This window comes from Thalassospira sp. MIT1004 (genome assembly GCF_001858545.1).
In the GTDB taxonomy this organism is placed as follows: Bacteria; Pseudomonadota; Alphaproteobacteria; order Rhodospirillales; family Thalassospiraceae; genus Thalassospira; species Thalassospira xiamenensis.
This window is the reverse complement of the sequence record NZ_MCAO01000005.1, coordinates 1-57,671: the sequence shown is the minus strand read 5'-3', so window position 1 is coordinate 57,671 and position 57,671 is coordinate 1. Positions and strand designations below refer to the sequence as shown.

The window sequence follows — 57,671 nt, the reverse complement described above, 5'->3', positions numbered from 1 at the left end:
TCGCACGGTTCGGGCAGCCTTTTTTCTTGCAGGAATAACGATCCGCCCAAGCCGCTGTGATTGTGGTGTCATGTTCGGCACATCTGAGACGCCCGGCAAAAACCGCAACAACCTTTCCTGTCGACTTGATCTGTCTTTGTCGCCAGTGCCTGATCCGTGTTTTTGATATCTGGTCTGTTTCTTCAGGTGATCGCATGCTGGCGGTTTTTCGATATTCCGCCACCTTGGATGACCTTTCATCCAGTTGCGCCTGAATCGCATCAAATTCCTGTTCTTCGATGATTTTCAGCTCGGGGACGGGGACTTGTATCCATTCGCTTTCCGGACGGAGAACCGCGAGCTTCTTGCCCGTCTCGGGGTGCTTGCGATATTGCATCCTGTTAAACGTCACCACGCCCTTGTAAAGCGTGTTGCGGAGCAGGCCGGTTTTGCGAATGCGCGATCCTACCAATGTCGTTGGTGCCCACTTGCCACCAGAAGGTGCCGCGATCCCTTTCCGGTCGAGAATAGTGCAGATATGCTGAAGCTTGCTGCCGGTTGAATACAGTCTGAAAATTTCCCGGATAACTTCGGCTTCTTCCTCGACAATGCGACGCTTACCTCGGATCAGTTCTCCGTTGCTGTCGAGTGCTCGAACAATTTCATATCCAAAGGTTCGTCCACCGGGAACACCACCTCTTAATACTGAAGCAATCATGCCTCGATGCGTCTTGTCTGAGAGATCCTTCAGGTAAAGAGCATTCATCGTGCTTTTCAGGCCGATATGCAGCTCGCCAATGACACCTTCAGAAATCGTTTCGACATCAATGCCAAGGAAGACCATCTTTTTAAAGAAGTTCGCTGTATCGGCCTGATCGCGGCTAATGCGTGACAGATCTTCTGTAACCACTCTGTCGAAACGACCGTCAAAGGCTCCCATGAGAAGGTTGTTTATACCTGAACGATTTTCCATATGGGCACCCGAGAACGCTTCATCATAATACACGTCTTCGATCGTATATTGTTTGGCTTCACAATAGCCCTCACACCTCAGTATCTGGTCTTGGCTGCTGGTGGTCTGGCGGTCTGTCGAATGGCGTGCGTAAATCGCAACTCTCACGTGAGGTCCCCTGCGTTTCTCTTTTTTGATTACACGGCGCAGAAACAGGTGTGCAAGCGATATGTAAGCGCAGGGTTTTCGCCCAAAATCTCGCGGACTGCAACAGTTTGGAGGGTTTCGGCCACATTGCAGGAGTTTGCAAGAGATTGCAGATGTTTGCAGAACTTCGCACAACTTTACCCTGTCGTTTCTTAGGCAGGATAGGTTCAGTACCGGTACTGAACGAGCATTTCATACTCATCCTGCCTTATTCGCACGACAAGTCGTGCTCAACGGGTAAAAAGGAAACTGACACAAGATGTTACTGTCGATAACATCAGCCGTTGGTGCATTTTGATAAAGAAGGTGGCTGGTATGGACGTTTGGTATCACGGCAGCATCTATAAGTTCGATACGTTTCCAATCTTTACACATTTCGGTACGGAGAAGGCAGGGATGGACGCGATTGGTAAACAATTGCGACGTCATCCACGAGATCGGAATGGTGGGTTTCGCCATTCCAACCTAACCGTTACTGCACCTAGGCTGCATGCTGTTGAATTTACTGAAAAAAAATGGCCGAAAGCCTCAAAGGATTTCGGCAGTACGACGAAATTGGCTCTTGCCAAAGCGCTTGACGATATTTGCGGATACTCGCGCAACAATGGTTACTTCATTCAGTTTTATGAACACCATCATCAAATTATGAAGGGCAAGGAAAAAAATGAGATCGATCACGAACTCCACTTCAATCTGGATGGCGTTAGGGATGCCTTTTTGGCTAAAGGCATTAAAGCCTTCCTATATCCGAACAATGTTGAAGACCGAGGTTCTATATCGCTTTGCGTGGTGTCGCCGAACTTAGCTGGACTAACTCGACTAAGTTACACAGAATTATCACGTGAAGACCTAGAAAGCAGTCTTGCTGGAACTTTTTTTGATCCACAACAACACATCGACAACATGTCTTTCAATAAGTGTTGGGAGATCGCTTATCCTGAGCCGGATGTTACAGAGTAGGTTTTGAAGGCATTTAGACTCTGGGGTTAAATAGACAAATGGCCGAACGTTCACCATGGGGCAATTTCCCAGCTGTTATCCGAAATGGCGATCTGGGAGAGCTGCAACAGCAGCCGGAATATACACTCGCCAAAGCTGGTGATACGGATGCTGCCCATGACTTGGCGGAACGTCTCCTGCGCAACGGAACGATTGATCAGATCCGAAACATAATAGGAAACGATCAGCCGCGAATAGTACCTGTGCTTGCTGAGGAGGCTTCCGGACATAATAAAATACCGTTGGCAATGGCGTTTGAAGTCGGCAAGAGGTTGGGGCTGGACGTTGATGTTTCTATATTCCAAACGGAGCGTGTCGCCAGAACCGGCGAAGGTGCCGATTACCGCCTTGCATTCAATCCGTCATTCGATGGTCCCGTTAAGAAGGGAGGCAAATATCTGGTTTTCGACGATACGCTGACAATGGGCGGTACTATTGCATCATTACGTGGCTTTCTGGAGAACAGGGGCGGCAATGTGATTGCTGCGGCTGTAATGACGGCGCATCTAGGTGCATTGAACATCGCCGTGAAACCAAGTATGTTAGAGGCTATTGATCAGAAACATGGCTCTGCCATGAATGATTTTTGGAAGGAGACATTTGGATATGGCATCGACCAGCTCACTCAAGGCGAAGCCGGCCACCTCCGAAAATCCCCTTCGGTTGACGCCATCCGAACTCGAATCATTGAAGCAAGATATGCAGTCTTCTCTCAAGCGCATGCAAGAAAGAGCAGTGCAGAAAGAAGCCAGCTCGACCCCGAGCAGACAGAGCGCGTAACACCCGAAATTCCCCGACCATTGGCCTCCTATCATCAGGCATTAAAAAAGCTTGAGATTATTTCTGCGCCTAGGCATGAAGTGCTTGTTGCTCAGTGCAAGCTCGCTATAGCCGAAGAGTTTTATAATAGTGGAAGGCTTGATGTACCAGGGGCGCACTCTGCTGAAATCAGAGAACAGGCTCACGAAGAGGCGCTATTACTCATGGCGCAATCTGGTCACGAAAGCGCTGTCTCGCCGTTGAGTAAGCCAAAACAAAGAATAGATAATGTAATCAAAAAGCAAACCGGACCAAAGCTCGACATGTAATGGTGCTCGCGATCGCTACTCAATAAACCCCCACCTAAACCAGCTGGACGGAGCATAAGGCCCATCATCAGAAAGATGGTCACATAGTTTGCTCATCATGACAGAAAAGTCACATCAGGGCAGCTTTTTTTCCGAGCGCTAATCAGCCGCAACGACCTCACGACGGAAGTTTTTCTCCTGTTCTCCTGAAAAAGTTGCGATGACCCTTGCTGCTAAGTTTAACGGACCCACTGTTGCCTCAAGTTGAGTCCTTCCGGCAGACGACAGAATTAGTAGCTGTCCCGTGCCATATCTCTCTGCGTCATATAGAGTTTTAAGCTTGGTACCTTCCACCCATCGGATGGTTCTAGCAGCAAGGTTTCCCAAAGAGTCATGCAACTCAAGCGGATTGGTATCACTTCGTTGCCAACCGAGTTTTTGCGCAACAAAGGGGCAAACCGTGATGGTGTCGTTGCCGAAGTCTTCAAAGAGATTTCCAGGAAGGCGGCAAACGAGGGGACTTTCCTCTCGCTTGTACATTGGCCGAAGGTAGTCGTATGAGAAAAGCCGTGGTAATCCTATGATACCTTCTGTCACATTAACATTGCTAGGCAAGATCGTTCGATGAATGTCGGCTGATGCACGAGCGGCATATACCTCGAAATAGGAATCTTCAGCCAGAATAAATTCATCCGACAATAACGTTGACTGAAGCATATAATCGCACAGCTCGAGCCATTGATTGTCGTCGATTCCGCCATACTTCTGCGTGGGTACAGTTGGCCATTCCAGCCAGTCTGGCCTAGGAGTATTCTCAGGAGGGAAGCTAAAAAGAGACGGTCCACCAATTTCATCCCAAAGAGCTCGAAAAACTCTCTGATCTACGGCATCGGCACGTTCCAGTTCTCGTACAACTTTTCCAAATGCGCGGAGACATGACGATGCCATCGGTCTCCGATAAGCAAATTGCAGATTCAATCTGCGGAGTTGTTCTAAAATCTTGTCCTCAATTTCTGGCCCGAAGGCGGCTTTCCCGCCTTCTTTGCTCATAAAGCTTGCGCATCGCCTGCGCAGCATCTCTAAAGGTACATCACTAGCATTCGTAAGGAGACGAAGTGGACCTCTTAGCATCGATGTCCAAGTCCACGGGTCATCTGACCAAATAGGTCGGTTTCCAGAGAGTAGTCCAGGGGGGGGATCGAAATTGTCTGCCTGGTCGGAGTTAGACGGAAAAAGGGTATAGAAGGCAGGTAATTCAGTTGCCGGGAGTTCTTCTATTTCCTCCTCTAAATCATTCAGCACCTTTCTCCCTATTGTCGAGACGATAAAGTCGTCATCCCCAGTGAGCATTTGTGCCTCTTTGACGACGAATGAACGCAAAGATGGCGTCGCTCGCAGACTGTCCAGTATGGCCGCATACTCGCGCAATCCATCAGGGCAGTCTCTCAAATAAAGTGCCAGCTTAGAAACGAAGTCTTCGCCTGAACTTCTATCTGAAATCAGGCGTGCAGCTCGTCGCGCATGAATGGTGACTTCTGGACAGCACAGCTTGAAAGCATAGGCAACTATGAAGGCGAGGACGTCGGAGTATGTATGAACGCTTTCGATTATCTCGACCGGTCTGGCGAACCGAAACTCGCGATATGCCTTTAGGTGCTCTTCCGTCTCATTCCATAGCTCCCGATAAGGAATGGGATCTGCAATCAGTTCAAGTACTTCATTGAGATTTAAGAAAAGCGAACTGCCGTATGTCTGGCCTGCAGAGAGCTCATTGACTAAGGAATCAAAGCCTTTGTCTATCGCGGCTTTTCCTTCTAGTTCCAGCCGAAGCTGCTGCACCGCAAGTTTCTGACCGCCCATGAATGATGACCAGTACCCGGACAAAGCAGCATTTTCGGCAATCTCAAAGTATTTCTCTGCCTGCTTACGGAGACCGAACTGTAGGTATCGGCGTGAAATTGCACAAGCGGTTTTGGCGTCTGCAATGATGTGGGGGCGCTTGGAGAGGAAATCCTCAATTTCTTTCTTGTTTGAACTCTGGATGAGAGCTTCAGCAGCGCGGGCATATGAATAATCAATCTTATCACCGTAGGTTGATTCTCCGTCGCCGACCGCAAGAAGTGCTTCTAAGGAATCCGCCTTTATCTCACCATAGACGCTGCTTTCAGAGCTATGGCTTCTCGGTTCGCCGTGTGTAACTGTGCGAAGCGTTTCTGCGACTTCAGCAGCACACTCTATCATCGGTTCGATCAAGGGTTTGGCTTCTGGAGCGAACTCCAGAATCATTTTAAGAATGCTCTCGCGTTGTGAGGGAGGACACCAGCGCTGGATCGAGGATAGAAGAATTGAGATTGGCCCCGCCCTTTCATCAGGTGTCAGCGCAGGAAGAGCTATCTTCAGGCATCGCTCAATCCCACCTGCTGCGAACGGCACGATCAGGTAAGCACACGCGATTATGGTTAAACCGGACAGAGTTCGGTCATGCTTAGCGATCGAGGCAAGCGCAGCTTCCACAATGCGCTCCCAAGAGGCCAGATCACTCTGGAGTAACCTATTAGTGACACCTGCAAGAACGCAAGGACTCACCCCTGCACCTTCCAAGACATCAGGAACCAACCGGGCTGCCGTATCAGCCCCCGCAGTTTCGTCCATACCAAGAATTAACTGCGCGAAGGCAAGGGAAGAGCCTTCCATATTGCCTGGAGAACTCGCACAGGCTTTCAGGAACGACCAAGCCCAAAAAACGTACTGTGGCTCCTTCTTAGCCCGTAACCAATAGCCGAACGTATCTTCGTGCATAACATCAAGTGTGGCACGGGCTTCGTCAATGAGGCCAATGTGACAGTATGCGTTAGTGAGTGATACATGGGTATCTACTGCCTCATGGGGAGTGCGGTCGACCCGTACCTTAGCCCGTGCACGATCAATACGCGTTTTCGCCGCATCAGCATCTCCATTGACGTCGAAAACAGCTTTTGCAAACTCGACCTGAAAACCCTCTGAGTTCGCAAGGTTATTGTTGCCGAGCATGAGCTTTTCATCGACTTTCGCAATAAATTCATTGAACGCTGTTTGCTCGCAAGTTTCGGCTATGTCCACCAGATGCTGAGCAATGCCTTTAAGAGAGCCATAAAACTGATAGGCGGTGTAATCGTGGATATCTGGCTGGGCTTGAGCAAAAAAGATGACAATGGAATTCAGCGCTCGTTTCGTCAGGCTGGTTTCTTGCTGGGAGGCAAGTGCCTTCAGAGTTCCTATCTCACATAATTTTGTGTGGGCGTTTGCCAGAAGCGTACTGTCTTCTGAGTCACGTGTTCTAGACTCTTCCGGAAGTGCAACGTCAAGAATTTTACTAAGGAAGGCAGTCTCAATTATCGCTTGTGAGAAGTCTCCTAAGTTATTTTGTATTGCGTTATGACGAGTGAGCCGGGGAACCGTTAGCGCAGAGGCCAGTTTTACTGCGAGGGTTAGATCGCCGAGTTTCCAAGCAATCAAGGCTGCAGCGCGTCTCCAAAATTGGTGGGTAGTGCCAAGCTTACTGGAGGCGAGTACGAGGCATTCACGGGCGTCCTCTTGTCTCTTTTCTTGAAATGCGAATTCTGCCGCTTGTACAGCCAAGCAGGCTATTTCGTGATCAGTTAGCTTCAGAAGTGTCTTGATTTCTGAAAAGTCGGTAATGCGTTGATCGCACACAGTTCCTAAGGCTAAGCTGAACTTGAGTTCGCGGCGCGTCTGAGAGCCTTTGTCGTCGTCTATGCTATGAGTTTGAATGACAAGGGAGTCTATCAATTCACCGAGCTTGGCAAGTGGGCGGAACCGCTGCGCTCTCTCGATCCATCCGCGCGCAAGGTTCATTGCGCTATGTGGATCGAAACCTTCTCCAGAGAAAAGAACTTCAAGGGGCTCATTTGCGAGAAACACTTGCCGAGCGCGCTCAATGTCTCCCATTAACCAGAAGTGGTCGACGAGTTTGAGCCATCCTTCGCCATTTTCTCTGTCTTCAAGAGCGTGACGGGTCGCAAGTTCAACATCGCCAAGTTTCAAAAGAAGCTCAATAAAATCTAGGCTGCTGACTGCATCAAGCCGATAATCAATTTCTTTCTCAAGTAGCAGTCGATTTAAAAGAAGGACAGGGTCACGCGTAGGATTCACCGCAGCATAGGTAAGTCGTAAATCTGTGTAGACTTCGCCGGAAGGCCGGAATGATCGAAGTGATCTTCGGAAGTAGTCAGCTGTTCCAAGCGCGAGGACTCCATCTAAATTTCCAGCGCGTGAAAGATATCGAAGCTGATACCAATATTGTGGGTCGCTGGGCTGCGCTTTGCCGGCTATCAATGCAAGCTTTGAGTGAATATCTTTCTCTGTGTTAATACTGGGCTTGCCAAACTTCCGTCCGGTTTCCTGTACTATAAATAGCCGGAAGCTGTTGTGAAAAATGGAAAGACGATCTTGCTGATCCGTCAAAAGCAAAAAACCAGCGGTCGTAATGACGTCATCGACCACCTCTTCGCTACATACATCAGCAAGTTGTTCGCATGAGAGCGTTCCTTCCGCACGCGCGAGAAGAGCTAGAGCGGAGCGAGATGATGGTGCTGTGTCGAGTTTTTGCCAAACACGCTCATATATTTGTTGTAGAGACCGTCCCAAACCATCGATATCGGACAGAATCTTCAGTGCAACTTCCGCTTCAGTGACTGAACGAAGTGCTTCAATGAAATAGCGTGCAGTCAAAGGATGACCACTAGTAATTTCAAAGAGAACCTCCCTGTCAACGAAAGAAGGAAGGTTGGCGGCATCTGCTAATGCAAATATAGATGCTTTGCTCAGTGGCTCAATCGCGACACTTCTGCCAGCCTCTTTGGTTTGTTGAATAATCGTTGTTTGTAACCCCGGGAGTTCGATACGCTGAGTGCCGAGGATAAAAATGACGCCTTCAGGAACAGCAGCAGCAGCCGGCAACTCAGCTAGAAAACTTGCTACTGGGTTTTCCTCACGAGGTACATGGTCGAGCCCGTCGATTACAATGAGTGTTTTTCTACCTGAGGTGCTATACCTGGAACCTGCCGCTTCGAGCTGTCCTACGAATTCGTTCCTCAACCCGGATAGGTTGTCGTTGGTAAACTTTGAGGCGTAGAACCCCTGGCTACGAAGCTCGGCAATTATATCGTTTAAGAATTCGCTTGCTTCTGCTCGGCCAAGGCCTTGCCGCTGGCCGGGAAGAAAAGCTAAATACCTCGATATACTGTAGCTCTGGTTAGAAAATAAACCACGTTGCAAAAGTGTGGACTTGCCGGTTCCCGGAGGCCCAATAAGCGCGATATACCCCTGCGTCGTCCGCTCAATGAGATCAATGAGTTTTCTCTCTGTAGCTTCATTTTCTTGGTAGTCCGGTGGAACTGGAAAGACGTGAAGGTTATGCTGGCTGAGCCTCGAGCGCCACCCCAACTTGTTTATCAGATCTTGCTCAGTATATCTTTGACCTGGGGTTGAGGCTCGAACAAGTCTCGGAATCAGGCTTAATACCTCTGCAGCTTTGGAACGGTCTATAGGACCAAAATTGGATAGGGCATTTGCCTGTAGTTCTCTTTCATCCTTCAGATCAAGATGGTTCAAAAACTCTAAAAAATCCAACTGATCTAGGCCAGATCTAATTCGGAGATCCGTGAGCGTGTCGCTCCAGACTGAACTCGCGATAACATCGTCGCAAAGTTCTGTACGGGAGATGAAATCTGCAAACGCTGCACTGTGACGAGCTCCCTGAGCGTTGGAGTTCGCAAGAGCAGTGTCAGAAGTACTAAAGAGACCAGCAAATATGTAGCGTAAGTTTACTTCCCCTGTTTCAACACGCTCCTTGAGGCTCAGCCAAGAAGTGGCCATTTCTGCAATGAGTGAGTCTTTTAGCTCTGTGCGGAGGGAAACATATGTCGCGCTCTTTTCACTCTTAACCTGAGTGGCAAGGATGCCCCCATTGGTGTGGAGCACCAAATCGTCGAAAATACAGGCAGCTGGTTCTGCGATCGATATGGCATTGAGCAAACCGTCCTGCATAAGTTTGTAGAGGACGCATGCAGAATATTCGTACTGTTTCCAATACCCGGTAATAGCTGTAGTTTCGCCGGTCGACTGCGCTCTATTTTTCTTTGTTACCATTACTTAATTGCTTACCATCTATCCCAGACAAACAGAAGCATACAACGTCTTCTGTCCCTAGGGTATAACTGAAGTGCGGTCTGGGGCCACACCCTAGCGATATGCAATCGGCGGATGGGGAGCAGGAATTGAAACCTATTGGAGTTGGTCCGGTGCTTAGAATGAGGAAACTGTCCTGAGTGCAATTGACTGAAAGATTTCCAATTAAGAAATACTGGATTAAGCCGAAAAATGGATCCAATTAAACACATGTTAGCTAAACCCGTTCCCTATGCTTTGGGAATTTGGGGGGGCTTATGGCTTCCAGATATAGATTTGTTGTTACTGCCAATTCTGCATCATCGATCAATTATCACCCATTCAGTTCTCATCCCGTGGCTGCTTTTTTTATTTTTTAAGAACCGAGTACCTCTTTATGGCATTGCTGGATTGTATGTAGGTATTTCTATTCACTTGGCGGCGGATTGTTTGTCCGCGACTGTTGGATTCGGGATGATCTGGACACCGTGGCCATTTAAGATGTCACTGGGGCCAGCTTCACCGGTTTGGATCTTAGTCAATGCAGCACTGGGGATTTGGCTAACATTGCAACTGGCACCAGAGAGAAAGCTCTGGACTGTTGCAGGGATGTGTTTAGCCGCATCGGGATATTCTCTACTAAACGAAATGGCAATGTTACCGTTCGTGGCTTTTAGCCTGATCTTTTCAGCCGTACTCTTCATCCGCTATAAAATGGAGAGAAAACAGGGTATCGATAAAACGGCGGCGAGTTTAACCACCGAAAGGATCAATTCCAGATAAGAGAGTTTATAATAAATATGGCTAGATGCACCGAAATACATGAAACGTAGGCTCGGAAGATGTGACAGTCTGAATGTCATATTTTGCTGTATATGACATACCTACCGATTAAATATTGTATGAGTAATATGTTGATCTGGAGCGATCTGGGATCGTCGAGGAAATCATTCGGAGCAAATGTGGCCGTTTGTTTTGTTGCCAGCGGTATCTTGCCATCTTGAGCGAGGGTTCTGAACCGCTTTCCGCTGTGATCTGTAGGCAACTGAGATATTTCGAAGAGGTAGATGTGGCAGAAAAACTTGAAGTCTTTCAAGACATGGCCATTCACGGGCCAATAGACAAACGGCCCGAACTACGCGAAGGGTTGATAGCAGCGGCAGTCGGTTCTTGGCGAGTGGATTTGAAACGGACGGAAGAGGTGGCGCACAACACCGTCCCTCTCGAGGATGTAGTCCTTTTTCAACGAGATGCCGACAACGACCATCCCGCTGTCGGATTGACTCTATGGGGAACCGAAGACGGCTATTATGTGCCTAACATCGTTCCCTTGGAGAAGGGCAGCCTCAGCTTCGCCCAATACAACGCTTTGCTTAAGGATTTTATCGCACAAATTGCTGAGCCAGTTGCTACCCAATTCGGCTTCACTATCTCGACAACCCAAGACCAGCAAACGCTTGAAGATTGGTTGTCTCTGGAAGCGGCTATAAAGTTGAAACATTTTTCGGGTGCAGCCAACAAGTCGACAAGAGCAAGTCACCCATCAGATCAACGTCGCTGGTTCGACTTTCTTGTCGCCGTTCATCGTGCTGATGACAAACCTGATGCAGATAAACTGGCTCGTTGGCTCCATGAGGTGGATGGTTGGGATCAGGATTCCGCGCATACTCTAGCGGCCGACTTCGAGACCGCTGTCGCTCTTCTTGCATATTACGAAGAGCATTGAAAGGTGATGGACGCGCATGCGATTGCATCTAAGGATGTACCAGTGTTGTGCATCGACACATGCTCTATTCTAGATATCATGCGTGACCCAACGCGTGAAACAGTTAAGCCCCATGATCGGCAAGCCGCCATAGACCTTGTGGTTGCGGCGGAAGCTGGAAATCTCATATGCCTTATGGCAGAACAGGTTGCGATCGAGTTCGCCGTTCACGATCAACCCGTCCAAGAGGAGGCGGAACGTAACCTAAAAAAACTGCAGGAACAGATAGATCGTATCAACAAGCTCTCCACCGTCTTTGGTGCTCCGGGGACCATTGATCTTGCCCATCTCGACGGTCATGTTGGGCGCACGCGTGGTGTTGTAGAAAGATGGCTCACCGAGCTCCAAAAGATAACGCCTGGAAACGGAATCCCGACCAAAGCATTCGCACGGATGAATGCGTGTATCGCTCCAGCAAGGCGCGGTAAAGATTCCTCAAAAGATTGTTTAGTCTACGAGACTTACCTTGAAGCCGTAACATCTCTGCGAAACGCTGGAGTGGTTAAGCCAATAGTGTTCCTATCTTCGAACACCAAAGAGTATCTGACAGAAAATAATATTTTAAGGACTGGGATCGCAGCGGAGTTTAGCAATATCAACCTTAAATATGTGCCAAATATGAGTGCAGCAAAATTCACTCTCGGTTTGTAACCTCCATATCAATGAAACCATGAAACGAAGGCTTGGAAGGTTTGACGGCCCGCACGTAATCGATGTCCATGTTGCAGAACGCATCAAGATGCTGCGCAAGATTTTGGGTGTCAAACAGCAACAATTGGCGGGCCTGTTTGGAATTTCTCCCCAGCAAATCCAGAAATTTGAAGCTGGGCGGGACCGTTACAAAGCCGGACATCTTCAGATGTTGTCGCAAATGTTTGGTGTTGAAATTGACTTCTTTTTTGAAGGCATTCCCGAAGACATAGAAAAAATGTCGCGTTCGGAACGTGACAAACTCAATTCAACCGCGGTCCAAAAATCAGAAATAAAAAATACAGAAGTAATTGAATCAGCCTTCATTGAAGACATTGCTCGATTATCTGAGCAGCAGCTTTTGATGGTGAGTGAAAGATTGTCCAGTTTGAAGGATGTATAGGCGAACATGCGGTTTCATTAGATCCCTCTCGTATGATCTTTTTGCCGCTTCCGAGTTGTGTCATCACCATCAACTCCAGCAGTCTTAAGAGCGTTTTTAACTGCGTCTATCTTTCCGGTTTTCAATATATCCCCGAAGGACATCTTATTGCGTTTTTTGTCCTGATCAGACAGAGGAGGGGAGAGCAAATCGGCGTCGATGGCGATTGCTGCTTTCTTCGCATGTACCATTGGCTTGTTTTCGACGGCCATGTGCGCATCCATAGCGGCAATGACAATCTTCCGATCGGGATTAAATCTGCGTAGAGTTTTTCCGACGGCTGCAAGATTTTCCGATTTCACTGACCAGACAACTGGCTTGTTCGTCAGACGGTTTAGCTCAATGGCGCTGATCAGGTCATCTGCTATCAGAATGGGGTCGTCAGGATCTTTTGATATCCGTTCCCCGATAACATGATGCAGACCTTTATCGCTACCCGTGCCGACCAAAGTTTCAACGGATCCGCTTTCATTGACGCGATAAACGGCTGCAAGGCGGTTTCCGCCGTCTCTGAGAGGGATAAGGACATTTCCTGCATCATCCACTCGAAAACCAGCCCACGCCTTCTCTGTGCCCATATCGCTCCGGGCAGAAACAACCCTCTTGTCTGGGCGGGACGCTTGCTGCCATGCAAGCCACCCATCATCGCCAACCAGGACGGCCATTTCATTACGCAAAGCGGTCATTGATGGCACTGTTTCAGGATCTGGTCGAACTTCCGCTTTCCAGATATTCCGGTGAGTTGTAACCGTGCGGCTCTGAAGGTTGCCCTGATCATCGCGATATTTTTCAACGACCTCGACTTTCTTCTTTTCGGCGATATCAAGCGTGATCCAGTCGCCCGTTCTTGCACCGGAGCTATTGACAGCAACGGCAATATCAACGCCCCAAACGTAACGTTCAGTTCCGTCCTGATCCTGCAGCTTTACAAATTCGGATTCCGATTTGTCAGGGTCAAAGTTGAAATGTGCACGACCCGTATCCATCAGACGGGCAGCAGATCGGGACGGTTCATGCAACGCATATTCCTTGAACGTTTCCGCACGTGCCGGCCGAACGATCTGAGCGGTAAATTTGTCGGCCGCTACCATCTCCCCGGGCAATTCCTCTTTACCCAGGGCAAGAACGATATTTGCTTCACTGTACCGTATGCGGACCTGTTCAAGGGCAGCATGCCAGTCGTCAGGTGTTTCAGGCACGACAACAGGGCAACGTGTTGCTCGATGGATGGCCGCTGCATCGGCATAGTCCCGTGGAATGATGACGGTATCCTTTTCATCTCGCCATGCAGGATCGATCACATGAGAGAGCGCAATATTGTCAACCGGATCAATGAGGGTTCTTTGCTTTCCTTTTTGATCGATCAGAATGACGTTTTCCAAACGGCCGGAACGGTCTTTGAGGGGGACGGCGACCTCACCATCAGGCGTAACTTTAACGCCGTAGCCTCGAATGCCGGCAGATTTAAGCCAGGATGAATTGCCGGGGGTCGCCCATTCCGGGCAGGCATCCCAGACGAGAAATGCCTCGTCCCCTGTGGCACGGGAAAAGGCACGGCGAATTTCCGTTTGATCGTCCTGGCTCGGCATCTGCACATAACCGGTACCAGGTAACTTTGCTTCGGACTTTCCTGCGACAACCGGTTTGATCAATGGACTGGATTTGCGATAGCGTTTTATCACCGACTGCAGCTCGCGAGGATCTGCGACAATCACGACGGGGCGTCGGGTTGCATCATGAATCTTTACCGCATCGGCATAATCGGCCGTGAAGATCACCGGCCCGGAATTGATCTGTTTTCTGGTGTCGATGATGTGTGTCAGCCCGCGTGCCTTGATATTGCCGATCGACATCCTTTTCTGGCCCGGGGCATATATGCGGACAGCCAGCATAAAACCGTTCTCGTCCTTGAAGGGTACAAGAAGGTTGCCGGCATCATCCAGTCGGCATCCCCGACCAGTTGAGCGAGTATCTGCCAGCCAGTTTAAGGATTTTGCATCGGCCCACTTTCCAGCTTCACGCCACGCGGCAAGGGCAGGGGCTGCGAGTTTGGAAACCGGTATCGGTCGATCATCGCCAAATACCAAATGTATGAATTCCTGTTGGGCGATGAGGAACACCATCGCGAGCGGATCGCGATAGGCTTCACTGAGCAGAAACAGCTTCCAGTTTGAAATCGTGCGAGACAGAAGCGTACTGCGACGATGAAGAGGTTGCTGAATATTCAGATATCGCCGCCAAAGAGGCGACATGCGCGGATGCCGCATTGTCGGCCGACGCTTGTAGCGTCGTTTTGGGTGCGTAGGGAGGGCGGGTTTATTATCTGTTTCTTTGACCGGGGGAACAAAATCGCCGAGCTTCTTTTCCAAGGCGGATTTGCTCATGTCACGATCGAGCGCCGAGGCCTTCATGCCCTGACCATCTGGACCGACCAGAACGAAACCGTTACCGCGCTTTTTTAGCTCGATGTCGTGTTCGGCAAGAATTCTGTGCAGATCCTGCCAGGCTTCAGCGCCGTTGATTTTTTCAAGCAGATCCTCGCGATGTTGAAGAACATGGTTCTGGAAGCTTTCCTGCCATGTTTGCGCCTCGTAATCGCGAGCTGAAGGCGACAGTTTTGGACCCTGTTTTTCTCTCTGGGCCATGCCCCGGTCGATAAAGAGGCCATATTGCTTTTCCAGTTTTCGGGAGACCCGATCAAGGATTTTGAAATCCCGAAACGGATTGATGACCTGAAGCGTGCGGGGATGGATCTTGTTAAAGGCAATATGCATGTGGAAATTGTCGGTATTGATATGCGTACCGGCCACATATTGATGTTCAGCAAAGCCGAGGCCATCGGCATAAGCAGAAGCAATATCCTTCAGATACTGTTCGGAAAGCCGATCTTTCTCGCCCGGCCGGAAAGAAACCATCATGTGATACGATTTGTCCGTGACTTCGGGTTTCATCAAGCGGACGGCATAGACTTCGCGCAAGGCCAGTTCAAGATCGTCCAGCGTCTCGCCGGCGCCACAGTTCTCAATCCAGAACTTGTCCAGTTTTTCCCCGGGTTCCTTGGCTGCCGCGATGTATTCGGCCAGTTCTTTGTAGTTATCGGGAATATCGGGTCTTTTAGGGATTTTCTTGGCGATCATTTCGCACCGCGTGCGATCGTGCGATCGATCTTGCGCACCACATCCTTCAACTCGTCCTGGGTGGATTTGATGGTGGCGGCCAAGTCATCGTATTTGCGCAAGAGATCGGCGCTTAACGGTTCATCAAGTGCCAGCTTCAGAAGGTTCCCGAGACGGGCGAGGTCAGCATTGATCTGAAGCATATCAAGGATCGCTTGGGCGGCTTCAAAATCCCGGGCATTGGGGAGAGGTGAATTCATAAGAAGCCGTCGAAACAGTTCCGATCGGCTCAATTTAAGTTGTGCCGAGAGTTCCTTCAAACGGGAGAATTCCGTTTCGTTTAAATAGGTTTCCACCTTGATCCGGTCGGTAGCCAAAATCCAGTATCCGCAAACATGAATGACAGAAGAATACTGTCGGCGACCGGAAGGCCGCCGACACAAGGATTATCAAACAGACATCTGGTTTGACTGGTTCTTTTGCTTTTTTGGCGAGATCTGCATTGATCGACTACGACTGGTTGAAATACCCAGATCGGAAAGCTGTTGCCGGATCTCGCGACGGAACAAATCGAAGCCGCGGGCAACATGCACATCGTTATGGTCGGTTAATCCCTGCAGTTGTTCATCTGCAGTAAGGGAAGGTTTGAGGATCTGCGCGTTTGATCGCTCGGCAGCCCGTTTGGCCGCTTCCAGTCCCGGATTGTGGCCGACTTTCTCAACTTTCAGGGGGTCGTCATCGGCTGCAATAACGATTGACCGGTCAGGATTTTGATTGCGCATGGTTTCGGCGATGACCGGAAGATTGCCGCCATCAAAGGCGACAACAGTGGTAAACCCGGTTGCTGTATGCAGGCTTTTTGCCGTCGCATAGCCTTCTGCGATAATCAGCGGAGTGTCTTTTTTGCCCGGAATGATATGCATCAGGCCAGATTTACGGCCATCCTTCAGGTAACGTTTTGTTCCGTCCGGAGCAATGGTCTGAATGTTCTCGATGAAACCCTTCTCGTTGGTCATAGGCACGATCAGATTGCCAGATCGGTCAACACGAAGAGTTTCCCCGGATACCTGTTTTTTCCTGAGATAAGGATGATCGCTGGTCGCCTCGATGGCGTTCATGAAGGTTCCGTAGGCACGTTTGGCAACCTGCTGATACTGGAACTTCAGTTCCTGGGCCTGTTCGGCTTTTCTTGCCGCCGATTGGGCTTTGATGCGTTCCAGTTCTTCCGGATCGATCCTGGTGCCCGTCGCCACCCACTTAACCGGCTCGGATGCTTTTTTGAAATTCATGATCTGGCCGGCCGGAATACCCTCAATAAAGCCGCGATAACTGCCGCTGGTTTGACCCTTCGCATCGCCAGCAACGGCAACGCGGTGCCATTTTCCGTCCATGCTTGGCAGGCCTTCGATCATCAGCCCCTCTTTGCGGCAGGCATCGGCAAATTCCTGCTGCGGATCAATCTTGGTCTGGTTCTCTGCAACCTTCTGCTGCCATTTGGCAAACGGCTTCATGTCGGTGCCTTCGCTGACGTACCATGATTTTTCCCGACGGTCCCATTTGGCACCAAGGCTTTTCGCCTCATTTTTTTCCCTGAATGGGACACTCAGATACGTTTTCTTTTGCAGCTCAGTATTTAGGGTCTGTTCAATGGGGGTATTCGCCATAAGACGAGCCTCCTCTTTCTTTCGCTGCCAGCGACCCAATACAGCCTTTATGGATTCTTCCGCTTCAACTTTTGGAATGATTAGGGGTTCAACATCAGATTGTCTCTTTTGAGCCATCATGGAGTTGTGTAACTTCTCCAATTCTGGAGTTATGTAAGTATGACGGTGGTTGGAGCCATCATTGTACCAGTCGTTTCCTATAAGCGTATGTTCTGTGCCGTTTAGGACAGCGTTCAGAGAGTCCGCCCCCCTACCGTGCCGAGCCACAAACTCATTCAACGCAGCATCAAAACTCTTGTAGTTTTTGGGTTCCTTCCTCCATTCTTCAATCTGGTATACTAGACCTTCTTTGAGTTGACGATTTTCGATATCGAGCGGCCTCGCTAGACGTTTCAGGAACTCGTCATTGCGCTGATCCGCAGAGACATACCAGTCTGGTACCGGAACAGAGGACTTGGCCCCGGGGCCGTCCAAATCCCACAGGGCGGATACCAACTCGCGATGAAGTGGGGATGCTGAAGCTTCCGATTGCATCTGTTCCAGCACTTTTTCCCGGTGAGATGAACCATTTAACCGGCGCTCGGATGATGCGGCATAGTGGGCTACCCAATCGATTTTGCCGAATTGTTCAGCCAGGTGGGCAAATTCGGCAAATTCTTCAGCGTAACCTGGTACTGTCTCGGCGACGCTGTGCCAGTTGGCTCGCTCAGAAGATTGTCCGAGGAAACGAATAAGATGATCCGTAGACAGGTCTGTTGCTTTCAGTCGTTCCTTGAGCTGATCCGCACTCAGCAATTCCTTGTCATTTCGTGAGCCAGAGAGCACCAACGCATCTTGCAGCTCCATCGCCCAAAGGGTTGGATGGGCATGAGGATATTTTTCAAACATGCCATCAACGGCCTGCTGTCGTCTCGCAGCTTCCCTTTCACCGTAAGACGCGCCGAGCGACATTGCTTGTTCTTCAGCCATTTCCTGTCGTTGTTCTTTGACTGGGGTAAGGGAGAGGCGCTTTTCTGGCTCCATGATCCATGTGCGAATGTTTTCTGCATCGCGGGCCGCCTGAAACAGGATGTTGCGATCCTCTTTGATCGCGGCCATCCAGCTTTTCACGTAGGGGGCATGGCGTTCCGGGTAATGTCCGAGGCCCAATTCCGTTGTCAGCATGAAACTGGCGATTTCTGCCCGGAGTTCTTCGCGGGCATAGGTTTCAGACCCGAACGGCCCGAACTCCCGGGCCATGCGAGATTGATGGCCCGTCGAATGTCCGCCTTCATGTAACGCTGTGGCGTAATATTCGTACTGCCCCTTGAACCAGCCTTTAGGCGGCATGTGGATTTCATCGCTACCTGGTTGATAAAAGGCGCGATCTCGCTGATCATGGTGGATCGGCACTCCCAACTGAGAAAGTGCCTGTTCGGCCCGTTCCACCGGGTTGAAATCGGGTTCCATGCCGACATAGGGAGCCAAACCATCAATCTGCGTGCCATTGAAAACGACAGCGTGAAAGACCTTCGGTCGATCCAACTTGAATTCGCGATACCGTTGTTTGCCCTCAGGATCGAGAACAGGATTGCCAGCATCATCTTTAATCGGCTGGCGCTCAGACCACTGCCAGTATTCGATCTGAGTACCTTTCTCCCCTTTACGCACCTGATAGCCATTGGCTTGTGCCTGGCGATATGTCACCCAACGCGGATCTGCATAACCACGAGATTCAAGCCAGATCTGATTGATGCCGCGATAGGCTTTGCCGGTGGAGGGATTAAAGGAAGGCTCGCGGACTTTCCCGGGTTCCCATGGCTTTTGCCAGGGGGCTGTACCGCGTTCCATTTGTTCAATAAGGGATTCAACGACCTGATCGCGAAAGTTCGGTTTAGCCATGACCCTTTACCTCCTCGATCGCAGTTGGATCTTCGCCGTCGAAATGGCTGTCGAGGGCATCGTCAAGGGACAGCGCCTGTTCATTGATCGCACCCATCGCTTCGGCGACATCCGGATCGACAGAAACCGGGCCTAGACCGCTTGCGGCCGAAACCGCGAGGGATGCGAGCTTGAGAAATTCGTTGTCGGTCACACGGGCATTTGCGCCCGTATTTTGTTCAGGCTGCTTCATGGGATTTCTCCATCATTGGCGAACTGTTCTGATTGACGGGATGTGGATGCATTTCAGGGGGCGGCATCTGCGAACGCCGGTTCAGCTCTTTATCAAGGAAATAAAGGCTCTGTGTTCCGTGGATTGGCGGCGAGCCGGCCACGAAAATAAGCGCATCACCTGGACGAGGCTTTTTGCCCTCCGTATCGATTACCGGCAGGCGCATGCATTCATCAGGTGTCAGGAGCGGACGGGACGTTTCCTGGATGTTGTCGGAGTTCGACCCGACAAACTGTCCGGACTTTCCGGATTGCGAACGACGTTTCTGAACGATTGTCGCCCGGCCGGTCATTTCCGAGATCAGCTTCGCTGTTTCCAGCTTGTTCGGGGTGAAGGCAATCCGCACCTTGGAGTTTGCCATCAGGGATTCATCCTTGCCGTAGCATTTATGAAGCTGCTCGACATTCTGGAAGATCATGTATGCCCGGATGCCGTAGCCAGCCATGAAGGCCAAGGACTCTTCGAGGATTTCCATCTTTCCCCATGCGGCCAGCTCGTCGAGCATGAGAAGCAATGGATGCTTGAAGCTGGCCGCAAGACTTTCTGTTTGGCGACGCAGGAAGAGGTTCAACATGATCCGGATCAATGGGCGCAAACGGTCTTTGTCGGACGGACTGACAACCAGAAAGAGTGCCATCGGCCGGTCGCCATTCATCAGATCGGAAAGCCGGAAATCGCTTACGGCGGTGTTTCTCGCAACGATCGGATCGGCAAAAACCGTCAACTGCGTTTTAGCGTTGGAATGAACGCCTGAACGTTCTTGCGGAGCCTTGATCGCCATGCTGTTTGCGCCACGACGGACTTCCTTGTTCACGTGCGCGAGGCCGTGGTCGTAATCGGCCATCGCTTCGAGGATCTTCACAAAGTTGTCCTGGGCCGACATCTGATCGTCGGGAGCTTCTTCAGAAGCCCCTTCGCGGGCGGCTTCAATCGCATCGACCGGTGGTTTCACTGTCGAAATACCGGAAAGAAACGTGTTCACATCGTCAAAACAGGCGATGCGTTTTTCTTCCTTTTTGATCTTATAGAGAACATGCAGAAGGACGACCGAGAGCCAGCCAAAGCCCTCTTCGCGCCAGTAGTTACCGGCCATGCCTTTGCCGTCCGGATCAATGATCATCGCTGCGATATTCTGGCAATCCGCAATATCGCGTTCCGTCTCAATGCGGACTTCTGCCAGAGGATTGAATCTTGACGATCCGCTGATTGCGGCCGGTTCGAACTTCTCCACACGGATGCCGAAGAACTTCAGCCATCCGGAGGTTTTCATGAAGTTCTCGCCTTTGATGTCCAGGGTAAGGCTGGAATGCACCCAGGTGAGCAGGGTGGCGATAATCAGCGAGACGCCTTTACCGGTACGGGTCGCTGCCCAAACCAGAACATGTTCGGGGCCCTTATGTCGGAGGACGCGGATCTTGCCGCGCCAGTTGCGAACCGCCCCGACAATGACGGAATCACCGTCTTTGCGAAACAGGCGGGCTTTGCGGATGTCCTTCATGGTCGCCCATCTGGCCGAGCCATGCAGTTCGTTTCCTCTACGCGAGCCGGCAACGGTATCGTTTCTGGCCTTGGACATGAGAACGCCAACTACGATCATCAGCAGCACGCCGCCGACGGCCGTATAAAATGCCGGATAGAGCATTTCTTTAGGCAAACCGGCCGGGTGAATAGCTGCAGCTCCGAGCCATTTCCACCATGCCGGGTTTCTTGGGTCGAAACCGACCTCGAAATGCCAGAGGCCGATAACGCCGGCAATCATGCCAAGAAGGATGACGACAAGGATAAAGTGACCGAGGCGCTGGCTCATGCCGCCCTCCCGTCTTTGAGGATGAAATTGTCGTTTCGCGGCTGCCAGATATCGGTAATGCGCCGGAAGCCGTCCTTATCGCGTTTGATCTGGACAACCAGATCAACCATTTCCGTCAGGAATTCGGGGATACGATCCATCTTCATACCGGCCCAGGCGATGTTCTGATCGAACTTCCGGTGGATCGCGTGTTTGGGATTGGTCGAATGGATCGTGAAGCTGACACCGGTTGCGCCGGCATTGAGTGTTCCGAGAACGGCAAAGGCATTTTTGGTGCTGATTTCCCCGAACGGGACACGATCCGGGGTAATGCGGTTGACGTGATCGAACAGAACACGCCAGTCAACCATGCCACTATTGCTATCGCTTTCACGCGCTGCGAGCAGGCCGTTGCCGTCCCAGAAACGATCGAGGAACAGTTCCATCGTGTCCTCAAGCGCAATAACGCGGACATAATCCTCTACTGACGACAGCAAAAGATTGAGCAGGGTGGTTTTGCCGGTATTGGTGCCTCCAGAAATGGCGATGTTCCATCCCTTAATCATCGCTTCGATCAGCAGATCCTTGATCTCGCTTTCGCACTTGATATTTAAGCGCTCCATGGCGTCATCAAGGAAATCGCGATTTCCTTTCCGGGTTGCCGCGATCAACTGTTCCCATGTCGGTGTGAAGGGGTGTTTACAGCGAATTGCGAGGCTCAGGCCTGATCGGACGGAGGGTCCGACCAGGCATTCAAAGCGATGCCCTTCATCGAGTGCGGTTGAAAGGATCGGGTTGGTATCGGCATTGAAATTAAGTCCGCGCCCATTCGAGAGACTTTTGCACAGCTTCTCGATGGCGGACTGCGTCAGTTCCGGATCATCGATCAGCTGCTTACCTTCACCGCGCCGGTCGACGACAATCTTGCCCGGCCCATTGAGCCGGACTTCGATCGTTCTAGGGTCGTCATAGTATTTCGCGAGCGGTGCGACGATGCGCTTGTAGATCGGATTGATTGGAAAGATGGCGTTCACCGGACCCACCCCCATCCATTTCGGCAGGCCATTTTTAGAGTGTTGTTGTGAGGCGGGTAAGACCAGTTATGGCTGCCAAGGGAGAGGTAGCGCCAATAGCCCCTTTGTCCGGAAGGAGGGCCTGCAATCGCTGCGTAAGAGTTTGGACTTGCTTGACAGGTGGCTGTCGCAGTGTCGCCAATCTGCGTGCCATCTTCACGCACCAGCTTCTTTGTGCCAACAGCACTTGACCAAGTGCAGTGATTCGACGCCGCCTGAGTCCATGGACTATCATCACTTCCCTGAGTGCCGCCTGCAATACTTATCCCGCAGTAGTTTGTGTTCGTGTATACGCCGGGATTTTGCCAGTACCATTGAGTTACATCACTCCAGGTGACCTCAAGATTACACTTGTCTCCAAGATTTAAAGGCGTTGCGTCACCTACAATGACTTTATGGGTTGTATCGTCCGGACGTTTATAGGTCTCGACTTCGTCACGCTCGTCGAAGCGGGTACATTCTTCGTAGAATGTTTCACCATTTACTGCGGGACCTTTGCCTACATAGGAGTAGGGGATCTGGGGATCACCGGGCAAGACCTGCGAGGTCAGCACGTTGTATCGACCAGTCAGGGTCTCTACGCCCTCAATATAAACCGTGACGAGGCGATATGCGAAAAGCTTGTCGTCATGTCGCTGATAGCCCGTGATTTCCTGCTGATGCAAATAGATAACACCGTTATCCTGGCACTCCGTCACCGGTTCCTGTTTGCCATCAAGCAGATAATAGAAACGTTCTTGGCCGATGCTCTGGCTGGCGCTGATATTGTGCGTCCATTTGGACGGATCCTCGCAGCCTGCCGTGGTTGACTGGATATCCTTGGCAGAAGTGTCCGGCGTGCAAGGCGTGCGATACAGTTCGAAGCCGTTGACATTGATCATCACCCGGCTTTGCAGCGTTACCTTACCGGTGTCTCGATTGATGATCGGTTCGCAGACCTGATCGCCATTGGCAGTCTTGTAAATCGTGCTGTGCGGATATTCTTCGTCGTTATCTTGGCAGGAGGTGTCCCAATCCTGACCATCCAGCGTGTAGATATATTTCGAACGGCCATAGGACTTGTTTGCTAAGAAGTCATCGCGAATGTCGCAGCCTTCGGTGGTTTCGACCAACGGCACAGGCTCTACTTCAATTGAAGCTGCACAATCGGCAACCGGAACGACTTTGCCGTTATGGTTGGTGTAAACCAGCTTGCCTTGCGGCACAGCCTGAAGGTTGACGTAATCGAGATAGACATTGCAGGCATTGCGATCTTCAACAATGTCATAGATTTTTTCAGCGTCCGGCTGGCAGTCCCCGATTTCCTTACGATTGCCGCCGCCGTCCGTGTAATAATACATGAACTGCGCGGTCGCTTTCATCGTCTCGGTATTTTCGTCGTAAGGGCAAACGGCGTAAGATTGGTTGATCTTGAACCGCTCTGAACCATCGGCGCACTCACCGTATTCTGGTGTGCCGTCAGTCGTCGTTACGACGCGGGTTTGCTGGATCGCCTGAAGCTGGTCGAGATCTGTGCGGATCTTGCATCCATCCGTCGTGATGTTCGAGCTGATGACGGGTTCCTTGCCGACATCCAACGCGCTAGGAGTGCTGTATCCAGAAGCATCCGGATTGGAACCGGCATTGCTGCCGACACTGCCTGAAGACGCGCCAACACCGGAATCAGCAATCTCTTCCTCTTTTTCCTCCTTTTCTTCCTCTTCCTGCAGGGATGCGAGGCGTTCGAGAGCTGCTTTGAGTTCCGCCTGATTACCCTCAACCGAAATTGGCAAGGAGGGATCAAGCGAGGGCTGTTCAATATCGAACTGCGCAACAAAGTTGTCGGAGTTGAGTGCCTCGACACGACTGTTCTTCTCGACACTCGAAAGCACCAGCTGACCGATCTTCATATCGTCAACTGAAACAAACCGTGCATAGGCGTTCGCAGTTACGCCTTCAGTAAGGTTTTTGGAAACACCTGGAACATCGACAAGCCCGAGATCAAGCGCGACCGGTTCATTTTCCGGAAGTTCCGTGACCTGTTTGGTTCTGGTGATGATTTTCACCTTTTGAACCAGGGCATCCATGTCGCTGCCGGCTTCATTGGTCCCGGGCTGATCGACAGGGGTGGCGACTGCAACTGCAGTTTCCGAATTGTTGTCATCAATCGACTGCGCCACCTGTGCGGATGCCGGCAGAACCAGACATGACGACAACAAAAGCAAAGCTAACAATTTGCTTTTCATGACGTTACTCCACTTCTTGGATGTACCAGTCCGTTGCCGGACGGATTTGAAGGCGTGTGCCTTGGGGAATGGTGATGATCGGTTTGAGATCGAGGCTTTTCTCAAGCATGTCGGCAGTGATCTCACCGAACTTGTTGGAGAGTTCTTCGGATGCTTTTTCGGCGGCCGCGGTCGCGACTTCTCCATCGGCATCTTCTGTTTTTGTGCTTGCGGCGGCATATCGGACAGCCGTGGAAATACCGGTCAAAAGGAAGGCATTTCCGTAACGCTGCCAAAACCTGTTATCGACTTCGCCAGCGACACCAAGCCAGCCCTGCTGGTTTGTCACGTTTGAGCCGATATTGAGGATTTCCGCCCGATGACCTGCCATCAGGATACGTTCGCAGTTAATGCCGATCTGGCTGCTGCCCATATCTTCCGGTGCCATGAAGGTGCAGACCAGCCGTGAGCCTTTGGGAACAAGGTTCATGCGGCCGTGATAGCCGAAGACATCGCGTGTGGTTTGCAGAATGACCGATCCCGGTTCACCGGCACCAACCTGTGTATTGATACCGGTTTCCAACTGAACGGGAATGTATCGATCCTGAGTAATTTTCCGGGTGTTATCCACGGGCAGGGTCGAGGTTTTGCGGGCTCCGCCATAATCTTCAGGGGGCGTATCGAGCTTTTTGAGATCGAGCGGATCAGGCGCAGGAGCGGGTATTTCAGGCATTTTGCCAACGAGCGGACTGCTTGATGATCCTGTATCTGTCCAGGCCGCAAATGTTGGGACATTGCCGGCATAAACTGGCCGTGCCCATGCTGCCTCCAACGCCAGCCGATAGGGATCGGGTGCGGGTGGAGCAGGAGCGGCAACCGGTTCAGGTTCGGGCTCCGGTTCCGGAGCAGGCGGCGGGGCCGGTGGAGCAGGCGGTGCTTCCTGCCGTATGATAACAGGAGGAAAGCGCGGCGCTGCCGGTTCCGGGGCTGGTGGCGGCGGTGCAGGCAATGCCCACGCGCTTTCGTCATCTGGTGGTAATGTTGGTGCCGGCACAGTATCTACCGGTTCGGCACAGGCTCCGCCAAAGGTCAGTCCGACAATGAGGGCGATATCGCAAAAGGCGCTCATGCCTTTATGCCCCCATATATTCAATGCACATGAATTTGAACCCGCTCTTGAGCGTGATCAGTTTCTGTGTGCTTTCAACGATGAAGGTCTGGCCCTGGACACGTGTGTTGACCAGTTCGTCAAATTCATCGACCACCACATAGGCCGTCGGTAGTTCCAGATCCTTCCACTTGTCGCCGAACTTGATGTAAGTGAATTCATCGTCTCTGAAGACCGTAACCGGTTCCAGTTCCTCATCGCCCCAGAGATTGTATTGCCCCCATCCGCGAAGATTGTCTGGATTGAACTTGGCTTCGGCAACAAAGTCGCCTTCAGGCGTTCCCGGGTTGGTGTTGACGAGCCCATCAATGGCATCTTCGACCTGAGACGAAGCGGGCAGATCCATCTTCGGAACTGAAGCAGTATTTTTACCATACTTATTTGGTACTTTTTCGGTATCTGTGTCGTTTCCCATCGGCACTTCGAGCGGTGTGTCGATTTGCACCGATCCGGCGATCCTGACGACAAGATCGGGAATGTTGTGGGAGTTCACGCCTTCGGCACGGAGATAGAACGGATAAACCCGGCCGGATTGTCCATAGACGACAAGCGACGTGTCATATCCATAGCTTGCGGGTCTGACGGCAAGCCTTCTGTCACCCCGGCGCTCGATGGACCAGCTCACTTTATCGCCGATATCGGTGCGGTCGATTTTCTCGCCACGCGGCAATTCAAGGATAGTGACGACATATTCGCGGGTGCGAACCTTATAGGTGCAGTCCTCGCACAGATCCGTCACATAGACGGCATCGCCATCTTCGGCATAATCCCATGCTTCCTGAACTTGCCCTGATGTGCGCGGCCGGATCAAAGGACCGAAATTGCCTTCAGCCTGATCCCGAGCCTGATCCACGATTGATTGCGGGACCGGCATCGCACGCTGGCCTGTTTGAGAAACGTTATTGCTGCCTGCTGTCGTCGTGCCGACGTTACTCTCAGAGAAAGGTGCCTGATTTGGCATTGGCGGCCGACCGGATGGCGTTTGCGCACTGGCCGAATGAATGACAAACAGAACGACATACCCGAGAAAGAGCAGGGTACCGATGACATGAATGGTGATACGGAGGGCTTTCGGGAGCCTCATGGAACATCCCCTTAATGCTTCTGAGTTGCCTGAAAAATCGGGTTTGCGACGGGTGGATACGTTCATCATGAACTCCCCCTGGTTCGCAAAATCATGTCCGTGACAGTGACCCCGAAAGGATTGATGTACTTGTTTTCGAGCGTGACGGTTTTGGGGCTTGTGACCATCGAGAGGTATGCCCGCAAATGAACTGGCTCGCCGATCTGGCGGCCGTCTCGTCGGTCAATGCGCGTGAAGTCGATCGCAAACTTGTAATCGCCTGTCAGGCTTGCGACCTTGTTTGAGCTTTCGATGATGATTTCCCGATCAAGCCCGTCTTTGATGGCATCGGCGATTTTCCCGCTTTTGATCCATTCATCATGGAAATTTTGCCATTCGGAACGCTCTGTCATGCGGGAGATTTCCTGCATGCGCTCTTTCTGTGTAACCGGATCGATCTCAAGGCGGGCTTTGACATACCGCCGTGCCTTGCCTTCCAGCTCCACGTCAAAGGCATTGACGTCTTCGACAACCGGCTTGATCTGGAAGCGAACAACGTCTTCGTTCGCCGGAATGATCCAGAACGGTACCTTTTCCTTAAGAGGGACCATTTCGGCGATAACGCTCACCAGAACGACGATCGATGCCAGCTGCGCGATATTCATGCCGGCCGACATCCGAAGCATCCAGGCAAGCCGCCTGTGCGCTGCCTGAAATGAAAACGGATCGGAAGCGACGGCCATTCCGTGCCGGCCATTGGTGGCAGGAATGATCTGGCCCGCTTTCTTGTCGGCTACCTGGTTGTTTTTCTGTTCGAGATATGCGGCCCTTCTGTCGCGTATATTCTCAAGCAGCTTGCCTAACCAACCCATTCAAAGCCTCCGCTGTTGAAAGGGATCGGTTCGCAAACGCAGGGGCTTTTTTTCATTTCATCGGTGCCGGTGCCCTCTTTGGGCATCTCGACTTCTTTGCCGGTGACAGCACAGCCGGTGAGGAGAACGACAGCGGAAAAAACAATGATCAGACGTTTCATTTGCTTTCTCCTTCGATAGAGGGGAAAGCAGATCGAGCTACAGCTATTTTTTCGGGGTGCTTCGAGGCTTTAGCTGAAAAAGGAAATCTGCCAAAGATGGCGGCAAATGTGCCAGTATACATGACCCATAAACCGGTCAGAATGGGCGCAAACTTGAGAGCTCCACTCTGTAAGGCCTCTGGCGTGGCTGCTGCCAAAATCTCGAAGGCGGAGATAGCTTCATTCGGTGTGAAACAGATCAAAAACAGAAAACCGCCACCGATGAAGAAACAGATAAATACCAGATAGGAGGTACCCATCCTCAAAATAAAACCCAGACAATGCGCGATTTCGGGGAGGATGGAATGACGCACATTTTTGAGCAGAGCTTTCTTATCCAAATTCATCATTTGGCACCTATGTCGTTGGTTTTGTCAGGGGATGAGGCGACGCCGGATTTCCCGGGCAGGATCGCAAGAAGAAATCGAATGCCGGTCCAGATGCAGGCCGCAAAGAACAGGAGAAGAAGCGCCTGCCTCGTGAGTTGCGCCTGATCGCGAATTTCAAGTTTGAAGAAGGCTTTGAAGAAATTCAGTGTCGCTTCCGGCTCCGCCAAGAGGCTCAAAAGCGCCAGATAAATCAGGATCAAGCCCAAACGCTTCAAACTGGAATGAAGGGATTTCGCCAGCTGCGATGCCAAGGCGAAAAGGTCGGTCTTATCCACGGTCTACCCCTCCTCTGCGAAGGGCATCCATGTATTTCCCCATGTCGCCCATCGACGAAACATTGCGCAAATCACCGAAGAAAGATGATTTGGCGTCGCCCATCATGTTCGGATTGTTCCGGCTGGCCTGCATCGCGTCGGACCAGTTGCTTGCGCCACCCTCAAGCTTGTCTGTGAATTTCATTGCGGCCTGAGCTGCAGGCGGCAGAAACGGTTTGACCTTTTTGGCAAGGCCGAATGCAGCGCCCATTGTTCCGCCGACAATCGCGGCGGCTGCAGTGTTGGTGAATTGCGATTGTGCGATTGAGTTGGCGATCGCCGTGGCTTCGGTGACGAAAATGATCCCCATGTATCCGACCAGCACAGCGGTAAAGCCCGCGCTAGTGAAAAAGGTTCCCATTGTGATGCCATCGACTTTGGACATGTCGATCACTGAAACCGAGAACAGGCAAAAACCGATCGCGATCGTAGCGCCATAGAGCACCATGCCGGCCGCCATCAGAGCTTTGAGACTTGCCCAGACCATGCCCCGCGCCCAGCCAAAACCAACGGCAAGCAATAGGAACGGGGACATTCCGGACAAAACCATCACCCGGAAAAGTGTGACCAGAACCTGACTGAGATAGACAAGGATCAGAATGAGCCAGACCAGCATGATCAAGAGCCCCGCGAGCGGTCCTGTCAGATTGCCCAGCGAGAAGGACATATAGATTTCCTTGCCCATATCCATGACAGCAAGGAAACCGTTTTCGGTCGCATACAGGAGGCGAACAATCCCGAGATATTCGTCGCCAACTTCCTTATCGTTTTCAGTTTTATATGTCTGGATAACCTTGCTGGCTGCATTTGGTGAAGTCAGCTTAAAGAGGGAGGTATTGTTACCTTCGCCCTTTAAGGGGATCGAACTATCGCCACCCGTATTCCGAGCTGCATCCATGACCAGAGACGATGCACCACTGATGGTATTGATACCGGTTTTATAAACCTGCGTTACCACTCCAGACTGGCCTGCAAGTAAACCGCCTGCTAGAATCACAAAGAACAACTCATGACCGAAATTGATCAGATCGAGCTTGCCCATGACGATTTTCAGACCGGATATCGAAACCCATAAACCGGTGACAGCCGCAAAGATCACAAGCATTGAGGGGTTCAGTGCTTCGGCCAAGCCGATCACGAACATTTCGGAGTTCTGGGCGAAAGTCAGGGCGATTGTGCAGGTCGGACAACTATCCATTTTGGCCCTCCTGATTTTGGGAGGAGGAGCAGCAAATGCGGGTCCCCTGCCGCTTGACGAGAGATCGAGACCGAATGGTCCTGACCGGTTTTTTGACTATGATCGGGCTGTTGGGTTCTGGACCGAAGTTGAGACTCTGCCTGCCTTGGAAAAGGCTTGGGAACGTTGCGAAAACAATGAAGCTTTCGCGTACTGGAATAATGTCTGGTTGATTGAGCGTGGGAGACACCAGTCCTGGGTGCTGAAAAAGCGTGCCAATGGACAAGAAGCTGTTTGGACGGCTTGGGAGAAGCGCCATGCCAACTTTGTGTATGACTACGTTCTCGAACACTACGATCCAGAAGGTATGGCGCTGGTCAAAGGTGATCTTGAGACCGTAAAATATTGTCACGATCTTCTTCGCACCTATGAAACTTGGCATTACACATACAAAGCAGCAAAGAGAAACCCTGCTCACGGAGCCGGAGTTTATGAATACGAATACAGCAACATTTCCGAACCGTTTAACGATTGGGATCGTCACTGCTTTCACATGAGAGGGCCTAAAGGCATTAACAAAGACGAATGTAACGATCTGCCCGACTGGCGCACACCGGAAGAGGTTGCAAAATATGATGCAGGGTTGGTGAACAACCAGATCGCCAGAGCGAAAACGGCACGGCAAACCGAGGAACAGCGTGCGACAAGCCGCAAAGTGGTCGAGGATTATCTCGCAAGCCACGGTGACAGCCTGTCGGAAGCTGACCGTGACGCACTCAAGGCCGCCATCGAATAAATGCAGTGAACCCGTTTTGATCGGAAGGGGCATCATTCTTCTGACCCTTCCGGTTCGTTGCCTGCTGCATTCTCGCCACCGGACATCGCTTCGTCCCATGTCGCATGCTGTGGCATGAATTTCATCAGCATGGCCGCCTGAATGCGCAGAAGCTGTGCGTTTTGCTGCTGGATGGCGGTCTGCTGGCGACTTTGATGCAGCAAGATCTTGTTCATCGTCGCAATGCGCTCGTTTACGTCTTCTGCAGCTTCGGCCTGAGCTTCCAGTTCGTCGGCGGTTTTCTGGTTATCCTCTACCTGGGCAATGACCTGATCGGATTGAGCCAATCCGGTATTGATGGCTTCAAAGACAACCGCGTTCTGGCGCTGGATAACCTGTTCGCGCGCAGTATCGCGGGCACGGATATAGGCCCTGTTTGCTTCAGGTGAAGCATCGGGATTTTTCCAGTCTGCCGGACCACTGCCGCCCCAACTTCCGCCATCGGGTACAGACCAGTCTTCAGGGCCGTTCCCTTCATCGAAAGTCCAGCTATCCGGGTCGTTGGGATCGAACCAAAGGGCTTCGCGATAAAAGGCACGACGGGCGCAAATGCTCTCCCAATCAAGCTCGTCGAGGCTCAAGCCGGGCATCAGGCCACTCAGATCCGGAAGGAGGCACCTGGCATCTTTGGAAATCTGTTGGGCAAGTCGGGCAAGGTTGACAATCGGCATGGTGACACGCCCCATCTTGCCGATCGCATTTACCTGGTCCTGAGCCGTTCGCGACAGCTTGCCCAGGATCTCCGTTTGCTCCATTAACTGATCAAGCTGCTTCTGCAGGCTGTTGAACTGTTCGGTGAGCTTGGCAAAGGACGTCGCGTCGAAAACCGGATATGTCGCAAGTGCCACGGATGGCACAAATATCAAGGTTACAGCAACGACCAGAGACTGAAGGTGGGAGCGGGTTAAAGGTGGCTTGGCCATGCATCCCCCCATTTCTGTTTGAGAGCCGCAAGCTCGGCATTGGCCTGTGGGCCGCTCTTGTAAAATCGGCGGGACTTGCCGAGTGGCGTCAGATCCACATCTGCGATGACGCTTTCCTCGTATCCCGTGGTCTCGTCGCGTTTGATAATCAGGACACGCCTGTCATTTTTCCTGCGGCTACGTGTGCGACCCTGAACAAAGAGCATTTGCTCGGCGTTCAAGTTGAAGGGACGCAAGCTTTCTTCCGTGACCTTCGAATTCGGGAAGAAGATGAAAACGGCCGTGTTTTCAATAATTGCTTCGTAACCCTCGGACTTTGTGAGGGCTGCCGGGTCCTGGAAGATCATGCCGCAAATACCGCCAAGCTTACGGTATTCACGCCACATCACCTCACTTAGGTTTCTGAAGCCGAGGTTTTGGCGCAGTCTGGCCGCTTCCTCGATGGTCATCACAAACCCGTCATCCCGGCCGGCAACCGACTTTGCAATCGCTTGGGAAATGTGCGCCACAACCGGCCCGCCAAGGGACGGATCGGCCAAAGCCTCGTTCATGTTGAGGCCGACCATGTGGGACTGGTTCAGAACACCACCGAGGCTGTCCCGAGGAGCGTTGAAAATATGACTGCGAAGGCCCTTGTTGCCCTTGTCGTCAACAACCCATTGGGCAAAAGCTTCGCGTAGGGCCGAACGACGGGCGAATGCGTAAGGGTAGATGGCATTGATCGTTCGTTCAGGCGGCTCAAGCTCAAAGGTCAATTCAACGGCATGATCAAGATCTCGGATGTCTTCCTTGTCGAGATCGATACCTGCAATCGACTTGAGAATAAGCCTTATACGTTCCCTGTTTCCGGGGGTGTCTTCGCCGACATCCAGCGGGTTCAGAGCAAGGCCGTCATAGGCCTGATAAAGCCCACCCATTGCCTCAATCATATATCTAGAACCTTCCTGTGAATCGAACAGGTAGGAACGGACATTCGGGAACTTTGCCAGCCCGCCAAGCAGATGCATCATCAGAGTGGATTTGCCACTGCCGGCCGGAGCAAAAACCAGAAAGTTGCCGAGCGTGAGCGGCTTGTTCACGACATGGAACTGGAATGCATAGGTTTGGCCGCTAGGGGTGGCAAACCAGCGAACGGGGGCAGGGCCAAGCGGGCTTTCCAGCATACCGGTTGCGGAATGCGGGAAGGCCCATATCGCTGCAATATTCTGATCGCGAAGATCAAGACTTGCCATCATCCGCCCGCCCGGGGGCAGCAAGCCACCCTTACCCGGTTTGGGCAGGCGGAAGAACCAGCAGGCAGGCGCACCGGCTGTCTGGATGGAATAACCGATACGCTGATCACCGAGAATGACGGCAATTTGTTGGATCAGAAGATCGAGCGCTTCTGCCGTTTCGGCGCGTGCAATAATACAGAATTGCGAGGCAAACAGTCCGACATTGCCCGACGCGAGATACTTGAGAAGGGCGTCTGTTTCCTTCGCTGCCGCCGGGTTACCGAACCACGTGCTTTCTTCAGATTTTTGCCGACGCTTGAAAAACATTGTGGCCTGATCGCGTCCCCAGGGCTCGCAGACCTGACTGATTTCAATGTCACCCTCCAAGGTCAGGATTTCTCCCATGAACCGGGCAGAGATCTGTTCGGGCCAATGGGTGACCGTGATGATCTTCTGGAATTTTTGCTGCGGAACATTCGTCGTTATTGTGCCGCTAATTTTGTCAAACGAGATATCGGAGGCGGGTAAACCTCCCGATATATTGCGGCTGGCAGACGGCAGGTCGTGCCGGTATTCCCCGCAGACCAGACCGTTCAGGAAACCGGTCAGCGGGCAGGCTTCGTCATTAGTTTCGGCTTTGCGCAGAACCGAAGGACGATAGGGGGCGAGCAATGCATCTATCTTTTCTTCGGCTTCACTAAGCGGGCGCATTTCCGAAGCAGAGAGCATCAGGTACCAGTCGATAAAATAACTGGCCTTGAACCGTTCGGCCTCAGCTGTTCCGATCTCGTCTAAAACAGCGTTGGGCCATGTTGCCTGATTGCTAATTTGGCGCTGGCGTTTGACGCCAATGAAGCGGATAGCAACACCGGTTTTGCCGAGCTCCATAATCAGATCAGAACGACCATGCATCATCGTGTTCTGCTCGACATCAATCCGAGCGTCGTAGCTGGTGCCTTCGATGTGCCATACCCGCGAAACGGAACCGTCCTTGTTCCGGATGGTCACATCGTCAATCTGATCGATGCAATCGAGTTCAAGCTCATCCTGTAACCAGTCTTGCTGCAGGTCGCCGAGCATCAGTTTGCGGGCAGCCGGTACGGCAAGACCAGCACCCATCAAAGATATCATTCCGGTGGAGATTACCTCGGGCCAAATCATTCTGACTGACCTCCGGCAGACAGGATAGAGAGTTTCCCTTTGCGTTTGACCCAGTATCGCGGGGCAAGAAGAAGCTGCTTGTCAAAGAATGGATCGTTACGATAACGACGAACGAGAATAAGCCAGCTGCCAACGATCCCGATTGCTCCACATGGGATTGCAAGCACCAGAGATCGGGCGATCAAGGGTATTACAAGTGCTGAAACTCCAAACGTGGCCGAGACGAAGAGCAACCTTAAAGGAAGGCCTGCGATGGTCATTTCGTGCTGAATGTGGGTCTGGACGAGGCTTGCGGCTTTCATTGCTACCTCGCGACTATTCGATGAATGATAGAAGACCGTCGGCCATCAAAGGGCCGGCGACTGCGATAATTCCGCCAATCACGCGGATAAATGCTTGTTTGGGGTCCATTTGACCTGTGAGTGCCCCCCAGCCGCCCCAAAACATTAGGCCCAAGCCGAGCATTACAGCGACAATCGCCCCGACACCTTCTGAAATCAGGTTCAGCCCGTCGACGATCCAGCTGTACCACTTCTTGTCGGAGCCACCTGCGCCACCCTCACCACCAAGATCGACGCCTTGGGCGAGAGCCTGTTCTGCAAGCATGATGGAGAGCAGAACATTGCTGGTGACAGCTCCGATGAATGATTTGATTTTCATTAGATCCTCGTCTGTATTTGAATTCGTCAATTAGCGAGCGGCCGCAAAAAGCAGACCGACGTTGAAAACGACGGCAATCAGGTTCACGGCAGTGATTATCGATAGGTACAGAAGGTTTTTCCTGAACTTGCCCGTAGCGCGATCCGCCTGACGGGCGGCCTCGTTCATGGCTTCAACACGCTCGCGAACGACATCGCCAATTGCCTCATTTTTGAAGGTCTTGATCGAAATATCGACATCGCGCGTGAAGGTGTCGGCAGCGGCTTGTACTGCTTCGGCCAGAGCTCGACGTTCCCGTTCGTTATACCGCTCTTGCTGATCAAGCCCGACACGCAGCATTGTGAAAACCAGCAGGATCGGATCGTCTTCTCCGACCGTGACCCCATGCTGCTTCCACAGAAATGTGCGAAGTTCATCGATTGTCTCGATGCTATTTGGAAGCGGCGGCATATCGTCGAGAGCAGACATCAGAGCATCGCCTCTTCCATGATGTTGAAGAGGGTGCCCCACGTTGTTCTGAGGCGCTGCTTTTGCATGATCTTGAAGTCAGGAGACGCAATAGCTTCCTCGAAAGACAACCGCGCCTGTGTCATCTGTTTGATGTCAAAGCCGTAGGTGGATTGGCGGAGTTCGGGAAGCCGGACTAGACTGTGGTAACGGTCCTTGTTTTTCTTAAAGAGGGCCGTTTGTTCGAAGCCTTCGGGCTCCATACCCGGGCGGTTTCTTTCCACCCGGCCGTAGACGAATTCATTGATCCAGACGACTACGGCAACGTCAGGAAGGTGAACCAGCACCTCCGCCAGTCCCCGTAACGTGTCATCCAGTGCTTGCCCGCCCACCAGCACACAATGCAGCCGGACTTCGTGACCGGCTTCACGCAACATTGAAAGAACCTGTGATTCCAGAAGGTAGGATAGAAGCGGCAGGAATGTGCTGGCACCATTATCGATATTGGCGGCAGCGTTTTCGGGAAGTGCTACGATGTCTTCGATCAAATAATCGAAATAGCGCGGGTTGATTTCGTCGTCCCGATCGCCAAGCTTTACAGCTTTCACCGGAAAGGCTTTATAACCGGCAAGCGTCTGATTGACCGGGTCAGTATCGAAACCCTGAGCCTCAATCTGGCGCTTGGCGTAATACTGCATCAACAGGCTGTTGATGAAGGACTTGCCGACGCCACCCTTGCCCTGAAGAGTGATGTTAATCAACGCCATCAGCGATAACTCCGTCTGAAATGATGATTTTGATACCGAGCGAACTGGCGAGTTTGAAAAGCTTCGCACCTTCAAGTTCCCCGGTACCGTTTTCGAAATTGCGATAGGTTCTTTCAGACACACCAATCAGGCTGGCGGTCTTGATCTGAGACATGCCAAGCGCTTTGCGCTGTTCATGGATACGACGATGGAAAGCGAGATAATCGGCTTGCCAGTTCATTCGACCTCCATCGGCCGAACCGGCTCTACCAGTCTTTCGAACTGATCAATTGGTAACGGGAGATCGGGGAGATCGAACTCTTCAATCTCTCCGTATGCCGGAAACGATATCTGGGGAGGCGTTTCAACAAGCACACTTTCGACCAACCACTGGGCGAGAAGCACACCAATAAAACTTCCAAGAACACAGCCGATAAAACGTGTAAGGAAGGGCGGCCAGCCAGTTTCGCCAGCAGGCAATCTCGGGGCGCTTATTTCTGCACCGGAGTGTTCGGGGTTCTCATGCGGCCAAGGTTGTTCAATCTTGCCTGACGCGAAAGCTGCCAAATGAACATTCGCTTGTGCAAGTTCCTCAAGAAGCTGAAGCAGCAGCCCAAGAGCCCACCCATCACGAATTCGGTCGTCTGCTATCTTCTCCCATTCATCCGGGCAGAATGGGTAATTCAGCGATACATGAAGGTAAGCCAGTGAACGTGCCAGAGCGTCACGCTGTTCTTCATTAAGATCAAGCGTTTCGCCACCGATAACGAATTGCAGACCGATATCTCTTGCGCTCTCGGCAAGGCGGTGAAGCGTTCGTTTGGTGATGTTGAACTGGTGAAATTGAGAAATCGCCGATATCAGGGCAGGATCGACAATGTCGACAGCTATCCGGTGTTCGGCATTCGCACTGCTTTGAGAGGTCATCAATTTGCACCCGCCCCTGACTCTTGGTCATCTTCAAAGGCTGGTGAAGATTGAACTTTCTTTCCCGTCGTTTCCGCATAGTCGCAGACTAGGCTGTCAGTGCGAGGATCCAACGTGAGTTCGTCAGATTGCAGGACAAGCGGCTTCTTTCGCTGAACCGTGATGACGCGGCACGTGATCAGACCGGCAGGCAATTGCGGATTGGGCTCAAACATCAATCCGTTGCGACCAGACGGCCATTTTTCAACATCATATACCAGCCACCCTGCAAACGCAGATGGGCTCCCCAATATGACTGCGAACAATCCTGCTACGACTAGGCGTTTCATTGACTTCCCCTAAATTTCTGTCCTTGACGCCTTAGGCCCGACCCGGTCTTCAAACCGGGTAACGGGCGGAGGCGTTGGGGCGTTTATGGCTCACCAGACCGCACCCGAAGCACGGAGGTGATTGACTTGACGGGAAGGCGGATCGTTGCCGCAGGAGGTAACCATTCTGGTCATTGCTCGGCCTCATTCGGTTGTGGATCGTCGTCCCAAATTTGCATGCGCCCTGTCTCAACCCGGCCTTCAATGGCGGATGTATCGGAGGCCTTGCCCGAGACAGGGGGAGCACTTTGCAAAACAGCCACAGCCGTATGAGCAGGCAATTGCCTGACTGCGTTGCTGGCATTGATGAGGGGAGGTTCGGGAGACGTGCTGGACGAAAGGGTGTCGAACCAGGAATAGAAGGATCGCTGGGACATGGTGATGCGACCTGCTGAACGCAGATCGAGGTAAATCCGGTTTCTGGATTTACCTTTCAGATGCTCATCGAAAATCTCATCGCATAGGGCGATGAACTCGATTTTTGCCTGTCCCCAAGTGGCGACCATCTACTACCCCATCAGGTCATTAACGACTTGACAAGGAAGAGAAAGATATGATCCCAATCTATCACGGGTTAGCGATCTAATCGCTCTATTGAGCTAAAATCTGCAAATCCCGTGGAAGTGAATCGAACATCGGCGATTGTCCCCGCAACCAACATTAAGAAAGCCTGCCCTCGTGGCGGGCTTTTTTAATGTCTGGTAGGTGGGAGCGGTCATTTGCCCCTGAAGGGGATGGCTGCGACCACCGGGAGCCCGCGCGCAGACTGCGGAGGTTCCCCCCCAAAAAAAACTGGTAGAAATCCTCTCCTCATATCTTTTTTCAGAAAGTTCTTGATTTGTTCTTTTATCTATGGCATAAAGGAAAAATCAACGGGAGAAATGCACCCGGACCGAAACCCGCGAGGCCTTGAGCCTTGCGGGTTTTTGCGTTTGGGGCTGGATGAAAGAGGTGATCAGGATGCAGCGGCAAAGAGACGGACAGAGACACGGGCAGGGCGGCGAGGTGACCGGCAGGATATGGGGCGGCGGATGGCGGAGCCGTTACGGCGGGATTCTGCCCAAGGACTAAGGGGACTAATCCGGTCATTTGTCATGACGGGAGAGGTGCGTCTTGTTGGAAAAGGAGCGTTAGATTTGCCGGGAGCGGCAGCAATGGCAGCAATGGCAGCGGTGATCTGTGACCCGTCGATGGTGGACCAGTGAGGGCCGTGCGCCCGAAGTTTGTCCGGACCTCGGCGGTTAGCGGAAAGTGCCGTCGTTGCCGAAAGTGACCGGAGCGGGCGGTGAGCCTGAAGACCGTCCGAGGGTGAGGATAGCAGACGCCCGAAATGCGTCTGGGCACCATCGGTTGCCGGAAGAGTCGTGATGGCCGGAGGTGATCGGAGCGGGTCGTGGGCCGAGGTTGCCTGTTGGCGAGGCTGGCGGAGGCCCGAGGTTTGTCGGGGCTTCATCAATTGCCGGAAATGTCGCTATGGCCGGGAGTGATCGGAGCGAGGGGTGAGCCCGAGGACCGTCCGTCGGTGAGGTTGGGGGAGGCCCGAGGTTTGTTCGGGCTCCATCGGTTGCCGGAAATGTCGCCATGGCTGGCAGTGATCGGAGCGGGGCGTGAGCCCGAGGTGGTCAGTTGGCGAGGGCCCGTCGTTTGTCCGGGGTTCAGTGGTTGCGAGAAGTGTCGCCATGGCTGGAGGTGATCGGAGTGGGTCGTGGGCCGAGATTGCCTGTTGGTGAAGCTGGCGGAGGTCCGAGCTCTGTCTGGGTCTCAGTGGTTGCCGGAAGTGCCACCATGGTCGGGAAGTGACCGGAGTGGGCCGTGAGCCCGATGGTTGCCTGCTGGTGAAGCTGGTGGAGGCCTGCGGTTTGTGTCCGGCGTCTGTGGTTGCCGGAGGAAGTTCGGTTTTACGATGCCTTTGCCGTCAAACGGGATCGGGCCACGGATAGCGCCTTTCGCGAGAAACGGATCGAATGTATCAACGGGGCTGATCTGGCATCCTTTGGCTGTACCCCCAAGATACAGCCAAAGTGATCCCTCTTCGCGGTCGGGAATAAGAAACCAGCCGGCGTTAGCCGGTGTTATGCGTGATCCGGGGCGGATGCATCAGACCTTTATGCGAAACAGTTTTTCCGCATTCCGGAACGCAATTTTTTCCTTGGCTTCACGAGGCAGATCGACGGCGCGAAACCAGTCGGTGCCCTGCTTCATGTCGGCAAACGGATAATCGGTTCCAAACATCACGCGGTCCACACTGATGTATTTCAGCAAAAGATGAAGCAGTTCATCCTGGAAAAATGCGCTGGTCGTGTACCAGAAATTGTCATTGAAATACTGGCCGATAGGCCTGTTGAGCGAGCCTTCGGTCACATCGCCCAAATCTCCGACGATACGCTCGTAATAGAATGGAAGGCCCTCTCCCATGTGGCCGATGATCATCTGCAGTTTGGGGAATCTGTCGAACGTTCCGGTCATGATCAGTCGAAGACATTGCGTAAGCACCTCCTGATGCCAGCCATATCCTGAACCACTGAGAATGTAGTCCTGATATGCGTCATTATATCCGGGCCGCGCAATGCGGTAGTAAATGTCGAAGACTTCCTTGGGCGGGAAACCCGGATGCAGGTATATCGGCACGCCCAGTGCCTCGGCACGGGCCAGAAGGGGCTCGAAATCGGGATGGTCGAGAAACTTTTTGCCAATGAAGCCATTGGTCATGGCCCCGACAAAGCCATCCCTGCTAACGGCGCGTTCCAGTTCGTCTGCTGATGCCGCCGGGTCCTGCAGCGGCAGGGTTGCATAGGCCCGGAACCGCCCCGGATAGGTGACCATCGGGCCCGTCGCAATCATCCTGTTGAGGCGATAGGCAAAATCGATGCCTTCCTGACCCGCGAGATCCTGCACGCCCGGCGTATGTGCGGACAGGATCTGAACATTGATCCCCGCCTGATCCATGGCACCGATGCGGCCAGGGCCAAGTTCGGCAAGACCGGTTTCCCTGAGGTATTCCACGTGATCATCGTTAATCGCGTTCTGCGCGATCAGCTCGTCGGTGGTATAGGTTTCTTCGGTGGCGATAAAGGGCAGGTCGTGGTCTCGCAACGCGATGATCGAAGACGTCTCTGTCGCAGCCGTGCGGGAGATAATGGCGGGGGCTGCCAATCCGGCACCAGCACCAAGTGCCGCCGCGCCACCCAGAAAACTGCGGCGTCCGATTGTGAGGCTATGTTGGGGTTTTTCGGTCGGTTTCATGTCAATTTCCAATCCGCTATTGTTGTGGGGGGCAGTTCGGGTGCTGTTTTCGTCATCATGTTGGCGTGAATGGGGGCTGCGCGCCCGTGTGTGCGCCAGACATCGGATCAACGGGCAAAAGAGATGCTCCTTTGGGGATTGGCACAGACCGCAAGACCGCAAGGCGGGATAAAAGACAGGACATCTATCCGCCGCTATCAGCCGCCCAGTTGCTTCGGGCTAAACCCACCTAGGGCAGATGGATCAACGGTGTCAGCCATCCCTTTTCCTGCATCAGCTTGATGCCTTCAAAGATCGGCCCCGCCGCCAGAAACCACATCGCATCGCGTGTTGTGGTTAAAAACAGTGCCGGTTTGCACAGCAGGTCTTCCTCATCGCGCCAGCGAAACCAGGTCGGGCGAAAGCGCGGGACGGTATTTTGATAGCACCGGAACGCCTTGCCAAAGCGTTCCGAGAGCAATGCCTCTTCGTGCGCGACAACATTGCGAAACACCATCCAGCACAGGCCGGCAAACAAACAGCCAAGCACGACACTGCCGGTCTGTGCGCCGACGCCGAACGCGCCGATCATGTTGAAAACATAAAGCGGATTTCGGCAGCTGGAATAAGGCCCGGTGGTGACAAGCTCTGTTTTCTTGCGTCCGCCGATATAAAGGGAGCACCAGCCACGCCCGAAGATGCAGACGCCAATCGCAAACAGCCCGATGGCTTCGATCATGTCGTGAAGCTCGCTCTGGCGCTCCGCCATCGCCTGACTTCCGGCCACAAGAACCAGAAGCACGACAACGCCAATTCGAAGGATACGTTTTCGTCGGCGCTGTATGGTGCGCAGAGCCGCGCCATCGGGAAGCACCCCCGGCACCCCCGGAGTCTGGTTTGATGTGTCTTTACGGGCGGAACCGAGTTCGGCCGAACGCGACATGAAATTTACTCCTGCAAGATCAAGCCGCAGAAGTCATATCGTCAGGGGCTGGTGCTGGCGTCCGGTACTGCATAACCGGTCGTTCGGATGGCCCTCCCGGACGTATCGCCGCTGACATGGACAGGGCGGCGGGGTACTCCGCAGGATATGGGGCGGCGGATGGCGGAGCCGTTACGGCGGCATTCTGCCTGAGGGCTAAGGGGACTAACCCGATCATTTGTCATGACGGAAGAGGTTCGTCTTTTGGGAGATTGATAAGTTAAATCTGCGAGGATTGGTAGCAATGGCAGCAGGGGGCAGTGGCCCATCGACGGGCAAAAGGCCCGCGATCATGATGTAGTCCCCTAGCGTCAGTTTCAGGCGTATGACAGCTTTGCAGTGAACCTGTGATCTTCCTGTGGTTTGGGTCTGTGTTCGTCGTTGCGGGCTTTAGGTTTGAGCGTGTGCTTTGCTTTCTACCTGTTGCACCTTTCGAACAGTCCAAGAACGCCCCTCTGGTGCACTCACGATTTCTGCGTCAAAAATTAATCCGTCTCGAATGTCACCGAGCGCAAAGTTTGTGAGGGCATCAAAATGGAAGAAAATATCTATGGTGTGTTCACTTGCTCTTGCAAACCCATATGATCGCTCTGGAAAAGTCCTGATAATTTCGCACCGACAGTGTTGAAGTCTGTCTGACGGGGGGATGACCTCATGGATTTTAGAGACAATCAAGCCTCTGGGCTTTTGTTCTAAATCACAAATGACTTCATCGCCTATTAATAGTTCCGAGAACCCGCCCTCTTCTATAACCTCGGAACGAACCAATATGCGGTTACTAACATCTTGTATCGATATAAATCCGTAGTTCCGAGATCCGAATGCATGCTCGATAACGCCTCGTAATCCTTGATAGTTTTTAAAAGCAGCGTTTTCCGCTTCCTCAATCTCAGGTTTATTGTTCGGAGATAATGCTTTAACTTTATCGATAAGAATGCGTTGGTGTTCGTAGCGATCTGCTTGAGGAGTTTCTGAGGAGAATAATTTGTCTTCGTCTATCAGGTATTTCGCAAATATTGCTCTAATTTCGGGCATTTTCTGTGTGTATGGTGTGTTATTCTTGTAGGTAATTCTAATTTGCTCGGCAAATGTCGCATCTGTGATAGCAGTAGTTAAGGACATTTGATCAAAGAATGCATTGTGCCTTGTCGACAGGTTGAGATGAGCCCTACCTGCATGGGTTATCGCTAACGTTTGATCCGGTGACAACTCGGATGCAGACATATCGAATGGTTCAATTAGTCTACTGGAAAGAAGGCGATTAATGACTAGCATCACTGCTGGTTCAGTTGCTCCCAGTGTGTCGAAGAAGTCTAGGATGGATTGCACACTAGAATGTCTGTCTTCAATATCTCTTCCACTGTTTGAAATTGCATCTAGCATTGCCAAAATTCTAAGTGGAAGAAGGGGCGATTGACGGACTTTATTGTCGACCTGAAAAACTGGAAAGACCGCGTGAGGGTCATCTTGTCGATAGTAATCGTAGTCGCCCTTTAAGAGTGCAAGTAGCAGCTTGTTAAAGTTTGTGGTGAGAGGTTGGCCGGAAATTACTGATGCGACGAGTGTATCAACATCGAAAACCGGCGACGTTATCACTCGTTTAGCCAGCATAAGTGTTCGGCGAATATTGTAATTAGTCAGTTCACCCAATATCCTAGCAGAAAATTCATCATCGATGAAAACTTCTTCCAATACGTTTGCAAACGCATTCAAATCATCAATTGAGACCTTGATCCCGCGCTTAGATAGGTAAGATGCTCTTTCTTTAGGGTTGGGTGAGGCCGCAATTTTGTGTTTGAGATATTCAATGCGTTTTGAGAAAACGTCCCTAGGAGATGGGGTTGGAAGAAAGAAAGAAACAGAAGTGTATATCCCAAAAATATCGGACTTTGAGAAAGACCAAGCAGTTTTGTCTGTGATTGGGAAAATAATTAGAGCATGACCGGCATGTCGCCTTAGCGCCTGCGATAATTGGAAAACAGACTCTTTTATATTTTGAGGAAATTCGTCAATGTTATCAATAACTAGAACGGGAAGTTTTTTTCTGTTGACGACAATGTCACTCAATAATCTCTTTAGGTATCCTTCTCGATCTTCTGTTACTGTTTTCTCTAAGAATTCACCAAATTGGATTTTAAATTGCTCCGGGTCTTTTTTGTAGAGTGCAGCGCCAGGTCCTTCTGATTGACGTTTATATTCGCCGAAGTACATCCCCTGTAGTTGCTCATAGCTGGGGTGACCAGTATCGAATAACTTCTCCTCCAAGAGTTTAATTAGTCTGTTGGTCATCCAAGGGACAATTCGCTGATCATCACCTCCTGAATCGAGGCAACTTAGGCGTACATCTACGCATTGGTTTCGCAAGGTAGGTGCAAGAGTCCTGCGAAAAAATCGCTCCACAAAAGTCGTTTTTCCCGAACCTGTCGGGCCAACTATAAAGACGGTTTGTCCCTCGTCTATCTCAATAGCGTTTTCGACCAAATGAAACAGTGATGCATCTATGTTTCTATCGCCGGGGGCTATGTTTGCGATGATTTTCGTGGCGATTTTTTCTAAAGAGAAATCAGCAATTCTGCTTTCGCGTGTCTCAACAAAGCATTCTACTAGTAGTTCAGGGTCGTCATCGCCTTTTAGTTTTCCAAAATATACGTCGAAAACGCGATCAAGATCGAACGCGAGTTTAGATTTTGGTTTTACGCGGTTTTCAGCAGCGGGGAGAGGGCTATGAAGTCTCTGATCAAGGATGAGGCGTTTATTGTGTATTTCATCAAATATTTGACTATAGACGCGCTTTTGGACTTGTTCTGAGTTTAGTAAGTCATAGAACTCAGAAAAATTTTCTTTAACCGATGCCATAGAGGGAAAAACAAGAGCCTCAGCAGCTTTGTAGTTTTTCCCCGGAACGTGAGTCTTAAAGACTATCCAAAGATTTCCATCGGTTACTACGCAAAGAGCAATTCCTTCATCGTCGGCGTAACCACGAACCTGCTCTATTGCATCTGCAGCATCTCTGAGAGCATTGCTTGAGAGCTTGAGTGGTCGCATTCTGCCCTTTTCAGCAACCTGTATATTGAAGCGATCCAAGCGCTTTGCTTCAACTACGATGAGGTTTCCAGCAGGGCCACCAAGGCAGTAATCAGAATACCCAGACTTGTGATGTTTTTCGGACTGGAAAGAACCCTTGGGCCATGAAAGCACATCGCGTAGCATATCGTTGATTAAGTGCAGCTTTGCATCTTCTTCGGTGAAGATACTGTCCTTGTATTTGTTGAAATGTTGATAGATTTTTTCAAAAGCTTCTTCCGCAGTATCGATATTAGTCAAAGGTGCACGCTCCGCTGGAATGTCCATCTTTCAAAGTCTACCAAGCGGATCGAAGAAGGTCTATTCCTGTGAATCCGTGATGATGAAATATCAAAAAAAACACCCCCAGCCTCACGACCGGGGGTGTTTCTCGTTCAGAGCCCAAAAGCTCCAATCCAGATCATTTCAAAGGCGTTTTTAAGCCTTACGCGGCGAGATCAAACCGGTCGGCGTTCATCACCTTGGTCCAGGCCGCGACGAAGTCCTTGACGAACTTCTCGTGGTTGTCGTCCTGGGCGTAGACTTCGGCATAGGCGCGCAGGATTGAGTTGGAGCCAAACACGAGGTCAACGCGGGTGGCGGTCCATTTGGTTTCGCCGGTTTTGCGATCAACGATGTTGTAAAGGTTGTCGCCCGCCGGTTTCCAGCTATAGGCCATGTCGGTCAGATTGACGAAGAAGTCGGTCGTCAGTTGGCCGACACGGTCGGTAAAGACGCCGTGTCTGGTGCCGCCGTGATTGGTGCCAAGAACGCGCATGCCACCGACCAGTGCGGTCATTTCCGGTGCGGTCAGGCCCATGAGCTGAGTGCGGTCCAGCATCATTTCTTCGGGCGAGACCACATAATCGTCTTTCAGCCAGTTGCGATAGCCATCGGCCAGCGGTTCGAGCGCATCGAAACTTGCGGCGTCGGTCATTTCGGCCGTCGCATCGCCGCGGCCCGGTGCGAACGGGACGGTGATGTTGACACCGGCATCCTTCGCGGCCTTTTCAACCGCCGCCGTACCACCGAGCACGATCAGATCGGCAAGGCTGACTTTCTTGGCAAGGCCTGCCTGAATGCCTTCAAGGGTTTTGAGAACCTTGGCGAGGCGTTCGGGCTCGTTCCCCGCCCAGTCCTTTTGCGGGGCCAGACGGATGCGGGCCCCATTGGCGCCACCCCGCATGTCCGATCCGCGATAGGTCCGGGCACTATCCCAGGCGGTGTTGATCAGCTCGGCACTGGTCAGGCCGCTGCTGAGCAGTTTGGACTTGAGATCGGCGATTTCAGCGTCCGAGAGGGTGTAATCGACGCTCGGGATCGGGTCCTGCCAGATCAGGTCTTCCTTGGGCACGTCCGGCCCGACATAGCGGACTTTCGGGCCCATGTCGCGATGGGTCAGTTTGAACCAAGCGCGGGCAAAGGTTTCGGAGAAATATTCCGGGTCCTTCATGAATTTCTGGCAGATGGCGTTATAGGTCGGGTCGACCTTCATCGCCATGTCGGCATCGGTCATGATCGGTTTGCAGCGGATCGAGGGATCCTCGACATCGACCGGCATGTCTTCTTCGGCGATGTCAACCGGTTCCCACTGCCATGCGCCAGCCGGGCTTTTTTTCAGCTCCCATTCATGGCCGAACAGCATATCGAACCAGCCCATATCCCATTTGGTCGGGTTGGACGTCCATGCGCCTTCGATGCCCGAAACCATGGTGTCGCGGCCAATGCCACGGCCATTGGTTTTCATCCAGCCGATGCCCTGATATTCGACGTCGGCGGCTTCGGGTTCGGGGCTGAGGTCCGATGGCGAGCCATTGCCGTGCGATTTGCCGATGGTGTGGCCGCCGGCGGTCAGGGCCGCGGTTTCTTCGTCATTCATGGCCATGCGGGCGAAGGTTTCGCGGACCTGTGCGGCGGTTTTCATCGGGTCGGGCTGCCCGTTCACCCCTTCCGGGTTCACATAGATCAGGCCCATCTGGACAGCGGCCAGCGGGTTTTGCATGGTGTCGGGGCGGGTGATGTCTTCATAACGGCTGTCGCTTGGGGCGAGCCATTCTTTTTCCGCACCCCAATAGGTGTCCTTTTCCGGGTGCCAGACATCTTCGCGGCCAAAGGCGAAGCCATAGGTTTTAAGACCGGCAACTTCATAGGCAATCGTACCGGCGAGGATCATCAGATCGGCCCAGGAGATTTTGTTGCCATATTTGCGCTTGATCGGCCAGAGCAGACGGCGGCCCTTATCGGTGTTGACGTTATCAGGCCAGGAGTTCAGCGGGGCGAAACGCTGGTTCCCCGTACCGCCACCACCACGGCCATCGGCCAGACGGTACGAACCGGCGGAATGCCAAGCGACACGGGCGAACATGCCAACGTAGCTGCCCCAGTCGGCCGGCCACCATTCCTGGCTTTCATTCATCAGCGCGCGGAGGTCGTTTTTGAGCCCCTCGACGTCGAGCTTTTTGAGTTCTTCGCGGTAGTTGAAATCCTTGCCCAGCGGATTGGTTTTCACGTCGTGCTGATGCAGGATGTCGAAGTTAAGGGCGTTTGGCCACCAATCCATGACCGTGGTGCCCAGTGCGGTCATACCGCCATGCATGACCGGGCATTTCCCTGCTGTGTGTTTTCCGTCCATTTTTCTCTCTCCCGTAATGGCTGGCTGTTCTTGCTTTCCTGACCTGATCAGGTGTCTCTCTCCGGGCGGGTCGTGGGGCCGTCATATCGAGCGCAGGAACATTTGAATATTCTGGTGAACATTTCGGCGTGAGGCTTCCCTGTTCAAGGTAATGTCTAAACTTGTGATCGCAACAAGACGAGATTGTTAAATCATTGGGCGTCATGTCAGGCGATGCTGTCAAGCAGGCTAACGCGGTTTGGGTGCATAGGTTAAATAGTTATTTATGAAATTTTCGATAGATTTTATCGATGGTATTGCGGGCTGATTTTGGGTGCCGCCGGTTTTTGCTTTTAATCGGTGGGGCGGGGCCGGATAATCGGCCCGCGAAATAATGCTGTTTTGACAGGGGTTTGTGATGAAGGTCGGGATTGTCGGGGCGGGAATGGTTGGCAGTTCGGCGGGTTATGCGCTTGCCCTGATGGGGATTGTCAGTTCGGTCGTGCTGGTCGATCACAATGCCGAACTTGCGATTGCGCAGGCCGAGGACATTGCCCATGCGGTGCCGTTCATGTCGTCCTGCGTGGTGGAGGCCGGGGATTATGATCAGCTTGCCGGTGCGTCGGTCGTGATCCTTGCCGCCGGGGTCAGCCAGAAACCCGGTGAAACGCGTTTGGCGTTGCTGGAACGCAATGCGGCGGTGTTTCGCGATGTGGTGGGCAATGTGTTGCGGGTTGCCCCCGATGCGATTTTGCTGATTGCGTCAAACCCGGTTGATATCATGACCCAGATCACGGTGCGGTTATCTGGGCTTCCGGCCGCCAAGGTGATCGGATCGGGCACGATCCTTGATACCGCACGGTTCAGGAGTTTGCTGGGCCGGCATCTGGGGATTTCGCCGCAATCAGTACATGCCTATGTCCTTGGCGAGCATGGCGATAGCGAGGTTCTGGCATGGTCGAATGCGCGGGCCGGGTCGCTTTCACTGGCCGGGTTTGCCGCCCAGGTCGGATCGGCGATTACCGCCGATGTCCGGGCCCGGATTGATGATGGGGTGCGCAATGCGGCCTATAAGATCATCAAGGGCAAGGGGGCGACCTATTACGGGATTGGCGCGGGGCTTGCGCGGATCGTCAAGGCGATTGCGCAGGATCAGCAGGAAGTCCTGACGGTATCGATGGTCAATCGCGAGATCGAAGGGGTGGCCGATGTCGCGCTTTCGATTCCGCGCGTGATCGGGGCCACGGGCATCATGACCGATCTTTTCCCCGATCTGGACGCCGAGGAAAGGGCGGCCCTTCATCGCAGTGCGGCGTTGCTGAAAGCAACGGTCGAGGCGGTTTCGCTTTGATTCCGCTTTGATCTTGTGCGGGGCTGAATTTCAAAAGACATAATTGCCCGCTTTTCACAGCAGGGGCGAACGCGTTAGGCTTGCGGATAGATCAATCAAACATCATTGGGGAAGTTGTGCGACATGGACGGGTCCGATCAGGCGGTGCCGGATATCGCCTATAGCCCGATGCCCGACGAAGCAGGCATCCGTGACTTCATCGCCAGATGCGACCGGCTTTATCCGCCCGATGCGGTTGCGGCCGATATTGCGCAGCAACGCAAATGGTATGGTGCCCTTTGTGATGCCTTTGCCTATCCCCATCCGCCGGGGCTTCTGAGCCGTGATGACCATATTGCCGGGGTGGCGGTGCGGATGTATTACCCGGCCAAGATTCGCACAACGCGGAAGTTGCTTTACCTGCATGGCGGCGGGTTTATCGTCGGATCGCTTGATAGCCATGATGCGATCTGTGCCGAGATGGCCGAGGCGGCGGGGGCGGAAATGATTTCGGTCGATTACCGGCTGGCCCCCGAGCATCTTTGGCCAGCGGCGCATCAGGATGCGTTTGGCGTTGCGCGCGATGTGCTGTCGCGCGGTGCGGAGATCGTCCTGATCGGGGATAGTGCCGGGGCGACATTGGCAGGCGGCCTTGCGATCCGGGCGCGCGACGAGGGGCTTGGCGCAGGCGTGATCGGGCAGGTCCTGATTTATCCGGCCCTTGGCGGTGATCTTGGCTGGCCATCCTATGGGCAGATGGCATCGGCCCCCGGATTAAGTACCGATGATGTGATTTATTATCGCGATGTCCTGAAGGCACCGATGGATGATCCGGTGGCCTATCCGCTTTCGGCGGAGGATTTGCGCGGATTGCCGCCGACCTATATCACGGCGGCCTATTTTGATCCGCTACGCGATGACGGGCGGGAATATGCCGCGCGCCTTGCCCGGGCCGGGATTGATGTGACGTACCGCGAAGAACCGCAGATGATCCATGGCTGGCTGCGTGCGCGGTATATGAGCGACGGGGCAGCGACCGGGTTCCGGTTTTTGTGTGATGCGATAAAGCGCATGGCCGCGGAATAATGTGACCGATAGTGCTGCGAATTTGTTCCTGTCTTCACCGGTGACGTAAAATCCCTGCGCGATGGGGATTTTGATCATTTCCTGTTCTGGTGATAGTCTTGGTCGCCTCATCTGTTTCGAAGGTGTGTTTTGCCCGTTAGGGCACCCGTAGAACGGAGGCAGGGAATGTATCGCAAGATCATGGTACCCGTGGATCTGACGCATATCGACAGGCTGGAAAAGGCGCTTTCGACGGCGGCGGATCTGGCAAAGCATTATGGTGCGGAAATATGCTTTTTCGGGGTCGGGACAAATACCCCATCCCCCATTGCGCACAATCCGGCGGAATATGATCGCAAGATGGCGGCCTTTGCCGAGGAGCAGGGCAAGAAGACCGGTATCAGCTGTTCGGGCATGACCCGCATTTCACATGATCCGGCGATTGATCTGAGCGAAATCATTGTTGATGCGGCAACAGAGGCCAGGGCGGATGTGATCGTCATGGCATCCCATGTGCCGGGTATTGCCGATCATATTTTTGCATCCCACGGCGGATATGTTGCGTCGCATTGGGATCATTCCGTGTTCCTGGTGCGTTAATAGCAGGCAAATCGGAAAAATTGCGGCCGGGGGTGGCCGCAAACATGCTTTTCAAGGGAGATTTTCATGGGATCGAATGCCGAGACGGGCATCGAAAGCCCGGATGGTGCCGCCAATCCGATCGAGACCGATTATGAGATCGGGCAGGATAACATCACCACACAGATCGGGCCGTTCGGGCTTGATGTGCACAATCCCGTCTTTCTGATATCGGGTTTATCGATTGTGGCGTTCGTGTTTCTGACACTGGCGTTTCAGGACAGTGTGGGGCCGATGTTCAATGACATGCGGGGCTGGCTGACATCGACGCTTGACTGGTTTTTCCTGTCGGCGGCGAATGTGTTTGTTCTGTTGTGCCTGTTTCTGATCGTCTCCCCGCTGGGCAAGGTGCGGCTTGGCGGGCAGGATGCGACGCCCGATTATTCCTATAGCGGCTGGTTTGCCATGCTGTTTGCCGCAGGCATGGGCATCGGCCTTATGTTCTATGGCGTGTCAGAACCGATTTCGCATTTCACCACCTCGATGGGGGGTGCGGTTGTTGGTGATGGCGGGGCCAGGACGGACTGGGCACCGCTTGGCGGGGCGATGGGCGATGCGGACGCGGCCTTTGACCTTGGCATGGCGGCAACGATTTTCCATTGGGGCCTTCATCCGTGGGCGATTTATGCCACCGTGGCGCTCGCACTTGCGCTGTTTTCGTTTAACAAGGGCCTGCCATTGACCATGCGGTCGGTATTTTATCCGGTCTTTGGCGAGCGTGTCTGGGGCTGGACCGGGCACGTGATTGATATCATGGCGGTGTTTGCCACCCTGTTCGGGCTTGCGACGTCGCTTGGTTTTGGGGCGGAACAGGCCAATGCCGGGCTTCAATTCCTGTTCGGGTTACCGGAATCCGACGGATCGAAGGTGTTCCTGATCATCGGGATTACCGGCATTGCGCTGATTTCTGTCCTTGCCGGGCTTGATGCCGGGGTCAAGCGGCTTTCGGAAATCAATATGGTTCTGGCGGCATTGCTTTTGCTGTTTGTCGTGCTGGTCGGGCCGACGATGGATATCATCAAGGGCTTTTTCACGAGCCTTGTCGCCTATGTCGAATATCTGCCGGCGCTTTCGAACCCGATCGGGCGCGAGGATGCCAATTTCAGCCAGGGCTGGACGTCATTCTATTGGGCGTGGTGGATTTCGTGGTCGCCGTTTGTCGGCATGTTCATTGCGCGCGTATCGCGGGGCCGGACGGTGCGGGAATTCATTACCTGTGTTCTGATCATTCCGTCGCTGGTTTGTGTGCTGTGGATGACCGCATTTGGCGGGACGGCGGTGCATATGGTCAATGAAGGTGTTCAGGCGATTGCCGATGCCGCCCTTCCGATCAAGCTTTTCACCATGCTTGAACAATTGCCGTTGCACTCGATCACGTCCTTTATCGGCATTGTTCTGGTGATCGTGTTCTTTGTCACGTCATCGGATTCCGGGTCGCTGGTGATTGATACGATTACCGCAGGCGGCAAGGTCGACGCCCCGGTGCCCCAGCGTATATTCTGGTGCACGTTTGAAGGGCTGGTTGCGATTGCGCTGCTGCTTGGCGGCGGATTGGGAGCCTTGCAGGCGATGGCGGTTTCAACCGGTTTCCCGTTTGCGATCATTCTTCTGCTGGCGTGTTATTCGATCATTCAGGGATTGCGCAGCGAGCCACGATAAGCGGAAGACGGATAGACGTAAAAAGGGGCGCAAAACAATGCGCCCCTTTTGTGCGGGTGTTGGCCGGTTTACGGTTTGATCTGCTCGAATGTCATGATTGACTTGTTGCTGGCGTCGACCAGCATCAGATCGTCGTCCTGCAATTTCCAGCCTTTGACATCGGCCATGGCGGCGATGAAGGCGTCTTCGATCTCCATCGCGTTTTCCATGCACATCATTTTGGTGCTGCCAAGCGGGGAGACATCAAGGGCGGTGTCGTTTCGGGTGTAATTCCCGAAATAGCGGTTGCAACCGGTCGATCCGGCAACCTTGCCATCCTTGGTGAAATTGATGCTGGCGAGGATCGGGGTCATTGGCATCAGGGTTTTGTCTTTGGCCTCTATCCGCATCAATTGCCAGTCGCGATCCGCGATGGCCGACCAGTCGGCGGGGGATTTTTCCTCGGCCGGTTTGGTCGTGGCGGCACAACCGGCAAGCCACAGGCTGCTGGCGATGCCAAATGCGGCGAAGGTTAAAGAGGTTGCTTTGCGCATTGGAAATATCCTGTGTTTGGAGGCTGTCCGGGTCTGAATGCCGTGTTTCGGGCAGCATGAACCATGCCGGGATACTCATACGACTTTGCGGCGAAATTTTAGCAGGGTTACAGCGCATTTTTATCGTTCTGTCGTAGGGGTTTGGCAGGGTTGCGGTGCACAAGACCTTTGCGCTTGGCGGTGCCGGGGGCTATGGTATCCGGGCCCGCCACCATCTTTAAGGTCATCATAATGAAGCTTTCCCTGTCTGACGCACATGCGCTTGTGTGTGATACCCTGCTGCGTTGCAAGGTTGATCCCGACAATGCCAGATCGGTGGCAACCGCCCTGATCACGGCCGAGGCCGCAGGCCAGGGCGGGCACGGTTTGCGCCGCGTTCCGGCCTATGCCGCGCAGGCCCGTGCGGGCAAGGTGGACGGGTTCGCCAAGCCGGTTGCCGATCAGCCGTTTCCCGCCGTGTTGCGGATTGATGCGCAGTTCGGCTTTGCCTATCCCGCACTTGACCTGATGATCGAACGATTGCCCGATATCGCGCGTAGTCAGGGGATTGCGGTGGCGGCAATCCATAAATCCCACCATGCCGGGGTGATGGGGCTTACCGTGGAAAGACTGACTGAGGCGGGGCTGGCGGCGATGATGTTTGCCAATGCCCCGGCCGCGATGGCACCCTGGGGTGGGCGTCGTCCGATGTTTGGCACCAACCCGATTGCCTTTGCCACCCCGATTGGCGATGGCGATCCGATCGTGATTGATCTGGCATTGTCAAAAGTCGCACGCGGCAAGATCATGGCGGCCAAGCAGAAAGGGGTTCCGATCCCCGATGACTGGGCATTGGATGCAGACGGCAATCCGACCACCGATGCGGTCAAGGCGCTTGAAGGCACGATGATTCCGGCAGGCGGGGTCAAGGGCGCGGCACTTGCCATGATGGTCGAAATGCTGGCCGCCGGGTTGACCGGTGCCCAATTCGGGCATCAGTCATCGTCGCTGTTTGATGACAAGGGTGCGCCGCCAGCACTTGGCCAGCTGGTGATTGCGATTGATCCGGTTGCAGTCGGTGGGGCGGGGATCATTGATCATTTGCGCTATATCGCAGATGAAATCGCGCTTGAGGAAACCGTGCGGTTGCCGGGGCGGCGCGGGCAGAATGCGCGCCGGGATGCGGAAATTCAGGGGCTGGATATCGAAGATGATGTCATCGCCGCGATTGAGGCCATCAAGTAAATCCATACGCGATTATGCGAAATACGAGACCCCGGCAGTTTCTTTCTGTCGGGGTTTTTCGTGATCTGGCTCGCCTGTATCGCTATTTGTGAACGCGGTCACAAGTAATAATTGAATTATTACACTGCTATTTCTTGAGGGATCATTTTTTTATTTGAAGAATATCTTGATGTATAGACAAGTTTGATTGTTGTCGGTGAAATGAAGGCGTCGTAATCATCGAACTGTAACATCATCGTCACCATAGAGTCGCGGTTTGTGCGTAGCTTCTTGACCAGCGAAACACAAGCAGGCGGACTTTAATGCTGGTCGTAGATATTTCCGGACTGAACAAGAGCTTCTCGCGCGATAAACGGGCATTGAACAATGTCAGTTTACAGGTCCGCGAGGGCGAGATGGTCGCGCTGATCGGGGCGTCCGGTTCGGGCAAATCCACCCTTATCCGTCATATTGCCGGTTTGCTGCGCGGGGATCGCGATGGTGGCAAGATCGAAGTATTCGGTGAAGTCATCCAGCAGAACGGCCGTATTGCAAGGGGTGCGCGCAAGGTGCGCGCCGATATCGGCGTTGTGTTTCAGCAATTCAATCTGGTCAGCCGCCTGACGGTTCTGACCAATGTTCTGACCGGGATGCTGGGCCGTGTGCCGGCATGGCGCGGGTCGCTTTGCCTGTTCACCAAGGCTGAGCGCATTCGGGCGATGACCGCGTTAAAGCGGGTCGGCATTGACGGGCATGCGATGAAAAAGGCGCGCAACCTTTCGGGCGGGCAGCAGCAGCGTGCCGCGATTGCGCGCACGATCACGCAGGGCGCACGCCTTATTCTGGCCGATGAGCCGATTGCATCCCTTGATCCGGCGTCATCACGCAAGGTGATGAATACGCTTGATCGTGTGAACCGCGAAGACAATGTCACCGTGATCGTATCGCTGCATCAGGTCGATTATGCCCGTGATTATTGTGCGCGCACGATTGCGATGCGTGATGGCGAAGTCGTTTTTGACGGTCCATCCACCGAACTGACGCCGGAATTCCTGCGCGAACTTTACGGCGAATATTCTTCCGAGCTTTTCGCACCTGCCCCGGATGACGTTCCGGCCAAGAGCAGGGTCGCGGAGAAGGATCTGGCTTTCGTTTCAAGCTAGATCAGGACGATTTCTCTCTGCCTTACATCTCTTTTTATTTCACCTCTACCAACCAACCTGACGGGGGACTTCCCATGATCCGCAAGACAATTGCATCCGCAGCCCTTGCTGCCAGCATGCTCGTAACCGGCATGGCCTATGCCGATGTCGAATTCAAGCCGCTTGAAAAAGACCCGGAAACCATCGTGTTCGGTTTCATTTCGACTGAGTCGAGTGCCAACCTGAAGGCACAGTGGCAGCCGATGATCGACGATATGGAAGAAGCGCTTGGCAAAAAGGTCGAGGCATTCTTTGCCCCGGATTATGCCGGCATCATCGAAGGCATGCGTTTTGGCAAGGTTCACGTTGGCTGGTTTGGTAACAAGTCGGCGATGGAAGCCGTTGATCGTGCGGGCGGCGAAGTTTTCGTCCAGACGTCCAAAAGCGATGGTACGAACGGCTATTATTCCCACATCATCACCCAGGCCGATAACGACAAGCTCAACACGCTTGCCGATATGCTGAAATGCGACGGCACACTTAACTTCGGTATCGGTGATCCGAACTCGACCTCTGGCTTCCTGGTTCCGACCTATTACGTCTTTGCGCAGAACGGCGTTGATCCGAAGAACTGCTTCAAGACCGTTCGCAACGCGAACCATGAAACCAACCTGATGGCGACTGCCAATCATCAGGTCGACGTTGCTGCCAACAACTCCGAACAGCTTGCGCGCACCCAGATGGTCAAGCCGGAAATCACCGACAAGGTCAAGGTTATCTGGACCTCGCCGCTGATCCCGTCTGATCCGATGGTTTATCGCAAGGATATGTCGCGCGAACTGAAATCCGAAATCAAGGCGTTCTTCCTTGGTTATGGTCGTCTGGGCAATGTTGAAGAAGCCAACAAGGTTCTTGGCGGCATTCAGGATGGCATGGGCAAATTCATGGAAAGCAGCAATGCGCAGCTTTACCCGATCCGTCAGCTTGAACTGTATAAAAACAAGCTGAAAATCGAGAACACCGCCGAACTGTCCGCCGACGAGAAAGCAAAACGCGTTTCTGAAATCGACAAGAAACTCGCAGAACTCGATATCCTGGTTTCTTACGAGTAACCGGCATCCGAACGGGGAGCCCCGCATAAGGGCTCCCCGTTTGTTTTTATTTCCCGGGAAAAGCACATGAACAGCAGCCTTTCGACATCGGCCGTAACCGCCGCAGAACTTCCGCCGCGCGATCTGAAACGTTCAGGCGCAAGTTTCCTTCTTTGGGCGTTCATTCTGGCCATTCTGGCCCTGTCCTGGGAGGGGGCCGACATGCGGCCCATGGCCCTGATTGAAAACAGTGGCAACATGGTCGATTTCGCGGACGGGTTTTTCCCGCCGGATTTCCTGATGTGGAAAACCTATGTCAGCGAAATGTGGATCACCATCCAGATTGCGATCTGGGGTACGGCGCTTGCGATTGTCTGTTCGATCCCGTTTGGCATTCTGTGTTCTGAAAACATCGTTCCGTTCTGGGTTTACCAGCCGGTGCGCCGCCTGATGGATTCCTTCCGCGCGATCAATGAAATGGTTTTTGCCATGCTGTTTGTTGTTGCGGTTGGTCTTGGTCCGTTTGCAGGTGTGCTTGCGCTTTGGATCCATACCACCGGCGTTCTGGCAAAGCTGTTTTCAGAAGCCGTCGAGGCGATTGATCCCGAGCCGGTCGAAGGTATCCGGGCCACGGGTGCCAACGGGTTGCAGGAGGTCATCTTTGGGGTGATTCCGCAGGTTCTTCCGCTTTGGATTTCCTATTCGCTGTATCGGTTTGAAAGCAATGTGCGGTCGGCAACCGTTCTTGGCATTGTTGGTGCGGGTGGTATTGGCATGGTTTTGTGGGAATATATCCGCGCATTTTATTACGCGGAAACCGCCGCGGTCATGATCATCATCATCATATCGGTTAGTCTGCTTGATGTGATTTCGCAGCGTCTGCGCAAACTGGTGACCTGATCCATGACGTTCAAGATTACGCAGGCCAAACCGGCAATGAAACACTTGTCGGAAGCCCCGACGATTGATCAAACGGCGGTTGTTGTTGATTGCGAGTTTGGTGTCTGGACCGAAGTTGGTGCGCGCACCAGCATCCGCGAAAGCGTGATGGGTGATTATTCCTATGTCGTCAATGACAGCGAGATCATCTATTCCGACATCGGAAAATTCGTAAATATCGCCGCCCACACGCGGATCAATCCGGGGCAGCACCCGATGGACCGGGCATCGATGCATCATTTCCAGTACCGGTCGAGTGCCTATGAGCTTGGCGATGATGATCCGGCATTTTTTGACTGGCGCCGGGAAAAGCGCGTCAAACTCGATCATGATGTCTGGATCGGACATGGCGCGATTGTTCAGGGCGGGGTTACCATCGGGATCGGCTCCGTCGTTGGTTCGGGTGCGGTGGTGACCAAGGATGTGCCGCCCTACACCATTGTCACCGGCATTCCGGCAACGCCGCTTCGGCCGCGATTTGATGCGGAAATTGTTGATGCGCTGCTTCGCATTTGCTGGTGGGACTGGGATCATGCAACATTGGCAGACCGGCTTGACGATTTTCGTCGTCTGCCGGTGCGGGATTTCTGTCTGAAATACGATCTGCGATAAATCGACATCCAATTCGAGGCCCCATGACCGACTATCAGCGTTATGCTGTTTATTATGCACCAAAAGCCGACAGTGATCTGGCGGATTTTGGCAATGCCTGGCTGGGGCGTGATCCGGCAACCGGGCGGGAAATTGACCGCCCGGATATTGCGGGACTTGACCGGGACGAGATCGCATCGATCACCGTTTCCCCATCGCGATACGGGTTTCATGGCACCCTGAAACCGCCATTCGCCTTAAAGGACGGGCAGACACGTGCGCAGCTTGAAAGCGCGATTGCCGACTATTGTGCGGCGGCGTCTTCGGTGACGTGTGGCCCGCTTTTGCTGAAATCGATTGGCAGTTTTATTGCCCTGATCCCGACTGCGCCGACCGATCAGCTTGGTGCGCTGGCGTCTGGTCTTGTGCAAGTGCTTGACGGTTTTCGTCAGCCCGAAGACGAAGCCGCGATGAATAAACGCCGTGCATCGGGGTTAAGTGATCGACAGGAAGAATATCTGGTCCGGTGGGGTTATCCCTATGTGATGGAAGAATTCCGTTTTCACCTGACCCTGACCGGCAAGCTTGATCCGGATCGGATGATGCGGGTGCGCGATGAGCTTGCCCCGATTGTTGCACCGTTGTGCGAGGCACCATTTACGATCAGCGATGTCTGTCTTTTTGGTGATCCGGGGGATGGAAAGCCGTTTGATTTGTTGCGACGCTTTGCGCTTGGATGACGGGTGATTGCGCCGTGGGAAATAAAAAAATGCTGCAGTGTTTTGCTGCAGCATTTCAGACTGCTGACAAAGTCCTCGCCATTGGCGGGGACTTTTGATTCAATGGGGAATGCTTAAGAAACCCAGCCCACAT

The 57,671-nt window shown here is 52.8% G+C and carries 47 protein-coding genes (1 of these 47 running past the window's edge); 17 read left to right on the top strand and 30 right to left on the bottom strand.

What is annotated here, in order from left to right:
* Window positions 1–1,099 carry the 5' portion of a recombinase family protein gene (locus tag BC440_RS02855; protein ID WP_071239502.1) on the bottom strand. Its footprint begins 524 nt before the window's first position, so the window shows 1,099 of its 1,623 coding nt (coding positions 1–1,099); its start codon is at window positions 1,097–1,099; its stop codon lies off the left edge, out of view.
* A gap of 435 nt (window positions 1,100–1,534) precedes the next feature.
* Between BC440_RS02855 and BC440_RS02850 the strand changes: the two genes are divergently transcribed.
* Both BC440_RS02850 and BC440_RS02845 read left to right on the top strand, forming a co-directional pair.
* The gene (locus BC440_RS02850) at window positions 1,535–2,098 is read left to right on the top strand and encodes a hypothetical protein (protein WP_139190038.1); all 564 of its coding nucleotides are present in this window, start codon (window positions 1,535–1,537) and stop codon (window positions 2,096–2,098) included.
* Window positions 2,099–2,136: 38 nt separating this feature from the next.
* Window positions 2,137–3,225 (top strand): phosphoribosyltransferase, encoded by a 1,089-nt coding sequence (locus tag BC440_RS02845; RefSeq protein ID WP_063095898.1) that lies wholly within the window; start codon window positions 2,137–2,139, stop codon window positions 3,223–3,225.
* A 138-nt stretch (window positions 3,226–3,363) separates the two neighbouring features.
* Here the strand turns inward: BC440_RS02845 and BC440_RS02840 are convergent, their stop codons facing one another.
* Complete coding sequence (locus BC440_RS02840; RefSeq protein WP_063095900.1) at window positions 3,364–9,354, bottom strand: ATP-binding protein; 5,991 nt, start codon at window positions 9,352–9,354, stop codon at window positions 3,364–3,366.
* Between the two features lie 231 nt (window positions 9,355–9,585).
* Between BC440_RS02840 and BC440_RS02835 the strand changes: the two genes are divergently transcribed.
* From BC440_RS02835 to BC440_RS02820, 4 genes are all read left to right on the top strand, one after another.
* Window positions 9,586–10,155: a hypothetical protein gene (locus BC440_RS02835; protein WP_063095902.1), complete on the top strand. Its 570-nt coding sequence runs from the start codon at window positions 9,586–9,588 to the stop codon at window positions 10,153–10,155.
* A 286-nt stretch (window positions 10,156–10,441) separates the two neighbouring features.
* Entirely contained in the window at window positions 10,442–11,098 is a 657-nt protein-coding gene (locus tag BC440_RS22560) for a hypothetical protein (RefSeq protein ID WP_139190037.1), read from the top strand.
* A gap of 6 nt (window positions 11,099–11,104) precedes the next feature.
* Window positions 11,105–11,788, top strand: a complete 684-nt coding sequence (locus tag BC440_RS02825) for a PIN domain-containing protein (protein WP_063095906.1) — start codon at window positions 11,105–11,107, stop codon at window positions 11,786–11,788.
* 88 nt (window positions 11,789–11,876) lie between these two features.
* Window positions 11,877–12,230 carry a helix-turn-helix transcriptional regulator gene (locus tag BC440_RS02820; protein ID WP_175484456.1) on the top strand — a complete coding sequence of 118 codons (354 nt, stop codon included), beginning with the start codon at window positions 11,877–11,879 and terminating at the stop codon, window positions 12,228–12,230.
* 17 nt (window positions 12,231–12,247) lie between these two features.
* On the opposite strand, the gene traI is transcribed toward BC440_RS02820, so the two are convergent.
* The 14 genes from traI to BC440_RS02755 all read right to left on the bottom strand — a co-directional run bounded on the left by traI (window position 12,248) and on the right by BC440_RS02755 (window position 29,468).
* A complete protein-coding gene (gene traI / locus BC440_RS02815; protein WP_063095910.1) occupies window positions 12,248–15,406 on the bottom strand; it encodes a TraI/MobA(P) family conjugative relaxase in 3,159 nt (1,052 codons plus the stop codon).
* On the bottom strand, window positions 15,403–15,762 hold the full coding sequence (locus tag BC440_RS02810; RefSeq protein WP_063095912.1) for a hypothetical protein: 360 nt from the start codon (window positions 15,760–15,762) through the stop codon (window positions 15,403–15,405). The genes traI and BC440_RS02810 overlap by 4 nt, the downstream gene beginning before the upstream one ends.
* A gap of 72 nt (window positions 15,763–15,834) precedes the next feature.
* Window positions 15,835–18,930: a zincin-like metallopeptidase domain-containing protein gene (locus tag BC440_RS23055; protein WP_065702093.1), complete on the bottom strand. Its 3,096-nt coding sequence runs from the start codon at window positions 18,928–18,930 to the stop codon at window positions 15,835–15,837.
* Window positions 18,923–19,162: a hypothetical protein gene (locus tag BC440_RS02800; RefSeq protein WP_065702092.1), complete on the bottom strand. Its 240-nt coding sequence runs from the start codon at window positions 19,160–19,162 to the stop codon at window positions 18,923–18,925. Before BC440_RS02800 ends, BC440_RS23055 begins: the two co-directional genes overlap by 8 nt.
* Window positions 19,149–20,960: a type IV secretory system conjugative DNA transfer family protein gene (locus tag BC440_RS02795; RefSeq protein ID WP_247643521.1), complete on the bottom strand. Its 1,812-nt coding sequence runs from the start codon at window positions 20,958–20,960 to the stop codon at window positions 19,149–19,151. The genes BC440_RS02800 and BC440_RS02795 overlap by 14 nt, the downstream gene beginning before the upstream one ends.
* Before the next feature lie 44 nt (window positions 20,961–21,004).
* A complete protein-coding gene (locus BC440_RS02790; protein ID WP_082822691.1) occupies window positions 21,005–22,021 on the bottom strand; it encodes an ATPase, T2SS/T4P/T4SS family in 1,017 nt (338 codons plus the stop codon).
* Entirely contained in the window at window positions 22,018–24,285 is a 2,268-nt protein-coding gene (locus BC440_RS02785) for a hypothetical protein (protein WP_063096150.1), read from the bottom strand. The genes BC440_RS02790 and BC440_RS02785 overlap by 4 nt, the downstream gene beginning before the upstream one ends.
* Window positions 24,286–24,289: 4 nt before the next feature.
* Window positions 24,290–25,393 (bottom strand): TrbI/VirB10 family protein, encoded by a 1,104-nt coding sequence (locus BC440_RS02780; RefSeq protein WP_063096152.1) that lies wholly within the window; start codon window positions 25,391–25,393, stop codon window positions 24,290–24,292.
* A 4-nt stretch (window positions 25,394–25,397) separates the two neighbouring features.
* The gene (locus BC440_RS02775; protein ID WP_063096154.1) at window positions 25,398–26,516 is read right to left on the bottom strand and encodes a TrbG/VirB9 family P-type conjugative transfer protein; all 1,119 of its coding nucleotides are present in this window, start codon (window positions 26,514–26,516) and stop codon (window positions 25,398–25,400) included.
* A 65-nt stretch (window positions 26,517–26,581) separates the two neighbouring features.
* The gene (locus BC440_RS02770; RefSeq protein WP_158526693.1) at window positions 26,582–27,160 is read right to left on the bottom strand and encodes a type IV secretion system protein; all 579 of its coding nucleotides are present in this window, start codon (window positions 27,158–27,160) and stop codon (window positions 26,582–26,584) included.
* 194 nt (window positions 27,161–27,354) lie between these two features.
* The gene (locus tag BC440_RS23050; RefSeq protein WP_156488006.1) at window positions 27,355–27,528 is read right to left on the bottom strand and encodes a lipoprotein; all 174 of its coding nucleotides are present in this window, start codon (window positions 27,526–27,528) and stop codon (window positions 27,355–27,357) included.
* A complete protein-coding gene (locus BC440_RS02765; protein WP_065702090.1) occupies window positions 27,525–27,917 on the bottom strand; it encodes a hypothetical protein in 393 nt (130 codons plus the stop codon). Before BC440_RS02765 ends, BC440_RS23050 begins: the two co-directional genes overlap by 4 nt.
* On the bottom strand, window positions 27,914–28,231 hold the full coding sequence (locus BC440_RS02760; protein WP_063096161.1) for a hypothetical protein: 318 nt from the start codon (window positions 28,229–28,231) through the stop codon (window positions 27,914–27,916). The genes BC440_RS02765 and BC440_RS02760 overlap by 4 nt, the downstream gene beginning before the upstream one ends.
* Complete coding sequence (locus BC440_RS02755) at window positions 28,224–29,468, bottom strand: hypothetical protein (protein WP_065702089.1); 1,245 nt, start codon at window positions 29,466–29,468, stop codon at window positions 28,224–28,226. Before BC440_RS02755 ends, BC440_RS02760 begins: the two co-directional genes overlap by 8 nt.
* 1 nt (window position 29,469) lies before the next feature.
* On the opposite strand from BC440_RS02755, the gene BC440_RS02750 reads away from it, so the two are divergent.
* A complete protein-coding gene (locus BC440_RS02750; protein ID WP_065702088.1) occupies window positions 29,470–30,243 on the top strand; it encodes a hypothetical protein in 774 nt (257 codons plus the stop codon).
* A gap of 32 nt (window positions 30,244–30,275) precedes the next feature.
* Here BC440_RS02750 and BC440_RS02745 read toward each other — a convergent pair whose 3' ends face one another.
* The 13 genes from BC440_RS02745 to katG all read right to left on the bottom strand — a co-directional run bounded on the left by BC440_RS02745 (window position 30,276) and on the right by katG (window position 46,627).
* A complete protein-coding gene (locus tag BC440_RS02745; RefSeq protein WP_071239501.1) occupies window positions 30,276–31,205 on the bottom strand; it encodes a hypothetical protein in 930 nt (309 codons plus the stop codon).
* Window positions 31,187–33,538 (bottom strand): type IV secretion system protein VirB4, encoded by a 2,352-nt coding sequence (locus tag BC440_RS02740; protein ID WP_223305181.1) that lies wholly within the window; start codon window positions 33,536–33,538, stop codon window positions 31,187–31,189. Before BC440_RS02740 ends, BC440_RS02745 begins: the two co-directional genes overlap by 19 nt.
* A gap of 357 nt (window positions 33,539–33,895) precedes the next feature.
* A complete protein-coding gene (locus BC440_RS02730) occupies window positions 33,896–34,240 on the bottom strand; it encodes a hypothetical protein (RefSeq protein ID WP_063114504.1) in 345 nt (114 codons plus the stop codon).
* A gap of 30 nt (window positions 34,241–34,270) precedes the next feature.
* The gene (locus BC440_RS02725) at window positions 34,271–34,708 is read right to left on the bottom strand and encodes a hypothetical protein (protein ID WP_063114503.1); all 438 of its coding nucleotides are present in this window, start codon (window positions 34,706–34,708) and stop codon (window positions 34,271–34,273) included.
* Window positions 34,708–35,454, bottom strand: coding sequence for a conjugal transfer protein TraL (locus BC440_RS02720; RefSeq protein ID WP_065702082.1), 747 nt, complete (start codon window positions 35,452–35,454; stop codon window positions 34,708–34,710). Before BC440_RS02720 ends, BC440_RS02725 begins: the two co-directional genes overlap by 1 nt.
* Window positions 35,441–35,674: a helix-turn-helix transcriptional regulator gene (locus tag BC440_RS02715; protein WP_065702081.1), complete on the bottom strand. Its 234-nt coding sequence runs from the start codon at window positions 35,672–35,674 to the stop codon at window positions 35,441–35,443. Before BC440_RS02715 ends, BC440_RS02720 begins: the two co-directional genes overlap by 14 nt.
* Complete coding sequence (locus tag BC440_RS02710) at window positions 35,671–36,360, bottom strand: hypothetical protein (RefSeq protein ID WP_065702080.1); 690 nt, start codon at window positions 36,358–36,360, stop codon at window positions 35,671–35,673. The genes BC440_RS02715 and BC440_RS02710 overlap by 4 nt, the downstream gene beginning before the upstream one ends.
* A complete protein-coding gene (locus BC440_RS02705) occupies window positions 36,360–36,689 on the bottom strand; it encodes a hypothetical protein (RefSeq protein WP_065702079.1) in 330 nt (109 codons plus the stop codon). The genes BC440_RS02710 and BC440_RS02705 overlap by 1 nt, the downstream gene beginning before the upstream one ends.
* A gap of 170 nt (window positions 36,690–36,859) precedes the next feature.
* Complete coding sequence (locus tag BC440_RS02700) at window positions 36,860–37,234, bottom strand: hypothetical protein (protein ID WP_065702078.1); 375 nt, start codon at window positions 37,232–37,234, stop codon at window positions 36,860–36,862.
* A gap of 1,591 nt (window positions 37,235–38,825) precedes the next feature.
* Window positions 38,826–39,971, bottom strand: a complete 1,146-nt coding sequence (locus tag BC440_RS02690) for an amidohydrolase family protein (protein ID WP_071239499.1) — start codon at window positions 39,969–39,971, stop codon at window positions 38,826–38,828.
* Between the two features lie 229 nt (window positions 39,972–40,200).
* Window positions 40,201–40,893 (bottom strand): isoprenylcysteine carboxylmethyltransferase family protein, encoded by a 693-nt coding sequence (locus tag BC440_RS02685; protein WP_083379292.1) that lies wholly within the window; start codon window positions 40,891–40,893, stop codon window positions 40,201–40,203.
* 429 nt (window positions 40,894–41,322) lie between these two features.
* The gene (locus BC440_RS02680; RefSeq protein ID WP_071239498.1) at window positions 41,323–44,256 is read right to left on the bottom strand and encodes a hypothetical protein; all 2,934 of its coding nucleotides are present in this window, start codon (window positions 44,254–44,256) and stop codon (window positions 41,323–41,325) included.
* A 184-nt stretch (window positions 44,257–44,440) separates the two neighbouring features.
* Window positions 44,441–46,627 (bottom strand): catalase/peroxidase HPI, encoded by a 2,187-nt coding sequence (gene katG, locus BC440_RS02675; protein ID WP_071239497.1) that lies wholly within the window; start codon window positions 46,625–46,627, stop codon window positions 44,441–44,443.
* Between the two features lie 397 nt (window positions 46,628–47,024).
* On the opposite strand from katG, the gene BC440_RS02670 reads away from it, so the two are divergent.
* The 4 genes from BC440_RS02670 (at window position 47,025) to BC440_RS02655 (ending at window position 51,299) form a co-directional block, all read left to right on the top strand.
* The gene (locus tag BC440_RS02670) at window positions 47,025–47,957 is read left to right on the top strand and encodes an L-lactate dehydrogenase (protein WP_071239496.1); all 933 of its coding nucleotides are present in this window, start codon (window positions 47,025–47,027) and stop codon (window positions 47,955–47,957) included.
* A gap of 123 nt (window positions 47,958–48,080) precedes the next feature.
* Window positions 48,081–49,022 carry an alpha/beta hydrolase gene (locus BC440_RS02665; protein ID WP_139192068.1) on the top strand — a complete coding sequence of 314 codons (942 nt, stop codon included), beginning with the start codon at window positions 48,081–48,083 and terminating at the stop codon, window positions 49,020–49,022.
* Window positions 49,023–49,187: 165 nt separating this feature from the next.
* Window positions 49,188–49,601: a universal stress protein gene (locus tag BC440_RS02660; RefSeq protein WP_007089260.1), complete on the top strand. Its 414-nt coding sequence runs from the start codon at window positions 49,188–49,190 to the stop codon at window positions 49,599–49,601.
* 66 nt (window positions 49,602–49,667) lie between these two features.
* Complete coding sequence (locus tag BC440_RS02655; protein ID WP_071239495.1) at window positions 49,668–51,299, top strand: BCCT family transporter; 1,632 nt, start codon at window positions 49,668–49,670, stop codon at window positions 51,297–51,299.
* 68 nt (window positions 51,300–51,367) lie between these two features.
* On the opposite strand, the gene BC440_RS02650 is transcribed toward BC440_RS02655, so the two are convergent.
* On the bottom strand, window positions 51,368–51,832 hold the full coding sequence (locus tag BC440_RS02650) for an META domain-containing protein (RefSeq protein ID WP_071239494.1): 465 nt from the start codon (window positions 51,830–51,832) through the stop codon (window positions 51,368–51,370).
* A 231-nt stretch (window positions 51,833–52,063) separates the two neighbouring features.
* Between BC440_RS02650 and BC440_RS02645 the strand changes: the two genes are divergently transcribed.
* From BC440_RS02645 to BC440_RS02620, 6 genes are all read left to right on the top strand, one after another.
* Window positions 52,064–53,056, top strand: a complete 993-nt coding sequence (locus BC440_RS02645; protein WP_037990635.1) for an Ldh family oxidoreductase — start codon at window positions 52,064–52,066, stop codon at window positions 53,054–53,056.
* A gap of 302 nt (window positions 53,057–53,358) precedes the next feature.
* Window positions 53,359–54,198, top strand: coding sequence for a phosphonate ABC transporter ATP-binding protein (phnC, locus tag BC440_RS02640; protein ID WP_007089256.1), 840 nt, complete (start codon window positions 53,359–53,361; stop codon window positions 54,196–54,198).
* Between the two features lie 74 nt (window positions 54,199–54,272).
* Entirely contained in the window at window positions 54,273–55,289 is a 1,017-nt protein-coding gene (gene phnD / locus BC440_RS02635; protein ID WP_007089255.1) for a phosphonate ABC transporter substrate-binding protein, read from the top strand.
* Window positions 55,290–55,355: 66 nt separating this feature from the next.
* A complete protein-coding gene (gene phnE, locus BC440_RS02630) occupies window positions 55,356–56,168 on the top strand; it encodes a phosphonate ABC transporter, permease protein PhnE (RefSeq protein WP_007089254.1) in 813 nt (270 codons plus the stop codon).
* 3 nt (window positions 56,169–56,171) lie between these two features.
* A complete protein-coding gene (locus tag BC440_RS02625) occupies window positions 56,172–56,819 on the top strand; it encodes a chloramphenicol acetyltransferase (RefSeq protein WP_071239493.1) in 648 nt (215 codons plus the stop codon).
* A gap of 23 nt (window positions 56,820–56,842) precedes the next feature.
* A complete protein-coding gene (locus BC440_RS02620; RefSeq protein WP_071239492.1) occupies window positions 56,843–57,538 on the top strand; it encodes a DUF1045 domain-containing protein in 696 nt (231 codons plus the stop codon).
* Window positions 57,539–57,671 lie beyond the last annotated feature (133 nt).

Bases quoted from the DNA above. Each gene is read 5' to 3' on its own strand.
- BC440_RS02850 (WP_139190038.1), top strand. From the start codon at position 1,535: ATGGACGCGATTGGTAAACAATTGCGACGTCATCCACGAGATCGGAAT.
- BC440_RS02845 (WP_063095898.1), top strand. From the start codon at position 2,137: ATGGCCGAACGTTCACCATGGGGCAATTTCCCAGCTGTTATCCGAAAT.
- BC440_RS02840 (WP_063095900.1), bottom strand. From the start codon at position 9,354: ATGGTAACAAAGAAAAATAGAGCGCAGTCGACCGGCGAAACTACAGCT.
- BC440_RS02835 (WP_063095902.1), top strand. From the start codon at position 9,586: ATGGATCCAATTAAACACATGTTAGCTAAACCCGTTCCCTATGCTTTG.
- BC440_RS02825 (WP_063095906.1), top strand. From the start codon at position 11,105: ATGGACGCGCATGCGATTGCATCTAAGGATGTACCAGTGTTGTGCATC.
- BC440_RS02820 (WP_175484456.1), top strand. From the start codon at position 11,877: ATGCTGCGCAAGATTTTGGGTGTCAAACAGCAACAATTGGCGGGCCTG.
- traI (WP_063095910.1), bottom strand. From the start codon at position 15,406: ATGATCGCCAAGAAAATCCCTAAAAGACCCGATATTCCCGATAACTAC.
- BC440_RS23055 (WP_065702093.1), bottom strand. From the start codon at position 18,930: ATGGCTAAACCGAACTTTCGCGATCAGGTCGTTGAATCCCTTATTGAA.
- BC440_RS02800 (WP_065702092.1), bottom strand. From the start codon at position 19,162: ATGAAGCAGCCTGAACAAAATACGGGCGCAAATGCCCGTGTGACCGAC.
- BC440_RS02795 (WP_247643521.1), bottom strand. From the start codon at position 20,960: ATGATTGCCGGCGTTATCGGCCTCTGGCATTTCGAGGTCGGTTTCGAC.
- BC440_RS02785 (WP_063096150.1), bottom strand. From the start codon at position 24,285: ATGAAAAGCAAATTGTTAGCTTTGCTTTTGTTGTCGTCATGTCTGGTT.
- BC440_RS02780 (WP_063096152.1), bottom strand. From the start codon at position 25,393: ATGAGCGCCTTTTGCGATATCGCCCTCATTGTCGGACTGACCTTTGGC.
- BC440_RS02775 (WP_063096154.1), bottom strand. From the start codon at position 26,516: ATGAGGCTCCCGAAAGCCCTCCGTATCACCATTCATGTCATCGGTACC.
- BC440_RS02770 (WP_158526693.1), bottom strand. From the start codon at position 27,160: ATGAATATCGCGCAGCTGGCATCGATCGTCGTTCTGGTGAGCGTTATC.
- BC440_RS23050 (WP_156488006.1), bottom strand. From the start codon at position 27,528: ATGAAACGTCTGATCATTGTTTTTTCCGCTGTCGTTCTCCTCACCGGC.
- BC440_RS02765 (WP_065702090.1), bottom strand. From the start codon at position 27,917: ATGATGAATTTGGATAAGAAAGCTCTGCTCAAAAATGTGCGTCATTCC.
- BC440_RS02755 (WP_065702089.1), bottom strand. From the start codon at position 29,468: ATGGATAGTTGTCCGACCTGCACAATCGCCCTGACTTTCGCCCAGAAC.
- BC440_RS02745 (WP_071239501.1), bottom strand. From the start codon at position 31,205: ATGGCCAAGCCACCTTTAACCCGCTCCCACCTTCAGTCTCTGGTCGTT.
- BC440_RS02740 (WP_223305181.1), bottom strand. From the start codon at position 33,538: ATGGGTGCTGGTCTTGCCGTACCGGCTGCCCGCAAACTGATGCTCGGC.
- BC440_RS02730 (WP_063114504.1), bottom strand. From the start codon at position 34,240: ATGAAAATCAAATCATTCATCGGAGCTGTCACCAGCAATGTTCTGCTC.
- BC440_RS02725 (WP_063114503.1), bottom strand. From the start codon at position 34,708: ATGTCTGCTCTCGACGATATGCCGCCGCTTCCAAATAGCATCGAGACA.
- BC440_RS02720 (WP_065702082.1), bottom strand. From the start codon at position 35,454: ATGGCGTTGATTAACATCACTCTTCAGGGCAAGGGTGGCGTCGGCAAG.
- BC440_RS02715 (WP_065702081.1), bottom strand. From the start codon at position 35,674: ATGAACTGGCAAGCCGATTATCTCGCTTTCCATCGTCGTATCCATGAA.
- BC440_RS02710 (WP_065702080.1), bottom strand. From the start codon at position 36,360: ATGACCTCTCAAAGCAGTGCGAATGCCGAACACCGGATAGCTGTCGAC.
- BC440_RS02705 (WP_065702079.1), bottom strand. From the start codon at position 36,689: ATGAAACGCCTAGTCGTAGCAGGATTGTTCGCAGTCATATTGGGGAGC.
- BC440_RS02700 (WP_065702078.1), bottom strand. From the start codon at position 37,234: ATGGTCGCCACTTGGGGACAGGCAAAAATCGAGTTCATCGCCCTATGC.
- BC440_RS02690 (WP_071239499.1), bottom strand. From the start codon at position 39,971: ATGAAACCGACCGAAAAACCCCAACATAGCCTCACAATCGGACGCCGC.
- BC440_RS02685 (WP_083379292.1), bottom strand. From the start codon at position 40,893: ATGTCGCGTTCGGCCGAACTCGGTTCCGCCCGTAAAGACACATCAAAC.
- katG (WP_071239497.1), bottom strand. From the start codon at position 46,627: ATGGACGGAAAACACACAGCAGGGAAATGCCCGGTCATGCATGGCGGT.
- BC440_RS02670 (WP_071239496.1), top strand. From the start codon at position 47,025: ATGAAGGTCGGGATTGTCGGGGCGGGAATGGTTGGCAGTTCGGCGGGT.
- BC440_RS02665 (WP_139192068.1), top strand. From the start codon at position 48,081: ATGGACGGGTCCGATCAGGCGGTGCCGGATATCGCCTATAGCCCGATG.
- BC440_RS02660 (WP_007089260.1), top strand. From the start codon at position 49,188: ATGTATCGCAAGATCATGGTACCCGTGGATCTGACGCATATCGACAGG.
- BC440_RS02655 (WP_071239495.1), top strand. From the start codon at position 49,668: ATGGGATCGAATGCCGAGACGGGCATCGAAAGCCCGGATGGTGCCGCC.
- BC440_RS02650 (WP_071239494.1), bottom strand. From the start codon at position 51,832: ATGCGCAAAGCAACCTCTTTAACCTTCGCCGCATTTGGCATCGCCAGC.
- BC440_RS02645 (WP_037990635.1), top strand. From the start codon at position 52,064: ATGAAGCTTTCCCTGTCTGACGCACATGCGCTTGTGTGTGATACCCTG.
- phnC (WP_007089256.1), top strand. From the start codon at position 53,359: ATGCTGGTCGTAGATATTTCCGGACTGAACAAGAGCTTCTCGCGCGAT.
- phnD (WP_007089255.1), top strand. From the start codon at position 54,273: ATGATCCGCAAGACAATTGCATCCGCAGCCCTTGCTGCCAGCATGCTC.
- phnE (WP_007089254.1), top strand. From the start codon at position 55,356: ATGAACAGCAGCCTTTCGACATCGGCCGTAACCGCCGCAGAACTTCCG.
- BC440_RS02625 (WP_071239493.1), top strand. From the start codon at position 56,172: ATGACGTTCAAGATTACGCAGGCCAAACCGGCAATGAAACACTTGTCG.
- BC440_RS02620 (WP_071239492.1), top strand. From the start codon at position 56,843: ATGACCGACTATCAGCGTTATGCTGTTTATTATGCACCAAAAGCCGAC.